Origin of the sequence: Faecalibacterium sp. BIOML-A4 (genome assembly GCF_009679665.1) — a bacterium.
GTDB lineage: Bacteria > Bacillota > Clostridia > Oscillospirales > Ruminococcaceae > Faecalibacterium > Faecalibacterium taiwanense.
This window is the reverse complement of the sequence record NZ_WKZG01000002.1, coordinates 1-56,951: the sequence shown is the minus strand read 5'-3', so window position 1 is coordinate 56,951 and position 56,951 is coordinate 1. Positions and strand designations below refer to the sequence as shown.

General features: G+C 55.7%; 53 protein-coding genes, 2 tRNA genes, 1 rRNA gene and 2 riboswitches (1 of these 58 running past the window's edge). Of the genes, 42 read left to right on the top strand and 14 right to left on the bottom strand.

Translation table 11 applies throughout. The features are described from left to right. The 11 genes from GKG34_RS02000 to GKG34_RS01950 all read left to right on the top strand — a co-directional run. A protein-coding gene (locus GKG34_RS02000) for a recombinase family protein (RefSeq protein ID WP_154255503.1) crosses the window boundary here: on the top strand, positions 1-868 show its end. Its footprint begins 1,076 nt before the window's first position; 868 of the gene's 1,944 nt are visible here — the last part of the coding sequence; the start codon falls outside the window, past its left edge; its stop codon occupies positions 866-868. A gap of 15 nt (positions 869-883) precedes the next feature. Continuing rightward, on the top strand, positions 884-1,786 hold the full coding sequence (locus tag GKG34_RS01995) for a LysR family transcriptional regulator (RefSeq protein WP_154255502.1): 903 nt from the start codon (positions 884-886) through the stop codon (positions 1,784-1,786). Positions 1,787-1,980: 194 nt separating this feature from the next. Then, entirely contained in the window at positions 1,981-2,886 is a 906-nt protein-coding gene (locus tag GKG34_RS01990; protein ID WP_347563414.1) for an alpha/beta hydrolase, read from the top strand. Between the two features lie 22 nt (positions 2,887-2,908). Beyond that, positions 2,909-4,066, top strand: coding sequence for an iron-containing alcohol dehydrogenase (locus tag GKG34_RS01985; protein ID WP_154255500.1), 1,158 nt, complete (start codon positions 2,909-2,911; stop codon positions 4,064-4,066). A 20-nt stretch (positions 4,067-4,086) separates the two neighbouring features. Then, positions 4,087-4,764 carry a flavodoxin gene (locus GKG34_RS01980; protein WP_154255499.1) on the top strand — a complete coding sequence of 226 codons (678 nt, stop codon included), beginning with the start codon at positions 4,087-4,089 and terminating at the stop codon, positions 4,762-4,764. Between the two features lie 26 nt (positions 4,765-4,790). Further along, positions 4,791-5,897, top strand: a complete 1,107-nt coding sequence (locus GKG34_RS01975) for an alpha/beta hydrolase (protein ID WP_243139192.1) — start codon at positions 4,791-4,793, stop codon at positions 5,895-5,897. A gap of 5 nt (positions 5,898-5,902) precedes the next feature. Further along, positions 5,903-6,652 carry a carboxymuconolactone decarboxylase family protein gene (locus GKG34_RS01970; protein WP_154255497.1) on the top strand — a complete coding sequence of 250 codons (750 nt, stop codon included), beginning with the start codon at positions 5,903-5,905 and terminating at the stop codon, positions 6,650-6,652. 11 nt (positions 6,653-6,663) lie between these two features. Next, a complete protein-coding gene (locus GKG34_RS01965; RefSeq protein WP_154255496.1) occupies positions 6,664-7,113 on the top strand; it encodes an NAD(P)H-dependent oxidoreductase in 450 nt (149 codons plus the stop codon). 13 nt (positions 7,114-7,126) lie between these two features. Beyond that, positions 7,127-7,972 (top strand): aldo/keto reductase, encoded by an 846-nt coding sequence (locus tag GKG34_RS01960; RefSeq protein ID WP_154255495.1) that lies wholly within the window; start codon positions 7,127-7,129, stop codon positions 7,970-7,972. Then, entirely contained in the window at positions 7,969-8,865 is an 897-nt protein-coding gene (locus GKG34_RS01955; RefSeq protein ID WP_154255494.1) for a prolyl oligopeptidase family serine peptidase, read from the top strand. The genes GKG34_RS01960 and GKG34_RS01955 overlap by 4 nt, the downstream gene beginning before the upstream one ends. A 4-nt stretch (positions 8,866-8,869) precedes the next feature. Then, positions 8,870-9,547: a DUF4405 domain-containing protein gene (locus GKG34_RS01950; protein ID WP_154255493.1), complete on the top strand. Its 678-nt coding sequence runs from the start codon at positions 8,870-8,872 to the stop codon at positions 9,545-9,547. 430 nt (positions 9,548-9,977) lie between these two features. Here GKG34_RS01950 and GKG34_RS01945 read toward each other — a convergent pair whose 3' ends face one another. After that, positions 9,978-10,868, bottom strand: coding sequence for a helix-turn-helix transcriptional regulator (locus GKG34_RS01945; protein ID WP_347563413.1), 891 nt, complete (start codon positions 10,866-10,868; stop codon positions 9,978-9,980). Positions 10,869-11,136: 268 nt separating this feature from the next. Here GKG34_RS01945 and GKG34_RS01940 point away from each other — a divergent pair, with 268 nt between their 5' ends. From GKG34_RS01940 to GKG34_RS01915, 6 genes are all read left to right on the top strand, one after another. Next, positions 11,137-11,757 (top strand): CHC2 zinc finger domain-containing protein, encoded by a 621-nt coding sequence (locus tag GKG34_RS01940; protein WP_154255492.1) that lies wholly within the window; start codon positions 11,137-11,139, stop codon positions 11,755-11,757. Further along, on the top strand, positions 11,729-13,102 hold the full coding sequence (locus GKG34_RS01935) for a phage/plasmid primase, P4 family (protein WP_154255491.1): 1,374 nt from the start codon (positions 11,729-11,731) through the stop codon (positions 13,100-13,102). Before GKG34_RS01940 ends, GKG34_RS01935 begins: the two co-directional genes overlap by 29 nt. Positions 13,103-13,500: 398 nt before the next feature. Further along, positions 13,501-13,719, top strand: a complete 219-nt coding sequence (locus tag GKG34_RS01930) for an LLM class flavin-dependent oxidoreductase (protein ID WP_154255490.1) — start codon at positions 13,501-13,503, stop codon at positions 13,717-13,719. Further along, on the top strand, positions 13,716-14,672 hold the full coding sequence (gene mobV, locus GKG34_RS01925) for a MobV family relaxase (RefSeq protein ID WP_154255489.1): 957 nt from the start codon (positions 13,716-13,718) through the stop codon (positions 14,670-14,672). Before GKG34_RS01930 ends, mobV begins: the two co-directional genes overlap by 4 nt. Positions 14,673-14,681: 9 nt before the next feature. After that, a complete protein-coding gene (locus tag GKG34_RS01920; RefSeq protein ID WP_154255488.1) occupies positions 14,682-14,891 on the top strand; it encodes a hypothetical protein in 210 nt (69 codons plus the stop codon). A 27-nt stretch (positions 14,892-14,918) separates the two neighbouring features. After that, entirely contained in the window at positions 14,919-16,883 is a 1,965-nt protein-coding gene (locus GKG34_RS01915; protein ID WP_154255487.1) for a recombinase family protein, read from the top strand. A gap of 61 nt (positions 16,884-16,944) precedes the next feature. Here the strand turns inward: GKG34_RS01915 and GKG34_RS01910 are convergent, their stop codons facing one another. The 6 genes from GKG34_RS01910 to ribD are packed head-to-tail and all read right to left on the bottom strand — an operon-like array spanning position 16,945 to position 21,267. After that, positions 16,945-17,397, bottom strand: a complete 453-nt coding sequence (locus GKG34_RS01910) for a low molecular weight protein-tyrosine-phosphatase (RefSeq protein ID WP_005944118.1) — start codon at positions 17,395-17,397, stop codon at positions 16,945-16,947. Beyond that, complete coding sequence (locus GKG34_RS01905) at positions 17,394-17,810, bottom strand: response regulator transcription factor (RefSeq protein WP_005944121.1); 417 nt, start codon at positions 17,808-17,810, stop codon at positions 17,394-17,396. The genes GKG34_RS01910 and GKG34_RS01905 overlap by 4 nt, the downstream gene beginning before the upstream one ends. 20 nt (positions 17,811-17,830) lie before the next feature. Next, complete coding sequence (ribE, locus tag GKG34_RS01900; RefSeq protein ID WP_005944123.1) at positions 17,831-18,307, bottom strand: 6,7-dimethyl-8-ribityllumazine synthase; 477 nt, start codon at positions 18,305-18,307, stop codon at positions 17,831-17,833. A gap of 21 nt (positions 18,308-18,328) precedes the next feature. Next, positions 18,329-19,525, bottom strand: a complete 1,197-nt coding sequence (locus tag GKG34_RS01895) for a bifunctional 3,4-dihydroxy-2-butanone-4-phosphate synthase/GTP cyclohydrolase II (RefSeq protein ID WP_005944126.1) — start codon at positions 19,523-19,525, stop codon at positions 18,329-18,331. Positions 19,526-19,537: 12 nt separating this feature from the next. Then, a complete protein-coding gene (locus GKG34_RS01890; RefSeq protein ID WP_044953980.1) occupies positions 19,538-20,179 on the bottom strand; it encodes a riboflavin synthase in 642 nt (213 codons plus the stop codon). Next, positions 20,143-21,267: a bifunctional diaminohydroxyphosphoribosylaminopyrimidine deaminase/5-amino-6-(5-phosphoribosylamino)uracil reductase RibD gene (gene ribD, locus GKG34_RS01885; RefSeq protein ID WP_005920567.1), complete on the bottom strand. Its 1,125-nt coding sequence runs from the start codon at positions 21,265-21,267 to the stop codon at positions 20,143-20,145. Before ribD ends, GKG34_RS01890 begins: the two co-directional genes overlap by 37 nt. Positions 21,268-21,418: 151 nt before the next feature. Then, a riboswitch (FMN riboswitch) is annotated at positions 21,419-21,533 on the bottom strand. A 319-nt stretch (positions 21,534-21,852) separates the two neighbouring features. Here ribD and GKG34_RS01880 point away from each other — a divergent pair. Together GKG34_RS01880 and GKG34_RS01875 are read left to right on the top strand one after the other, a co-directional pair. Then, the gene (locus GKG34_RS01880; protein ID WP_243139191.1) at positions 21,853-22,356 is read left to right on the top strand and encodes a resolvase; all 504 of its coding nucleotides are present in this window, start codon (positions 21,853-21,855) and stop codon (positions 22,354-22,356) included. A 144-nt stretch (positions 22,357-22,500) separates the two neighbouring features. Continuing rightward, a complete protein-coding gene (locus GKG34_RS01875) occupies positions 22,501-23,016 on the top strand; it encodes a hypothetical protein (RefSeq protein ID WP_154255485.1) in 516 nt (171 codons plus the stop codon). A gap of 58 nt (positions 23,017-23,074) precedes the next feature. Here the strand turns inward: GKG34_RS01875 and GKG34_RS01870 are convergent, their stop codons facing one another. The 4 genes from GKG34_RS01870 to GKG34_RS01860 all read right to left on the bottom strand — a co-directional run bounded on the left by GKG34_RS01870 (position 23,075) and on the right by GKG34_RS01860 (position 27,416). Further along, positions 23,075-23,956 (bottom strand): aldose 1-epimerase, encoded by an 882-nt coding sequence (locus GKG34_RS01870; protein WP_005944142.1) that lies wholly within the window; start codon positions 23,954-23,956, stop codon positions 23,075-23,077. Between the two features lie 3 nt (positions 23,957-23,959). Beyond that, entirely contained in the window at positions 23,960-24,124 is a 165-nt protein-coding gene (locus GKG34_RS15620; protein WP_005944144.1) for a hypothetical protein, read from the bottom strand. Between the two features lie 77 nt (positions 24,125-24,201). Further along, positions 24,202-25,692 (bottom strand): altronate dehydratase family protein, encoded by a 1,491-nt coding sequence (locus GKG34_RS01865; protein ID WP_005944146.1) that lies wholly within the window; start codon positions 25,690-25,692, stop codon positions 24,202-24,204. A gap of 209 nt (positions 25,693-25,901) precedes the next feature. Beyond that, positions 25,902-27,416, bottom strand: a complete 1,515-nt coding sequence (locus tag GKG34_RS01860) for a tagaturonate reductase (RefSeq protein WP_154255484.1) — start codon at positions 27,414-27,416, stop codon at positions 25,902-25,904. Positions 27,417-27,742: 326 nt separating this feature from the next. Between GKG34_RS01860 and uxaC the strand changes: the two genes are divergently transcribed. Next, on the top strand, positions 27,743-29,176 hold the full coding sequence (gene uxaC, locus GKG34_RS01855) for a glucuronate isomerase (protein ID WP_154255483.1): 1,434 nt from the start codon (positions 27,743-27,745) through the stop codon (positions 29,174-29,176). 90 nt (positions 29,177-29,266) lie between these two features. Here uxaC and GKG34_RS01850 read toward each other — a convergent pair whose 3' ends face one another. Both GKG34_RS01850 and GKG34_RS01845 read right to left on the bottom strand, forming a co-directional pair. Then, positions 29,267-29,941 carry a hypothetical protein gene (locus GKG34_RS01850; protein WP_154255482.1) on the bottom strand — a complete coding sequence of 225 codons (675 nt, stop codon included), beginning with the start codon at positions 29,939-29,941 and terminating at the stop codon, positions 29,267-29,269. A 150-nt stretch (positions 29,942-30,091) separates the two neighbouring features. Next, the gene (locus GKG34_RS01845) at positions 30,092-31,783 is read right to left on the bottom strand and encodes a M3 family oligoendopeptidase (protein WP_154255481.1); all 1,692 of its coding nucleotides are present in this window, start codon (positions 31,781-31,783) and stop codon (positions 30,092-30,094) included. A 202-nt stretch (positions 31,784-31,985) separates the two neighbouring features. Next, positions 31,986-32,081, top strand: a riboswitch (THF riboswitch). Positions 32,082-32,236: 155 nt separating this feature from the next. Between GKG34_RS01845 and GKG34_RS01840 the strand changes: the two genes are divergently transcribed. The 7 genes from GKG34_RS01840 to GKG34_RS01810 all read left to right on the top strand — a co-directional run bounded on the left by GKG34_RS01840 (position 32,237) and on the right by GKG34_RS01810 (position 39,745). Then, complete coding sequence (locus tag GKG34_RS01840) at positions 32,237-32,749, top strand: folate family ECF transporter S component (protein ID WP_097781364.1); 513 nt, start codon at positions 32,237-32,239, stop codon at positions 32,747-32,749. A 14-nt stretch (positions 32,750-32,763) separates the two neighbouring features. Next, positions 32,764-34,038 carry a folylpolyglutamate synthase/dihydrofolate synthase family protein gene (locus GKG34_RS01835; RefSeq protein WP_097774353.1) on the top strand — a complete coding sequence of 425 codons (1,275 nt, stop codon included), beginning with the start codon at positions 32,764-32,766 and terminating at the stop codon, positions 34,036-34,038. A 1,061-nt stretch (positions 34,039-35,099) separates the two neighbouring features. Next, positions 35,100-36,476: an MATE family efflux transporter gene (locus GKG34_RS01830; RefSeq protein ID WP_097774354.1), complete on the top strand. Its 1,377-nt coding sequence runs from the start codon at positions 35,100-35,102 to the stop codon at positions 36,474-36,476. Positions 36,477-36,495: 19 nt separating this feature from the next. Next, the gene (locus tag GKG34_RS01825) at positions 36,496-37,248 is read left to right on the top strand and encodes an exodeoxyribonuclease III (protein WP_005944181.1); all 753 of its coding nucleotides are present in this window, start codon (positions 36,496-36,498) and stop codon (positions 37,246-37,248) included. A gap of 50 nt (positions 37,249-37,298) precedes the next feature. Beyond that, positions 37,299-37,784: a small multi-drug export protein gene (locus tag GKG34_RS01820; RefSeq protein WP_005944184.1), complete on the top strand. Its 486-nt coding sequence runs from the start codon at positions 37,299-37,301 to the stop codon at positions 37,782-37,784. A gap of 129 nt (positions 37,785-37,913) precedes the next feature. Continuing rightward, entirely contained in the window at positions 37,914-39,302 is a 1,389-nt protein-coding gene (locus tag GKG34_RS01815; protein WP_005944187.1) for a Sapep family Mn(2+)-dependent dipeptidase, read from the top strand. 8 nt (positions 39,303-39,310) lie between these two features. Beyond that, positions 39,311-39,745, top strand: a complete 435-nt coding sequence (locus tag GKG34_RS01810; protein ID WP_044954000.1) for a DUF3842 family protein — start codon at positions 39,311-39,313, stop codon at positions 39,743-39,745. Between the two features lie 307 nt (positions 39,746-40,052). Here GKG34_RS01810 and epsC read toward each other — a convergent pair whose 3' ends face one another. Further along, entirely contained in the window at positions 40,053-40,724 is a 672-nt protein-coding gene (gene epsC, locus GKG34_RS01805; RefSeq protein ID WP_005944190.1) for a serine O-acetyltransferase EpsC, read from the bottom strand. A gap of 495 nt (positions 40,725-41,219) precedes the next feature. Between epsC and GKG34_RS01800 the strand changes: the two genes are divergently transcribed. The 15 genes from GKG34_RS01800 (at position 41,220) to GKG34_RS01730 (ending at position 56,934) form a co-directional block, all read left to right on the top strand. Continuing rightward, entirely contained in the window at positions 41,220-42,410 is a 1,191-nt protein-coding gene (locus GKG34_RS01800) for a dihydroorotase (RefSeq protein ID WP_154255480.1), read from the top strand. A gap of 214 nt (positions 42,411-42,624) precedes the next feature. Then, positions 42,625-43,491 (top strand): orotidine-5'-phosphate decarboxylase, encoded by an 867-nt coding sequence (gene pyrF, locus GKG34_RS01795; RefSeq protein ID WP_005944198.1) that lies wholly within the window; start codon positions 42,625-42,627, stop codon positions 43,489-43,491. Next, the gene (locus GKG34_RS01790) at positions 43,472-44,245 is read left to right on the top strand and encodes a dihydroorotate dehydrogenase electron transfer subunit (protein ID WP_005944199.1); all 774 of its coding nucleotides are present in this window, start codon (positions 43,472-43,474) and stop codon (positions 44,243-44,245) included. Before pyrF ends, GKG34_RS01790 begins: the two co-directional genes overlap by 20 nt. Then, positions 44,245-45,171, top strand: a complete 927-nt coding sequence (locus GKG34_RS01785; RefSeq protein ID WP_005944201.1) for a dihydroorotate dehydrogenase — start codon at positions 44,245-44,247, stop codon at positions 45,169-45,171. The genes GKG34_RS01790 and GKG34_RS01785 overlap by 1 nt, the downstream gene beginning before the upstream one ends. 133 nt (positions 45,172-45,304) lie before the next feature. Continuing rightward, the gene (pyrE, locus tag GKG34_RS01780) at positions 45,305-45,898 is read left to right on the top strand and encodes an orotate phosphoribosyltransferase (protein WP_005944207.1); all 594 of its coding nucleotides are present in this window, start codon (positions 45,305-45,307) and stop codon (positions 45,896-45,898) included. 21 nt (positions 45,899-45,919) lie between these two features. Next, complete coding sequence (locus GKG34_RS01775; RefSeq protein ID WP_005944209.1) at positions 45,920-47,029, top strand: carbamoyl phosphate synthase small subunit; 1,110 nt, start codon at positions 45,920-45,922, stop codon at positions 47,027-47,029. Position 47,030: 1 nt separating this feature from the next. Further along, entirely contained in the window at positions 47,031-50,282 is a 3,252-nt protein-coding gene (gene carB / locus GKG34_RS01770) for a carbamoyl-phosphate synthase large subunit (RefSeq protein ID WP_154255479.1), read from the top strand. A 219-nt stretch (positions 50,283-50,501) separates the two neighbouring features. Next, the gene (locus GKG34_RS01765; RefSeq protein ID WP_005944215.1) at positions 50,502-50,807 is read left to right on the top strand and encodes an HU family DNA-binding protein; all 306 of its coding nucleotides are present in this window, start codon (positions 50,502-50,504) and stop codon (positions 50,805-50,807) included. Between the two features lie 256 nt (positions 50,808-51,063). Then, positions 51,064-52,251 carry a DEAD/DEAH box helicase gene (locus tag GKG34_RS01760; RefSeq protein WP_005944218.1) on the top strand — a complete coding sequence of 396 codons (1,188 nt, stop codon included), beginning with the start codon at positions 51,064-51,066 and terminating at the stop codon, positions 52,249-52,251. A gap of 216 nt (positions 52,252-52,467) precedes the next feature. Then, a complete protein-coding gene (locus GKG34_RS01755) occupies positions 52,468-53,121 on the top strand; it encodes a MerR family transcriptional regulator (protein WP_154255478.1) in 654 nt (217 codons plus the stop codon). After that, entirely contained in the window at positions 53,102-53,413 is a 312-nt protein-coding gene (locus GKG34_RS01750; RefSeq protein WP_005944222.1) for a heavy metal-binding domain-containing protein, read from the top strand. The genes GKG34_RS01755 and GKG34_RS01750 overlap by 20 nt, the downstream gene beginning before the upstream one ends. Then, positions 53,410-54,300 carry a CPBP family intramembrane glutamic endopeptidase gene (locus tag GKG34_RS01745; RefSeq protein WP_154255477.1) on the top strand — a complete coding sequence of 297 codons (891 nt, stop codon included), beginning with the start codon at positions 53,410-53,412 and terminating at the stop codon, positions 54,298-54,300. The genes GKG34_RS01750 and GKG34_RS01745 overlap by 4 nt, the downstream gene beginning before the upstream one ends. 526 nt (positions 54,301-54,826) lie before the next feature. Continuing rightward, a 16S ribosomal RNA gene (locus tag GKG34_RS01740) occupies positions 54,827-56,337 on the top strand. Between the two features lie 441 nt (positions 56,338-56,778). Then, positions 56,779-56,854, top strand: a tRNA-Ala gene (locus tag GKG34_RS01735). A 3-nt stretch (positions 56,855-56,857) separates the two neighbouring features. Next, positions 56,858-56,934, top strand: a tRNA-Ile gene (locus GKG34_RS01730). Positions 56,935-56,951: the final 17 nt, after the last annotated feature.

Here is a 56,951-nt window from a genome sequence, read left to right as displayed (position 1 = left end):
GAAAAAGACCGATATTGAACCGATGGTCATTGAGGCAATTCGTGAGATCGTAAGGAATGAGGAATATGCCCAAGCCATTAAAAAACGGATTGGCGTTCAGATTGACACGAAAGCAGTGGATAAAGAACTGGAGGGCTATCAGGCAAAGCTGAAGGAAGTTGATCTGAATAAAACAAGATTGGAACGGGAAATTGACAGTCTCCCTGCTGATGCAAAATATCGGGAACGAAAGCTCCATGATATGACCTTGCGGTTAGATTCCCTATATGATGTCATTGTTGAGCTGGAGGAAAAAATCGAAGATGCCAGACTTCGGCGAGATGCAATTAAGCAGCAGGCAATTACTCTTGAGAATATTTACAAAATCATGGTGAATTTCGACTGCGTTTATAATATAATAAATGACGAAGAAAAGAGAAATGTGGTCACAGCCTTGATTAAGGAAATTGAAATTTACAGGAATGACGAGTCTGAATATCCGCTAAAGCGGATTGGTCTGAATTTTCCGGTGTTCAAGGATGGCGGGGAAGTTACGGAGCTTTTGTGGGACAAAGGGAATACCGTTGAGACGGTTTGTCTATTAGTTCTGAGAAATCCGGTAACACATATCAACATTGATGTGGATGTGGAAGAAATGGTGCAGGATAAAAGAGGACTGGCAACCTATGGGCAGATCAAGGATTATGTTCTGGAACGCAGCGGTTTGAAGATCAGTAGTCTTTATATCGCACAGGTAAAGCAGAAACACGGCATTATTGAGCGGGTGAATTACAACAAGCCCAAGTCCGAGAATGCTAAACAGCCGCAATGCCCGCCGGATAAGGAAAAAGCCATTACGGAAGCACTGAAGCATTTTGGAATGCTCTAAAAAAGGAGGTGCTTCATGTATAACCCACAACTTGAGACTTTTCTCCGTGTGGCGGATGCAGGCAGCTTCAACAAAGCCGCCGAAGAAAGCTACATCACGCCCACGGCTGTCATCAAGCAAATCAATCTTTTAGAAGAATCCCTCGGCGTGAAGCTCTTCGACCGTAGCCACCGGGGGCTGCAACTCACAAAAGCTGGGCGCTCTATGTACCAGGATGCAAAATATATCATCCAGTATTGCCGGGACTCCGTGACTCGGGCAAAAAACGCCATGCAGGGGGATGAGAACATCATCCGTATCGGTTCCTCGCCCATGACTCCGGCACAGCTCCTGATGGAGCTCTGGTCCAGAGTTCAAACGCTGCACCCGGACATCAAATTTCAGATCGTCCCCTTTGAGAACACCCCGGAAAATGCGAGAGAGATCCTTGCAAATCTCGGAAAGAACATTGATGTAGTAGGCGGTATTTTTGATGAGACCATGCTGCACCTGCGGGGCTGTGCTGGGTTGGAGCTGACGCGGGGGCGCTTCTGCTGTGCTGTTTCCATTCACCATCGACTGGCAGCAAAGGATAAATTACAGATCACAGATCTTTATGGCGAAAATCTCATGCTGATGCACCGGGGATGGAGCCATTATGTGGATCAACTCCGAGATGACCTCTGGCAACACCATCCGCAGATCCATATCGTAGATTTCGACTTTTACAACATGGATGTGTTCAACCGCTGCGAGAACACCAACGATGTGCTGCTGGCGATTCCAGGCTGGGCAACTGTCCATCCGCTTCTGAAGGTAATCCCAGTGGAATGGAATTACAGCATTCCCTACGGCATCCTCCATTCCCCGGAGCCGACGCCTACGGTACGGCGGTTTCTGGATGCGGCGAAGGCCGTCAGAAAAGAACTGTACGGCTGATTATAACCCAAAGGTATATACTGATGAACAAAGCGAGACTTCCGCGGAAGTCTCGCTTTTCTTATAATAATGGCAGAAAACAAAAGGTGGTCGAACCCATGAAACCAGTCTCATACATGGCAATAGTTCTATGCGTCATGCTATTCTTGACCGGATGCAGCTCCGGCGCGGTAGACGAGGAAGTGAACGAATCCGTGCGAAATAAAACCGCCGTGCAAAATAAAACCGAACCCTTTACCCGCAATACAAAAATCGAAGATGTCATCAATGCTCCGTCCTTTGACGGCTTCGGGCGGCTGCTGTTTCCAACGGACGAGTATTATTACAGCGGCGACACTCTGGAAGAACTTCAACTGACCTACTACAGCCATATTGATCCAGACGAAACGGTGGAGATCGTGAACACCCTGCGAGAGCGGGCAGCGGGCGGCCAAACCATCTTCTATGACATCTACACCGACGAGGAAAAGGCGGCTGACCCTGCCAAAGAAGATACAGGATTGTTTTTCTTCAAGGGAATCCCCGGCGAGAAGTTCGCCATCTGCAATGCAGGCGGTGCCTTTGCCTATGTGGGGGCCATGCAGGACAGCCTCCCTCATGCGCTGGAGCTTTCCCAAAAGGGTTACAACGCCTTCGCTCTCATTTATCGCCCCGGCGCACAGACCGCCTGCGAGGACTTGGCAAGAAGCATCCGCTTCATCTTTGACCATGCGGACGAACTGGAAGTGGACACCGGCTGCTACTCCCTATGGGGCGGTTCGGCAGGTGCACGGATGGCGGCGTGGCTGGGGTCTTACGGTGCAGAAGCTTTTGGCGGCGGTGATCTGCCCCGTCCCGGTGCGGTCATCATGCAGTACACGGGACTGAGCGAGTATTCCGAAAGTGATCCGCCCACCTATGCCTGTGTCGGTGACAGGGACGGCATCGCCAACTGGCGGGTCATGCAGGCGCGACTCGAAGCCATGCAGCAGGCCGGGATCGATACGGAGTTTCATGTGTATTCCGGTCTGGGGCACGGCTTTGGACTTGGGACTGGAACCAGCGCCGAAGGCTGGATCAATGATGCCGTTGCCTTTTGGGAACAGCAAATGAAGAAATAACATTCAGAAAGGATGCGTTTTTATGAACAACTTTATTTTTGAAAACAAGACCAAGGTGTATTTCGGCAAGGGCGGCGTGAAAGAGTACCTCGGCAGTCTGCTGGTGAACTACGGGGAAACCGTCATGCTGGCCTACGGCGGCGGCTCCATCAAGCGCAATGGCGTGTATGATGAGATCGTGGGCATTCTGAACGCCGCAGGCAAGCGCATCGTGGAGTTCTCCGGTATCATGTCGAACCCCACTTATGCCAAGGTGCAGGAGGGCGCGAAGCTGGCGCGGGAAAATCATGTTGACCTCATCCTCGCCGTGGGCGGCGGCAGCGTTTCCGACTGCTGCAAGGTCATCTCCGCACAGGCGAAGCTGGACGAGGACATCTGGGAGATGCAGTACACGAAGCACACGCTGCCGACCAAGTTTATTCCCCTCGGCACGATTGTCACGGTGTTCGGTACCGGCAGCGAGATGAACAACGGGGCCGTCATCACCCACGAGGGAAAGAAAATCAAGGGCGCTCTTTGGGGCGCGCAGGCGGAGTTCGCGTTCCTTGACCCCAGCTACACGCTATCCGTTCCCATGAAGCAGGTTATTTCCGGTGCGTTCGACACGCTGAGCCACGCGATGGAGACCTACTTCGGCAAGCCGGATGAAAACAATCTTTCCGATGACATCAGCGAGGCCGTTATGCGGAGCGTGATCCGCAACATCCGTGTCCTGCTGACCGACCCAGAGAATTACGATGCCCGCAGTGAACTGGCGTGGGCCTCCGCCATGGCAGAAAACGGCGTGCTGAAAATCGGCAAGGTCACCGACTTCCAGTGCCATATGCTGGAGCACCAACTGGGCGCTTACACCAACTGCAATCACGGCGCGGGTCTGGCGGTGATCCACCCCGTTCTGTACCGCCATATCTACAAGTCCGGCGCGGCGCGGTTTGCACGGTTTGCGCAGAATGTCTGGGGTGTCGCACCCAAGAGCAGCGACGAGGAAACCGCTCTTGCCGGTATCGACGCACTGGCTGCGTTCATCAAGGAAATTGGCCTGCCCACCACCTTTGCAGAGCTGGGCATTCCTGCCGACACCAACTTCCGTGCCATCGCTGATTCTACCAACGTCACCGCTGGCTGCTGCAAAAAGCTGAGCCATGATGAAATATATGGCATTCTTTGCGAATGCAAATAATTTGAAAGGATGATTTTGACATGAAAAAACTGACCGTAATTTTGCTGAGCGCTGTGCTTGCACTTAGCCTTGCCGCATGCAGCTCTACAAACCAGCCTATTTCTTCCACCACGCAGCCCGAAACCTCTGCGCCGACCGAACAGCCCGCCACGGAACCGTCCGAAAGCTCCTCGACCGCTCCCGCAGAATCCGAGCCGGAGACCCAGCCCAAGACAGGCAAGACGCTGGTGGTCTACTACTCCGCTTCCGGTAACACCGAGCGGGTGGCCAAGGATATTGCAGAGGCAGCCGGTGCCGACCTCTTTGAGATCGTTCCCACCGAAGTCTACACCAGCGAGGACCTGAACTGGACGAACTCCGACAGCCGCGTCAGCCGGGAGCATGACGACGAGTCCCTGCGGGATGTGCCCCTGACCACCACTGAAGTTCCCGATTGGGATTCCTATGACACCGTGTTCATCGGTTATCCCATCTGGTGGGGTATCGCAGCGTGGCCCGTGGACACCTTTGTAAAAAACAATGATTTCACCGGCAAGACCGTCATCCCCTTTGCCACTTCTTCCTCCTCCGGCATGGGTCAGAGCGGCAGTTTGCTGGCCGACATGGCCGGTACCGGCGAGTGGCAGGAAGGCCAGCGGTTCTCCTCCGGCGTTTCCAGTGATGATGTGCAGTCCTGGGTCAATGGACTGGGTCTGTAATGCATAGAAACAAAGTTTTCGCCGCAATGCTTGCAATTCTCATGGTCGTGTCGCTGACCGCCTGTGGCCTGGAGTCCGCCGGGACTCCCGGCGGTGAGCTGGAAAACGGCGTTGCGGCGATTGAAGATGCTATGACAACGAAACCAAACAAAAGCAGTTCTGCTTCCACCACCCCCATCGATGATCTGCGCGACGGATCTTCGACGGACACCGTAGCCACGCCGGGCGATTTTCCTGATGCATACAACTACGGCAGCGGCAAGATTTCCGATTATTCCCGCACAGCCATGCTGCAAAAGATGCCGGAACCGGCAGGTAATAAGACTGTTCTGATCGCGGCAGCAGACCCTGCAAACATTCAAGTGCTCTATCTCTGGGAGGAGGGCAATGTCCCCGCCAGGACGAAGTTTACGCAGGACATGACCGGATATTTCGATGACTGGAACTTCCGCCCCTATGTCACCGCTATCCCCGTCCGGGAGGGCGTGAAGCCAAAAGGCGCGGTTGTGCTGATGGCGGGCGGCGCTTATCAGTTCCGGGGCAACTACACCGATTCGCTGCCCACCGCCGCAGCACTGCGAGAGCTGGGCTTTCAGACCTTCATCGTAGATTACCGCCTGTCTCCTTATACGCAGGAGGAAGGTGCGCTGGATGTGGCGAGAGCCGTCCGTTTTGTCCGCAAAAATGCGGAGATCTATGGTATTGACCCAGATGATATTGCCGTCATGGGCTTTTCGGCGGGCGGCATTCAGGCCGGTGAATTTCTGATGCACTATGACGAATATGTGACCGGCACGGCGCTGGACAGCACCTATGTGCCGGACGAGCTGGACGCCGTTCTCGCCTATGCCTCCGCCGCAGGCATGATCTATTCCTTCTATGGCCGCCTCAGCGTGGGAAATATGGATGCAAGCTGGTTGGCTGAGGGCAATTTGCCGCCGACCTTCTATGTCTACGGCACCGAGGACCCCTTCTATCGTCAGTTCCAGCAGCAATATGATGTGATCTCCGGAATGGGCATTTCCACCGGGCGCATCGTGCTGAACGGCTGGCCTCACGGTTTCGGCTCCGATGGTGGTTGGGTCAAAGATTATGCCGCATGGCTGGAAACAGTTTTCAGTGAAATGGAGTGACCGACATGAAGAAAATAACAGCGGGCAGGGATATTTTAGGTGAATTTGCACCGAAGTTCGCACAGCTCAATGATGATGTTCTTTTCGGTGAGGTTTGGAGCCGGGAAAGCGAGCTTTCCGCACGCGACCGTTCCCTCATCACCGTGACAGCGCTGATGGCGCAGGGGCTGACGGATACTTCCTTCGGTCATCATCTGGCAATGGCAAAGGAAAATGGGATCACCCGCAGCGAAATTGCGGAGATCCTGACACACGCCGCATTTTATGCGGGTTGGCCGAAGGCATGGGCAGCATTCCGCATGGCAAAGGACATCTGGGCAGACGAGGAAAGCGCCGACGAAAAGCAGCGTCATCAAAACAGTATGATATTTCCCATCGGAGCGCCCAATGACGGTTTCGCACAATATTTCAGCGGGCAGAGCTATCTTGCGCCGGTTTCCACGGCGCAGGTCAAAATCTTCAATGTAACCTTTGAACCCGGCTGCCGTAACAACTGGCACATCCACGAGGCGGACAAAGGCGGCGGACAGATCCTTATCTGCGTGGCCGGGCGCGGTTACTATCAGGAATGGGGCAAGGAGCCGCAGGAGCTGCACCCCGGCGATGTGATCAACATTATGCCCGGTGTAAAGCACTGGCACGGCGCTGCGCCGGACAGCTGGTTTTCCCATCTGGCTGTGGAAGTACCTGGAGAAAACTGCCGCAGTCAGTGGTGTGAACCGGTGAGTGAAGAAGAATATCAAAAACTGAAATAAGGAGTATTGCTATGAGTATTTTATTTATCAACGGCAGTCCCAACAAAAATGGCAACACCGCCGCACTGGCGGCAGAGCTGCTGAAAGATCACGAATATGAGACTTTGAACCTTACGGACTACACCATTGGTGCATACGGCCAGAACCTCCCCGGCGACGGGCTGGATGCTGTCATTGGTGCCATGAAGCAGGCGGACATCGTCGTCATCGGCTCACCCCTGTACTGGCACAACATCTGCGGCAGTGTCCGCAATGTGCTGGATCGTTTCTACGGCAAGGTGGAGAGCGGCGAACTGTCTGGACGCAAACTGTATTTTGTGTTTCAGGGCGCTGCCCCGGAACAGTGGATGCTGGATGCGGGCGAGTACACCATGAAGCGCTTCGCCGGTCTCTACGGTATGACCTACAGCGGCATGGCGACCAATAAAAACGAAGCCACGAAACTTGGAAAGAACATTTAAGGAGGAATCTTTTATGGAATACGCAACTCTCAATAACGGCGTGAAAATGCCCATGGCCGGTATCGGTACGTTTCTTCTGACCCCGGACGAGGCAGAGGCCTCCTGCGTCAGTGCCTTGCGGAATGGCTATCGCCTGATTGACACAGCCAACGCCTATGTGAACGAAAAGGCCGTTGGCCGCGCCATGAAGAAGTCCGGCTTGCAGCGGGAGAAAATTTTTCTCGAAACCAAGCTGTGGCCCAGCTTCTATGAGCAGCCCGATGCGGTGGACAAGACCCTTGCCCGTCTGGACACTCCCTACATCGACCTGCTGCTGATCCACCAGCCCGCGGGCAATTATGTGGCGGGCTACCGTCAGATGGAGAAGGCGTACAAGGAGGGCAAGGTGCGAGCCATTGGCCTGTCCAACTTCAAGAAGGAGCAGATCGAGGAGATCCTCTCCCTCTGTGAAGTAAAGCCTACCGTCTTGCAGACCGAGCTGCACCCCTATCATCAGGAGCCTGAACTGAAAGTCTTCCTGAAGGAGAACGGCATCGTGCCGCAGGCATGGTATCCGCTGGGTCACGGCGACAAGGCGCTGCTGGAGGAGCCGCTGTTCGCTCAGCTTGGCAAGAAGTACGGCAAATCCGCGCCCCAGATCATTCTCCGCTGGCATATTCAGAGCGGCAACATTGTTATCCCCGGCTCCAAGAATCCCGACCATATCAAGTCTAACTTTGACCTCTTTGATTTTGCCTTGACCGATGCCGAAATGGCGCAGATCACCGACCTTAACAAGAATGTGCGCTACTACACCAGCACCCCGGAAATGCTCAAAAAGTATGCGAAAATGGTTCCGCCGGTGGACGAGCAGAAATGAGACGGTTCCTTACGTTCTGGCTAGCGGTGTCGCTGCTGGTTCTCGCGGGGTGCGGAACCAGAGAAGCAGAACCGTCCCAGCCGGAGCCGCCTGCCGTTACGGCACCGGACATAGACACGCCGACCACATCACCGGACGAGCCTGCTGAGAACACGCCGCCCGCCGAAACGTCGACGCCGGTTCAGACTGGCCTGTTTGCAGAGCAAATCTTCTCCGGCGCGGACGGTGACATCCATTACAGCTATTATCTGCCAGACAGTTACGATGGCAGCCGCAAGTTTCCGATGATGGTCGTTATGCCAGGCTATAACATGATGTGGTTCGGTGAAGATTCTTCCGGCAGCAATCTGAACTGGAGCGGCTTCACCGCATGGACAAGACTGGACACCGAGATGGTCGTGGTTTCTGCACAGCTCACTGACTGGGGCGAAAAATCCGCCCGGCAGGCCATTGAACTAACGGAATACTTTATCAATAGTTTTGCTGTGGATACCAGCCGGGTCTATGCCGCCGGGTATTCCGCAGGCGGCGAGACCATGTCCCGTGCGGTGGCCATGCGGCCCGACTTGTATGCCGCCTATCTTCACGGCGCTTCTCAGTGGGATGGCTACTATGCGCCCATTGCGGAGAACGGCGTGGCGGTCTATATCTACATGGCCGAGGGTGACGAGTATTACGGCAGCGCCAAGGCCCGCTCGGCCTACGAAAATCTCCACGATGCCTATGAAAATGTCGGTTGGAGCGATGCCGACATCGACCAGGTTCTTCGTATTGAAACACCCGACAACGCCTTCTTCAACGCCAAGGGTATCTACAACTACCACGGCGGCGCTAATGTGGTCTTTGACGATCCGGATAACCTGAACTGGGTGATCTCCCACAGCAAAGGATGACAGTATGAAACCAGTCATGAAAGTGAAAATCAGCATCGACGCGGCCATGACGCTGGCACTGCTGCTTCTGATGGCCTACGGCCTTGTGGGCGAAGCAGCCCACGAGTGGGTCGGCATGGGAATGTTCGCCTTGTCCGTGGCGCACCATGTTTTGAACCGCCGATGGATTCAAGCTGTGCCGCGGGGGCGCTACACGCCCCTGCGCATCGTGCAGACGACACTCATCGGGCTGATTTTTCTGTGTATGGTCGGTTCTATGGTCAGCGGTATCGTGCTGTCTCGCCATGTGTTTGCGTTTCTCCCCAGGCATGGCGGCTATGAGCTTGCACAGCAGGTGCATATTCTCTGTGCCTACTGGGGCTTCGTCTGTATGAGCCTGCATCTGGGGTTTCACTGGAGCATGATGCTGGCGATGGCGCGCAAACACTTGCAGCCTTCATCCATGCGAATATGGAGCCTGCGACTGATCGGCTGGCTCTGGGCAGTGTATGGCGCGTTCGCTTTCCGACGCAGAGGCGTTAGTTTGTATCTGCTGCTCAGAAGCCACTTCGTATTCTACGATTATTCCGAGCCTGTAATCCTCTTCCTGATCAACTATCTCTCCGTAATGGTGATGTTTGTGCTGATTGGATATCTTATATCAATGCTGTTGAAACGGCTGCCCACTTTTTATTTACATTGAGTGTGATAAAAACGCTGCAATTTTCGTCCAATTATATGGCGAAGATTGCAGCGTTTTTTTATTTTCAAGCTGTTGCTTTTGCAGTTTGCATATGCGCCTGCGAAGAAAATGAGGGATTTCAAAGGGAACATCCCTTTGACGCTGGGTTTCCAATAGGGGTGCGAGCATCCCTGTTGGCACACGATTTTCCGCAGGAAAGTCTAGTGTGTTATACCTTTGCTTCCGGCTGACGCGGGAAAGGGGCTGGCTTCGCCATCTGCTATGAGGGCAGATAGCGGTAGGCAGACACTTTTCTGCGGCAGTAGGACAGGCGGATTTTGTGACACCAAGGTGACACAAATGCAGGATTTTTGAAAAGAAAAATCCGACTGGCCGGAGAAGGAAGCAGAGGTATATACAGCCCTCGTCCCGCCGCAGCGATGCTCCTGTTTCAGCGCTTCTTTCGTTTCCCTTTGCCGTGGGTCATGGTCGTTTTCCCGCGTTGGCTGATGGGAGTTTTTAGGTGCTTGGACTTCTTGAGGATTCCAATCAGCGAAACAAACTCTTCTTTCGTGAGCGTGTCGTAATCAATACCCAGTGTTGCAAGGTACGCGCGGATTTTCTTTTCCTCGGAGCTTCCCTCAAAATGTACGGCCTCCATCAACTGCTTCTGCACAGCGGCGGCAGACAGGTCATCGTCTGCGGTCAGAGCATCTGTCCTGTGTTCCTCACGGATGTCCCGCAGGATATTGCTTAGATCGTCCGCAACGAGATGCCCGAAATATTCTTCCTCTTGTATCTGCGCCGCTTTCAGAGTATGGAGGTACAGATCGTTAGCTTCCTCGCCATGCTCCATCAGAACCATCTGGCGGGTAGCTTCCAGAACCGTATTCATATCCTTGATCCGCATATCTGCGATCCGGTCAACGTAAATCTCAGCATCCAGCATAAGCCGCTGGAAATCCTTGTTGCAGATCAGCTCCGACAGCAGCCGGTGGTTGAACTTGCCTGTTCTTAATACATCAATCGAAGCATCACTCAAATGCAGCTCATGCAGAGCTGTGTTTGGGTGATTTTTTGTTTCCGTCCGCCCCATCAGATAGTCGCAGGAAACACCGTAATAGTCAGCCAGCACCAAAATGCTATACGGGCTGATGTCCTTGCCGTTATCTAATTCATATTTGCCAAGTGCGGATTTCGAGATACCAACCTCGGCAGCAAGCTGCTCCAAGGTCAGCTTTCGTTCTACTCGTAAATCTTTCAACCGCTCTCCGATTGTCAGCTTGACTTGCATACAGCAGCCTCCGTTTCCATTTTCCTGTATTATATCATGCTTTTTCATTTTGTGTCTCAAAGCGTGGAAAATTTCAACTTCTACCCCACTTTTCCTACCTCTTGGATATACGGGAAAGAGCCTGTTTTCTTACTAAAATTTAGACGTAAACCACGCAGAACCTTGAAAATTTCATGACCGTCCGATGAGGATATGCTTTCCAGAGAAGTATCGCATTCAGCGTACCAAGGAAGAGGCAACGCCGGGGTAAGGACTCGGGCAGGAATGGCATCGGGTAGAACGGCGAAGTTCAATTATTTTACAGGAGGAAACAGGTATGGATTTATTTACACAAATCAAGATGGGAGTTTCCGTAAAAGAGGCTGCCAAATACTACGGATTGGAAGTAAACCGTGGCAACATGGTCTGCTGTCCCTTCCACAACGACCGTACACCCAGCATGAAGTTGAATGAGGATTACTTTTACTGCTTCGGTTGCGGGGCAACTGGTGACGTGATCGACCTTGTGGCAAGGCTGTTCAACCTGAGTAGCTATGACGCAGCGAAAAAGCTGGCGTATGACTTTGAGATTGATCCGGACAAGCCCCCGGCTGCGGCAACGCTGCGGAAACCGAAATATCCGCTGGCAAAGGCGTTCCAGAGAGAGGAACTGCATTGTCAGCGGGTATTGCGCGATTATCTGCATCTTTTGGAGCGCTGGAAGGTGCAGTGCGCACCCAAAACGCCGGAGGATACCATTGATGACCGCTTTGTGGAAGCCTGCCAGATGCTCGATTATATCGAGGATCTGACAGATATTTTAACCTTTGAGGAGTTGGAGGCTCGTGTGAAAACTGTGGATATGCTGCAAAAGGACGGCATGATTGACCGGCTGGAAGAACGCCTGAAACGGACGGAAAAGGAGGTGGATGTCCGTGACGAAACGGAAATCGGCTAATTTAGACGCGCCCATCTGGTTTGATGGCACCAATATCAATGAGGCGCTGTTCTGCGATGAATTTCTGAACAGTCGGAAAATCATCTTTGCCGATGGCGCGTTTTTCACACCGGTCGGCAGAGTGACCGATGATCTGCCGCTTCGCGGCGAAATCTACGAAGAACTGAAATGCTGCGCCGTGAACAACATCCCACGGAAAATCACTAACATTCTGGAAGTGATGAAACTGGCGGCTCATGTGGAGGACTTTGCACCGGAGGCAGATAGAATCCATCTGTCAAACGGTACTTTGAAGCTGGACGGCAGCTTTACCGAGGGCAGACCGAACATCGTGCGGAGCAGACTGCCGGTGGCATACCGCCCTGATGCACCGGTTCCTGTTCGGTGGCTTTCCTTTCTGGATGGGCTTCTTTACGCGGAGGACATTCCCACCTTGCAGGAGTTCATCGGTTATTGCCTGATTCCCAGCAACAAGGGGCAGCGCATGATGGTGATTAAAGGAAACGGCGGCGAAGGGAAATCGCAGATCGGTGCCGTGCTGGGTGCGCTTCTCGGCAGTAACATGAAGGACGGCAGCATCGGCAAAATTTCTGAAAACCGCTTTGCTCGCGCCGACCTGGAACACATTCTGCTGTGCGTGGATGATGATATGCGAATGGAAGCGCTGCGGCAGACCAACTACGTCAAGTCCATCGTGACCGCCCAAGGCAAAATGGATTTGGAGCGCAAGGGTAAGCAGAGCTACCAGGGGTGGATGTTTGCCCGCCTGCTGGCGTTCTCCAACGGCGATCTGCAAGCGCTATATGACCGAAGCGACGGATTCTACCGTCGCCAACTTGTACTGACCACCAAGGAAAAGCCTGCGGGACGGGTAGATGATCCTGACCTTGCCGAAAAACTGAAAGCAGAGGTTGAGGGTATCTTTCTGTGGGCGTTTGAGGGCTTACAGCGGCTTGTTGCCAACAACTTCAAGTTCACGGAGAGCCAGCGCACACGGGATAACCGGGAGGCAGTCAAGAGGGATAACAACAACGTCTTTGATTTTCTGGAATCCGAGGGCTATATCCGGCTGAAAGCAGACTGCACCATCAGCTCCAAAGCCTTGTATGAAATTTACCGGATGTGGTGTGAGGAAAACAATCTGACACCGTTAAAGCGCCGCAGTTTCAGCGAGAGTGTGATTGCGAACCAGAGCAAGTACAATCTGGAATACTGCAACAAGATCACCAATGCTGCCGGTCGGCGTGTATGGGGCTTCTTCGGTATTGAAGCGATTGCCAGACCTAATATAAACGGGTTTTCTGATGTTTCAGAGCATACGTACGTACCGGAGGACTGGCGATGATTCTTCTACGACTGCGCCGTGTACGTATGTACGCAGCGTTTCGCCCCAAATACCGCTATATAGGAAAAGCGCTGACCAGCAGAGCCTATATTTTTGGGCACGAAATCAAGTTGAGTGAAATCCGTAAATTATTTGCCTGATGGCAGAAATGGTTTCACGGAATCGCGCTTCTCAGAACAGCAACATGGGTGCGCGGAAATATGAGAAATCATACGGGTTAGAGTAAAGTCACACGGAACAGAAAAGTCGATAGGTGTCACTTGTGAACAGGACTTCATAACGGCGATTCTGAGCGGATTTGACGGCAACGGAACTGTTCACGATACAGCGAAGCGGATGCGCCGAATGGCGTGCTGACTTCGCTTTTTCATTATCTGAATTATGGAGGGGATCTGAATATGAGTGTACGCAATGAGATCAAGGCGCAGATCGTCCGCGCCGGTTTTACCATGCAGGAGGTTGTTGACCTGCTGTATGATGAATATGGCTGGTCGGACAGCGTTTCCAATTTGTCCGCCAAATTGCAGCGGGAGAGCATCCGCTACAAGGAGGTCGTGGAGCTGGCCGACGTGCTGGACTGCGACATCGTGTGGGTGAAGCGAGGGGAGCGCCGATGAAAGCACAGTACGCCATTCTCCGCTTTGCCAAGTACAAGGGGCCGGAAATCGGCCACATCGAGTCCCACAACGAGCGTACCAAGGAGAAGTACGCCAGCAACCCCGACGTGGACACGGCGCGCAGCCACCTCAATTTCCATCTGGTGACGCCGCAGCGCAAATACCGCGCCGAGGCGGAAAAGCAGATCGCGGAGGCAGGCTGCCGCACGCGGTCGGACAGCGTGCGCGTGGTGGAGGCGCTGGTGACTGCCAGCCCGGAGTTCTTTAAGGGCAAGAAAAAGGGCGAAATCAAGGCCTATTTTCAGGAGGCGCTGGATTTTATCCGGGAACACCAGGATCCCAAAACCATTATATCCGCCGTGGTGCATATGGACGAGAAAACGCCCCATATGCACCTTTCTTTTGTTCCGCTGACAGAGGATGGGCGGCTCTGTGCCAAAGAAATTGTTGGAAACAAGAAGAAGCTGACACAGTGGCAGGACAGGTTTTGGGAGCATATGGTCAAAAAATACCCAGATTTGGAGCGCGGCGAGAGCGCCAGCGAAACAGGACGCGACCACATCCCGCCGCGGCTGTTCAAGGAGGCCGTCCACCTGAACCGGATGAAGGAACAAATCATGGCGATTCTGAACGACACGAATACGTTCAACAAAAAAGCCAAGCTGGATGAACTGGAAGCGCTGCTGGGCAAGTACGTTCCCGGCACGGAAGCTCTGCGGACGAAGCTCAGAAAATATGATAAGGCGTATAAAGCGCTTTCTGATGAGAACAGCGCACTGGAAGCGGAATTAAAAACAGCAAAAGATGCCAGCAAGGAAAGAATTGCGGACCGACTGAAATACGGAAAAACAGAGCAGGAGCTTTGTGAGCTTCATGCTCTGATAGACAACATGCCACCGGAAATTGTAGCTGCTTATAGGAGAAAAACGACAGGATTGCAAAACGAACGTTGAGGATAGCTTATGAACAATGAATTGATGCGGGATGAAAACTTCATTCGTTGTTCTACGATGATCGCCGAACTGCTGATGAAGTATAAATCTATGGAAACAGAAGAAGACCAAGAGGGCTGGATGCAAGAAGAGGCATCCAGCCCTCTTCTTTTTTTGCTGCGGCTATTGAAAAGCTTTCTGTCATCATTTATACTATTTGAAGTAGATGTTTACTGCTGACAAAATGGAGTGAAGGAGGTACTGTCCATGGAAAACGCATACATATATACACGTGTTTCAACTTTGATACAGGTGGACTGTTTTTCTCTTGAGGCACAGGAAGCGGAAATTAGAGCTTTTGCGGAAGCACGCAAGATCAATATCGTCGGGAAATATACGGATGAAGGAAAATCCGGCAAGAATGCCGAGCATCGTCCTGCCTTTACGCAGATGATGGAGGATATTCGGAGCAAGAAGGACAACATTCGTTATGTTCTTGTTTTTAAGCTTTCCCGTTTTGCCAGAAATACCAGTGATACCGCAAAGTATCTTCAGGAACTTTCAAGCTATGGAATCGGTCTTTTGGGGATCAAGGACGGAATTGACACTTCAACCGTTACCGGTAAGATGATTGCAAATATTATGGGAGCTGTTGCGGAAGTCGAGCTTGAGAACATTCATGAACAGACGCTTGCCGGAAGACAGCAAAAAGCCAGAAGCGGTCTCTGGAACGGAGCGCAGGCCCCGTTCGGATATTCTTTGAAGGATAAAAAACTAATGATATATCCGAAAGAGGCGGAAACGGTCAAGGAGATTTTCCGGCTCTACACAGAGGAAGGACAGAGCATCAGCTACATTGCAAAGAAACTTAATGACGAAAACATCCAGCGTGAGCAGCGGGGAAATGTAAAAATCTCTGGCTTTACAGACAGAACCGTCCGTGTCATTCTCAGCAATCCGATTTATGCAGGTATGATCTCCTACGGTCGCCGACATACAGTAAAAGTTGAGGGAAAGAACAACGAAACGAAGGTTGTGAAGCAAGACGATGAAAGCAAGATTATTCTTGTGGATGGCGTGCATGAACCGATTGTCAGCAAGGAGACTTTTGCAAAAGCAGCAGAGCGGCTGAAAAAGAATGTTGCCCATCGAAAAACCCGAAGTGACAGTACGACCGTTTATCCACTGACCGGCCTGATCAGATGTCCAGACTGCGGAAAAAACATCTTTGGTTATACTGCGCCGCCAAGGAAAAAGAAAAACGGAAAAGAAGGTTATTATCCGAGATATATTTCCTATCGGTGCATATCCGGAAGAGATAGAAACGGGATCAGCTGTTCTCTTGCCAACAAGTATTACAGCGGCACCAAACTGGAAACCGAGGTGAAAGAGGTTATATCCTCCATGGTGACAATCCCGGAGTTTGTAGAGCTTATTTCTCAAAAGATTGATATCCAGACAGATGTAAATTCTCTGCGGAAGAAGCAGACAGCAATCCGAAATGAGATCACCAAATATAGCGGCAATCTGCTCCAGACTGAAAAGAGACTGACGGAGCTTGACATTGCGGATAGGCACTATCAAAATAAAGTAGACAGTCTGAATCGTATTCTGGATGACCTGTATGAAAAGATCGAGGATGCACAGACAAGACTTGATGAAGTAGATCAGGAAATCGCTATGGTTGAAAAATCTGCCATGACGAAGAAATCCATCTTTGAAATGCTGGAAGGCTTCAGCAAGTATTACGATGTCATGTCGCCGGAGGATAAAAAGGCATTGTTGCAGGCTATGGTTTCGTTTATAGAGCTGTATCCGGAAAAGCGGGATGACAAGCATCTGATAAAGACGATACATTTCACCTTCCCTGTTACCTACGATGGTGAAAGCGGAGCATTATTTGTCAGAACTAATAAACAGCAAGTTGAGACGGTATGCGCTTTGTCCAAACTAAATGCAAAGCAACATATCGAGGTTGAGATTAAGACGGACGAGCTGGATTTGACTGCTGCGGAGAGTAAGGCTACTTATGAAGAGATCCGGGAGTACGTCAAGGAGCACACCGGTCTGAACGTGAGCGACCTCTATATTGCACAGGTCAAGCGCAAGTGCGGCATCAAGGAGCGGCAGAACTACAACAAGCCTAAGGCTGAGAACCCCAAGCAGCTCAAGTGCCCGCCGGAGAAGGAAAAAGCCATCCGGGAGGCGCTGAAGTATTTTAAGATGATTTGAAATAAAAAATAGACGGATGTCTGTCAACTGGCAGACATCCGTCCGTTTTTATGATAATCTGTTATGATCGCAGTTCCTCAAGCAATGCCGTGCATCCTTCCAGTATATCCTGCCATGTGGCTTCAAAATCTCCCGTGAACCATGGGTCTGCCACTTCACGGGGATGATCCGTATGCGCCATCAGTAGCGAGACTTTATGCTGTGGGTCTCCGCCGACAAGCCGCAGGATGTCGCACAGATTACTTTCGTCCATGCCAATCAGATGATCATACCGTGCATAATCCAGCCGGGTCATCTGCCGGGCGGTCTTGCCGTTGCAGTCGATGCCATGTTCTGCCAGCTTCTGCCGTGCAGGAGGATAGACCGGATTTCCGATTTCCCATGCACTGGTGGCGGCTGATGCGATTTCAAATTGCTCGGATAGTCCTGCCTTGGACGTAAGGTCTTTCATCACATACTCCGCCATCGGGCTTCGGCAGATATTTCCGAGACAAATAAATAAGATCCTGGTCATGCCGGGTCGTTCTCCTTTTGGCTTACAAAAGCATAGCCGCCGTGGGTAGTGCGGATAAAGCTACCGCAGCCGGCCAGCTTCTTTCGCAGATTGGAAACGGTATTTGCCACGACCTTTAAGGTGTCGTCACAGTTTTGTCCCCACACAGCACGGAAAAGCTCTTCTTTTGAGAAGATTTGTCCTTCGTGGGAGGCAAGCATCAGCAGCAAATCGAACTCCAGTCGTGTAAGGGAGACTTTTCTGCCGTTGCACGACACTTCGTGGGTCATTCCGTCCAGTGTAAGCCCCGGAAGAACCAACTTCTCCCATGAATCAATGGATATTTGCTCTGCCTCGATGTGCTCTCGTTCCAGAAGCATCCGGATCTTCTGCTCCAATTCCGGGTCAGGCTGTCGGGTCTTTATAACGATCATGGCAAACTCCTGCGTGTATTTTACTCTGCGGCGGTATCCATTTCCCGGAGCAGGTTTACCATCTCGATGGCACTGACTGCACAGTCATAGCCTTTATTACCTGCTTTGGTGCCTGCCCGCTCGATGGCCTGTTCGATGTTTTCGGTGGTCAGAACACCAAAGAGGACGGGAACCCCGCTTTCCAGCGAGACCGTGGCAATGCCTTTGGAAACCTCATTGCACACATAGTCGTAATGGCTGGTAGAACCGCGAATCACGGCACCAAGGCAGATCACAGCATCATACTTTCCGCTTTTTGCCATTTTAGAGGCAACCAGTGGGATCTCAAAAGCACCTGGAACCCATGCAACATGAATATCAGCGTCCTGCATATCGTGCCGGAGCAGACCATCCATTGCTCCGCTCAGAAGTTTGGACGTGATAAATTCGTTGAAGCGGGCAGCTACGATACCGACCTTGATGTTCTGAGAAACCAGCTTACCTTCAAATGTTTTCATTTTTAAATACCTCTTTCGTTGTTAATATTCCAGAAGATGCCCCATCCGTGCCTGCTTCGTTTTCAGGTAAAACAGGTCATACGGGGTCGCCGTCATCTGAATGGGTACGCGCTCGGAGATCTCCAGCCCAAACTCGGAGAGCTGATATACTTTGTCCGGGTTATTGGTAAGCAGGCGCAGGCTTTTTACGCCAAGTTCCCGGAGGATCTGTGCGCCGAGATAATACTCCCGTTCATCTCCATGGAACCCCAGAGCGAGATTGGCTTCCAGCGTATCCATGCCCTGCTCCTGAAGTTCATAGGCACGCAGCTTGTTGATCAGACCGATGCCCCGGCCTTCCTGCCGCATATAGAGCAGGATACCCCGGTCTTCTTTTTCGATCTGCGTCATGGCAGCGGCCAGCTGTTGGCCGCAGTCACAACGCAAAGAGCCAAATGTATCTCCTGTCAGGCATTCCGAGTGGACGCGGCACAGAATATCCTTTCCATCGCCAATGTCACCTTTTACCAGTGCAATGTGATGCTCTCCGTTCAGGCGGCTCACAAAACCATAAGCTCTGAAGGTGCCATACTTGGTGGGCAGGTTCACTGCCGTCACCTGATCGACCAGTTTATCGTGACACTTGCGGTACTCCTGTAAATCACGGATGGTGATGAATTTGATCTGGAAACGCTCTGCCAGCTTTGCCAGTTCAGCGGTGCGCATCATCGTGCCATCCTCCCGCATGATCTCGCAGCACAGGCCGCATTCTTTCAGCCCTGCCAGACGGCACAGGTCAACGGTTGCTTCCGTGTGACCGTTGCGCTCCAACACACCGTTCTTTTTTGCCAGAAGGGGGAACATATGGCCCGGTCTGCGGAAATCTTCTGCTTTTGCGTGATCGTCCACACAAGCCATCGCCGTAATGGAACGCTCTGCGGCAGAAATGCCCGTAGAAGTAGAAACGTGGTCGATGGACACCGTAAATGCCGTTTCATGGTTGTCGGTGTTATACTGCACCATCTGCGGAAATTGCAGCTTCTGGACGAAAGCCTCGGACATTGGCATACAGATCAGACCTTTGCCGTGGGTCGCCATAAAGTTGATGTTTTCGGTGGTGGCAAATTCGGCAGCACAGATGAAGTCCCCCTCGTTTTCACGGTCGGGGTCATCCGTTACCAGAATGATTTTTCCTTGCTTCAGGTCTTGCAAAGCTTCGGGAATGGTATTGAAGTTCATCGTAAACTCTCCTTAAAAGCCGCAGCGCAGCAACATTTCTTTTGTGAGCGTGTTTTGCTTCGGTGTTTCTGATGGAAGCAGCCTCTCGATATATTTTCCAACAACATCGGTTTCCAAATTGACAAAATCCCCTTTGTGCCGTTGGTTCAGGTTCGTCTGACGGACGGTGTGCGGTATCGTGGACACGGAAAAGCCCGTAGGTTCCACCGCAGCCACGGTCAGGCTGATACCGTCTATTGTGATAGAGCCTTTTTCAACGACATAGCGAAGGATCGCAGAATCTACATGAATGGTGTACCAGATAGCCGTATCGTCTTTTCGGATATTAGCAATGCGTCCGACGCCATCCACATGGCCTGCTACGATGTGTCCGCCAAAACGTCCGTTGGCCGGCATGGCACGTTCCAGATTGACAGCACTTCCAACGGTGAGCTGTGCAAGTGCAGAGCGGTTCAAGGTCTCGTGCATGACATCCGCAGCAAAGCTATCCGGGAAGAGCTGCCTGACGGTCAGACAGATGCCGTTGACGGCGATGCTGTCACCGATCCTGGTTCCTTCCAGAACCGCTTTTGCACGAACAGTCAGTACGGCAGAATGCTGTCCCCGATTGATGGATTTTATTGTTCCGACTTCTTCCACGATTCCGGTAAACACGGGTACTCCACCTCACTTTCGATCAGGAAATCTTTGCCAAGCTGTTCCAATCGGCTGTTCTTCAGGCGGAATGCAGCATCCGGAAGCGGGACACCTGCACCCTCAATGGGTGCTTTGGCATCCCTTCCTCCGAACAGCTTCGGGGCAATGTAAGCCTGTACCTGCTGCACGATGCCGCTTTCCAGTGCAGACCAGTTCAAGGTTCCGCCGCCTTCCAGCAGAATGCTGTCGATCTGCTCCTGCCCCAGCTGTTCCATCAGTTGCAGAAGATTCACATGACCGCAATGCGCTTCCAGACAAAGGACCCGGCACCCGGCCTGTTGATATGCCGCCTGCTTCTCCGGGTCGCCGCAGCAGGTCGCAAGAATGGTCGGAACCTGTTTGGCGGTCATGACCACCTGTGATTGCAGCGGTGTCCGCAAATGTGTATCACAGATGATCCGGACGGGATCACGGCCACCCTCTATCCGGCAGGTCAGCAGCGGGTCATCTGCTAGGATGGTTCCGACTCCCACCATAATGCCGCGGAATCGGTGTCGCTGCCGTTGAACATGATTCCGGGCAATTTCCCCGGTGATCCATTTGGAAGCGCCTGTGTATGTGGCGATTTTTCCGTCCATCGTCATGGCGTATTTCATGGAAACGAAGGGGCGTTTTGTGGTGATATAGTGGAAGAACACCTTGTTCAGCGCATCGCATTCCTCTTGCAGAACATTTTCGGTCACATCTATGCCGTGTGCGCGCAGGATTGCAATTCCTTTTCCAGCCACCAGCGGATTCGGGTCAGCAGAACCCACGACCACCCGGTGAATGCCCGCGTCCAGAATCGCATCCACGCAGGGCGGCTGCTTTCCGTAATGGCAGCACGGCTCCAATGTCACATACAGGGTCGCTCCCTGCGGATCTTCGGTGCAGGATGCCAGCGCATTGCGCTCCGCATGAGCCTGACCGTATCTCTGGTGCCAGCCCTGTCCGATGATCCTGCCCTCTTTTACGACCACGGCACCCACCATCGGGTTGGGAGATGTCCATCCGCAACCTTTTTTTGCAAGCTGCAAAGCCAGACGCATATACTCTTTGTCGTTCATCGTGTCGCCTCCAAAAGAAAAAGCCCTGAACAAAACCGTTCAGGGCAAGCCGAAAAGACACAAGGGACCCTTGTGCAAAAAAGAAAGCTCCAGAATGCAAACGCATCCCAGAGCAGCCTCCACAAGCGCAGAACCGTGCGGGCTCTGCGCTTGGTATCTTCTTTCATCCAGACTGTACTGTCGGCTTCGGAGTTTCACCGAATCATGCCTTACGGCTCGTGGGCTGTACCACCGGTAGGGAATCGCACCCTGCCCTGAAGATTTCTGATTCAATTACAGCGGCATTATAGCACGGCTCCTTTCGGATTGCAAGGGCATTCTGCAAACCGGGACGAAACCGGGATGAAGCGAATCGCTACAACAATAAAATCACATCGTCCGTAGGACAATGTGAACGGAGAATCCAAAGGGGCGCGGGTCGCCAGTGGCAACCTCAAAATGCGTTGCATTTTGAAGCGCTTGACCGAGCCGACAGGCGAGAGCAGCGCCCTTTGGCACACGACTTTGCTTGCAAAGTCTATTCCGAACAAGACGGTACGAACGGGAGATGCTGGAAATGGCAGCAGAAAAGACCAAGGTCTACACATGAAGGTGGATACCACTGCCATTGAGCAGGAGATCGCCGCCTATGAGAAGCAGCTGCGGCAGCACTACTCCACAAAATCCCGGCTTATGGAGGAGATCGACAGCCTTGACCCGGACGACCGGCACTTTATCGCCCGAAAATCCGACCTTGACGACCGCCTTTATAAGATGTACGATAAAATCGAAGAGGTGAAAAATGGACTGATGGATGCCCGGGCAAAGAAGCAGGCCATTGAAGCCGACAAAATCACAGGCGACAACATCTATAAGATTCTGATTTGCTTCGACAAGCTTTATGCCACCATAACCGAGGCGGAACGCCGCAGACTGGTGGAGATTTTGATCGACGAGGTGCAGATCTACCCGGAACGCCAGCCTAATGGACAGTGGCTGAAGTCCGTCCGGTTCAAGCTGCCCATCATCGACCATGACCTTGAATTGAGTTTGGACAATCAGGATCGTGTCGAGGTCGTGTGTTCGATGGTTAGATTCAAAAAGCATTGATCTAATGTGAAGTAGGGTGAACCGTTTTATGGATTCTGTTACACAGCGTATAAAAATGATCCGGCAATATGAAGGAAAATAAGAAGACCTGTGCGGTCTGGTGAAAAATAACAACACAAATAGTACAGAGAAAAGGAGCATCCCATGAACGCAAATATCAATTATGATGAGATCCCGGATACCAGTGCCGTGCAGGAGGACCTGCTTGCGGCGCTGAGCAGCCAGCATGTGACCGTGCACACGAATGAGGAGCCGGACTTCGACTACATGGAAAACGGGGATGTGGCTTTTGTGGTCAAGAACCCGCACAATGATGAGAATTTGCTCATTGAACTGGGCGGCGAGTTCTCGGTGTTCTTCGGCCTGTGGCATGGGCAGTACAAGGCCGTGGAGTACGACTACGACCGCATGAAGAAGGACATTGCAGCCATTCTGGAGGGCAATGCCGGTGCGCTGAGCCTGTATGCCGACGGCAGGTGGCAGGGCAGCGCCCTCTGCCCGGAGAAGGTGTCTGCTGATGCCGACATGGAAAAGCTGCTGGAACGCTGCTGGCAAAAGCAGGAACCGAAGGAAAAACTGCTGGCACAGGGCGGCAGGGTGGAACTGCTTTATTGGGACCCGGCGGAAAATAAGAGCTTTGTGATTCCGGCAAAGAACTGAATCATAACAAAAAGGACACACCACAATGGTGTGTCCTTTTTGTTATACGATATGAAGCTTAGACCTTCTCGATGGTGATGCTCCAATCAGCGGTCATGGCCTCGTCCGGCTCCAGCACTTCGTGCTTGCCTTCCTCATTGACGCTGTTGGCCCAGCCGTTCCACGGCTCCATGCACACAAAGCTCTCGGCATCCTGCTGCCACAGCACGGCGTGGTCGAAGCTGTCGTCGGCATCCACAGTCACCTTGTGGCCGCTGCCGCTGTCGGTGAGGGTCATGGGGAACTGCACGCCGGTCAGCAGGCGCACGCTGTTGTCAGCACCTTCCTTGCGGGTGAGGGTGATCTTTTCCGGGGCAGCGGGCTGCTCGCCCTTGGCGCTCTCGGAACAGGTGGCGCACTTGATATCGAAGTCCACATTCTCCAGCTTGGAAGCCTTGAAGTAGGGGTGGAAGCCGAAGCTGAAGGGCATGTTGGTGTCGCCCTCGTTGATCACGGTCATGTTGATGGCGGCAGTGTTGCCCTCGAGGTTATAGTTCATCAGCACGGTGAAATCGAAGGGATAGAGGAACTTGGTCAGCGGGGTGGACTCCAAAATCAGGGTCACGCCGTCCGGGCCGACGCTTTCCACATCCCATGCGCACAGGTCGGCAAAGCCGTGGTTCTCCATGGGGTATGCCTTGCCGTCAAAGATGTGCACGCCGTTATCCGGCAGGCCGCAGTTGGGGAACAGCACCGGCACGCCGAAGCGGGGGCGGTTGCACTCGGAAAAATTGGGGTGGCGGGTCCAGATGTACTCCTCGCCGTTCAGGGAGAAGCCGGTGATCATGCCGCCGCGCTCCGGGGTGATGACCAGCTCGGTCTTTGCCTCAGCATCGGTGATAACGTACTGCTCATAGCAGGCACCGTTTTCGGTGACATAACGGGTGGTGATCTGATTCATAGTTCAGTCCTCCTTATGTTTCTGGTTCTGTGCCAGTTTTTCAAAATAATAATCAATGCCATAGCGAATGAGATATTTTATGACCCTTGCAATAACGGCCACGATAGCGGCAAAAATGCCGCCGTAAAGCAGAAACGCATAGATCATCATGCGAGTGGTCATAGCCATAAAAACACTTCCCTTCCGTTTTCATGCACAAAGAGGCTGCCGTACAGCCAAAGTGCCATACAGCAGCCTCGAAACGATTACAGAACGACGCCGTCCTTGAAGATGGAGATCTCGCGGAAGCCGTGCTTCTCGGCCTTGGTCTGCTCACCGCTTGCAACGCGGATGACCAGATCCAGCAGATCCTTTGCAGCCTCGTCGATGGTCTTTTCGCCATCGGCGATCACGCCGGTGTTGAAGTCGATCCAGCCGGATTTCTTCTGGGCCAGCGGGGTGTTGGTGGAGATCTTCAGGGTGGGAGCCGGGGCCGAGAACGGAGTGCCGCGGCCGGTGGAGAACAGGATCAGGTGTGCGCCTGCGGCGGTCATGGCCGTGGCAGAAACCAGATCGTTGCCGGGGCCGTACAGCATGTTCAGGCCCTTGGTGACAACGGGATCACCGTAGCCGATCACGTCCATGATGGGGGCGGTGCCGCCCTTCTGCACGCAGCCGCAGCTCTTGTCTTCCAGCGTGGTGATACCGCCCTGTTTGTTGCCCGGAGAGGGGTTATCGTAGACCACCTCGTTGTGGCTGATAAAGTAATCCTTGAAGCCGTTGATCATGTGCTCAGCCTTGACAAAGACATCATGGTTGATGCAGCGATCCATCAGGAAGCCCTCGGCACCGAACATCTCGGGCACCTCGGTCAGCACGGTGGAACCGCCGCGCTGGCCCATCATGTCGGAGAAGCGGCCGATGGTGGGGTTGGCGGTGATGCCGGACAGGCCGTCCGAGCCGCCGCACTTCATGCCCACCACCAGATCGGACACGGGGATAGGCTCACGCTTGAACTGCCCGGCATAGGCAGCCAGCTCCTTGAGGATATCGCGGGCAGCGGTGAACTCGTCGTCCACCTCCTGACAGGTGAGGAACTTCACACGGTCGTGGTCGTACTCGCCCAGCTCTTCCACGAACTGATCGTGCTGCAGGTTCTCGCAGCCCAGATGCAGCACCAGAACGGCGGCAGCATTGGGGTGGCGCACCAGCGCAGCCAGCAGCTTGCGGGTCTGTGCATGGTCGTGGCCGGTCTGGCTGCAGCCGAAGGGATGGGTGAAGGTGTACAGGCCCTCGATGGAGCCGGTGACCAGATCCTGATTGTCGGCAACGATCTTCTTGGCGATGTCGTTGACGCAGCCCACGGTGGGGATGATCCAGATCTCATTGCGGATGGCGGCGCGGCCGTCCTTGCGGCGGAAGCCCATAAAGGTCTCCGGCTCGACCTTGGGCAGGGGAGCCAGATCCGGGGCGGGGTTGTAGCTGTACTCTACCTCACCGGACAGGTTGGTGTGCACGTTGTGGGTGTGCATCCAGCTGCCGGGAGCGGCATCTGCGGTGGCGTGGCCGATGGGGAAGCCGTACTTGATCACGTTCTCACCGTTCTTGATGGGCTTCACGGCCATCTTGTGGCCCTGCGGAATGTCCTCCAGAGCAGTCACGGAAAGACCATCCACTTCCACCAGCGTGCCCTTGGCAATGGGGTGCAGAGCAACGACCACGTTGTCGATGGGGCTGATATGAATTGCCTGCGGCATAGTAGTTCTCCTTATCGTATCGCACAAAAGGGAATGAACCCTCTCCGTCATCGCCATGCGATGCCACCTCTCCCGAAGGGCGAGGTCTTTGCGATGAAAACTTTACGTTTCCACGTTTCCGCAAAAGCTCCCCCCCTCGGGGGAGCTGGACGCGAAGCGGACTGAGAGGGTTCACACCTCAAAGCAATGTTTCTTTTAAACGATCAGGCTTACAGGCAGCTCTTGTAAGCAGCCTCGGCACCCTGAGTGCGGATCATTTCCAGATCAGCCAGAACAGCGGCCTCGAGACCCTCGATCTTGGCCAGATCCTGATCCCACATCTGGGTGTTGGTCAGCACGGCGTTCACCAGCTGAGCAGCGGTGTCGTCCTTGTGTGCATAGTAGAAGTCCAGTGCCCATGCGTCATCCTGGATCTTGTAGGTGTTGCCGGCAGGACGCTTGCAGATCAGGCCGTCGGCGGTGCGCTCCTGAATGTCGCTGGAATAGAAGGCAATGTAGGCTGCCAGAGACATGGTCAGGCACTTGGGCAGCTGCTTCTGCTCCTCGATGTAAGCCAGGAAGGAAGGCATGTTGCGGGCCTTCCACTTGGAGGTGGAGTTCAGGGAGATGCTCATCAGCTCGTGGTTGACGAAGGGGTTGTTGAAGCGGTCCTCAACAGCGGAAGCAAACTCTTCCAGATCCTTCTTGTCCAGCGGCAGGGTGGGGATGATCTCCTCGTGCAGCATCTTGTTCATGAAGCCGCGGATGGTGTCGTTGTGCATGCAGTCACGCACAATGTCGAAGCCGGCCAGATATGCGCCCAGAACGAAGCCGGTGTGTGCACCGTTCAGGATGCGGACCTTGCGCTTCTTGTAGGGGGTAACATCGGGCACGACCATGACGTTGACGCCGGCCTTCTTGAACGGCAGCTTGTCCTCCAGCTCAGCGGGGCCTTCGATGACCCACACGCCGAACACTTCGCCCACGTCCAGAGCGGCATCATGGTAGCCGTTGGCCTCTTCCATGGCAGCCAGTTCCTTGGGATCGCGGATGCGGCCCGGAACGATGCGGTCCACCAGAGTGGAGCAGAAGGTGTTTGCGTTGTTCATCCAGTCGATGAAGGCAGGCTCCAGATTCCAATCCTTGGCGTAGTTGTTGCAGCACTTCTGCAGCTCCTTGCCGTTGTTGTCGATCAGCTCGCAGGACAGGATGGCCAGACCCTTGTCAGCAGCGCCGTTGAATGCCTTGTAGCGCTCGAACAGCACGCGGGTCAGCTTTGCGGGGAAGCTGTTGGGAGGAACCTGATCGAACTGGCTGTCGCCCTGCGTGTAGGCGATGCCGGCCTCAGTGGTGTTGGAAACGATGGTCTCGAGATCGGCAGAGCGTGCCAGTTCCAGCACTTCGTCCCACTTGCCGTCGATGTAGGGGCACACACAGTCGGACACGCAGGAGATCACGCGCTTTGCATCGACCTTCTGGCCCTTCTCACTGCCGCGCAGGTACAGGGTGTACAGGCCTTCCTGCTCGTTGATCCAGTCTGCCATCTGGGGGAAGTTGCTGATGGGCTGCACCAGCTTGACCTTGCCGTTGTAGCCGGCCTTCTCGTTTGCGATGTCATAGAAGTAATCCACGAAAGCACGCAGGAAGTTGCCCTCGCCAAACTGCATGACCTTGACGGGTGCATCCTTCAGGATGTAGCCGTTATAGCCGGTGCCTTCCAGAACCTTGTAGTTCAAAGTTTCCATCTTGTTGATCTCCTTTATAAACTTGCTTTGCTTATCAGAGAGCCTCTTTGTCTGCCCTCTGCTCCTTACCCTATTTTATGCTGTTGTATACAAATAAGTCAAGAGCTTTGTGCAATATTTTTAGCCTTAAGGTGACGATTTGGGGCATTTCCAGCGAAAAGCACAATTGTGTGCTAGAAAATTTGTCACTTTTTCAGTTGTATACATGCGCATTTTCCGTTATACTAAAGGTAAGACAAACCTGCCCGTGCAGGCGGGCGTCCCGTTGTACACAAGGTTTGACGGATTTTTAACAAAAACCATCAGAGAAAAGGAGTTATCGACCCATGAAAGCATTTATGGATAAGGAATTCATGCTCCAGTCTCCCACTGCTCAGCATCTGTATCATGACTACGCTGCGGATATGCCTATCTGCGACTACCACTGCCACATCCCTCCCCGTGAGATCTACGAGAACCGCCGCTTTGAGAACATCGCTCAGGTATGGCTGGGCGGCCGCAACCCGGACGGCAGCTACTTTGGCGACCACTACAAGTGGCGCGTGATGCGTTCCAACGGTGTGCCCGAGGAGTACATCACCGGTGATAAGCCCGACCGCGAGCGCTTCCAGAAGTTTGCAGAGGCTCTGCCCATGGCCATCGGCAACCCGATGTACCACTGGACCAACCTCGAGCTGCATGTGTTCTTCGGCTACGAGGGCGTGCTGAACGGCGATACCGCTGAGGAAGTCTGGAACCTGTGCAACGACAAGCTGCAGCATGACCCCAAGCTGACCGTCCGCGGCCTGATCGAGCAGTCCAACGTGGCCTTCATCGGCACCACCGATGACCCCATCGATGATCTGTACTGGCACAAGAAGATCAAGGAAGATCCCACCATCAAGTTCACCGTGGCTCCTTCCTTCCGCCCCGATAAGGCCATCAACATCAACAAGCCCGGCTTTGCCGAGTACATGGGCAAGCTGGCCGCTGTTGTGGGCAAGGAAAAGCTGGCCTGCATCGACTGCGTCACCGACGCTCTGACCAAGCGCATCGAGTTCTTTGCCGAGATGGGCTGCCGCGCTTCGGACCACGGTCTGGATTACATCCCCTACCGTGAGGCCACCAAGGAAGAGGTCAACGCCATCTACCAGAAGGTGATGGCCGGCGAGACCTGCACCGTGGAAGAGGCTGAGAAGTACCAGACCTACATCCTGATCCATCTGGGCAAGCAGTATCACCGTCTGGGCATCGCCATGCAGATCCACTACAACTGCCTGCGCGGCGTGAACCGCAAGATGAACGCTCTGCTGGGACCCGACACCGGCTATGATATGATCAACACCGCTACCTGCGGCGGCGAGATCGCAAGCCTGCTGAGCGCCCTGAACGACACCGACGAGTGCCCCAAGACCATCATCTACAGCCTGAACCCCGCCGACGATGCACAGATCGGCACCATTCTGGGCTGCTTCCAGAACAGCGAGGTGCCGGGCAAGATCCAGCACGGATCCGCATGGTGGTTCAATGACCACAAGATCGGCATGGAAGAGCAGATGACCCGTCTGGCAAGCCTGGGCCTGCTGGGCAACTTCGTTGGCATGCTGACCGACAGCCGCAGCTTCCTGAGCTACACCCGTCATGACTACTTCCGCCGCATCCTGTGCAACATCATCGGCCAGTGGGTCGAGGATGGCGAGTATCCCAACGACGAGAAGGCTCTGGAGAAGATCGTCAAGGGCATCTGCTTCGACAACGCAAAGCGCTACTTCAACCTGTAAGAGAAGCGCCTGAACCTGAATAAGGCATAACACAAAGCCCCCGGAACGGTGTGAAACGTTCCGGGGGCTTTTGCTGTAAGCAGATAATGTTTACTTTACAAGGCTGCGCAGCACAACGCGGGCAGTGGAAACATCGGAACCGAGCAGGGTGTCGTAGGCATTCAGGATGTCGCGGATGGCCTGCAGGTTGTCCTTGGTCAGGGTGTAGGTCTTGGTGGAGCCGTCTTTGCCGGTAAAGGTGGCGGTGACGCTCTTGGCGGCAAGCCACTCGTTCAGCCAGCTGGTCTCGTCGTCCATATCGAACAGCTCATAGGCGAACCATGCCTTGAGGTCGTTGTCGTAGCCGCCGATGAACTCTTCATCACAGGTGAAGTCGTAGTAGTTATCCTCGGTCTCTACCCGAACAGATTTCATGTCCAGCTTTTTATTGCCGAAGTAGGTCATGCCCAGACTGAGATACACGGTGGGATCATCGTTGGTAACGAACAGGTAGGGGTACAGACCGCAGGAGGCCTTTTCCATGCTGGCCTCCTCGTAGGGAGAATCGATCTGCCAGCCCTCGGCCTCGCTGTCATAGGTGACAGTGAGCTTGGACAGGGCAGAGCGCAGCTGCGCCTCCGACACTGCATTGGTCACAGAAAGCTCTGCCGGGGCAGGCTCGTCCGGAAGAGCAGGGCTCAGGGCAAAGGCGGAGACGCCGCCCATCAGGATGGCGGCGGTGCACAGGCAGGCGGCACCGCGCTTGAACAGTCCGGTCAGTTTCATAAGGATCTCCTTTCGCTTCACAGAAACGCTTTTTCTCTGTCCAGAGCATACCAGATTTTACGGCTCCCGACAGCAAAACGGCATGAATCGCCCCTCAGATGCATCAAAACGACCATTCAGACGGGGTGCGGTGCGGATGAAAACGGCTTCTTATACCTGATGGGTCTCCAGCCAGTCGGTCATCTGCTGGGCAATGCCCTTGATGCTGCCCTCCTCAAAGGGAACTTTCAGCCCGGCAGTCTCCAGCAGCTCGGTGTAGCTGGCCATGCCTGCACGGCGCACAAGGCGCAGATAGCGCTGCCATGCGTCCTTGTGGTCGGTCAGGCTCAGCAGAAAGAACTGCAGTGCGGCCATGGTGGACAGGCAGTAGTCGATATAGTAGAAGGGGCACTCATAAATGTGCAGCTGACGCTGCCAGCCTGCACCGCGGCCATAGAAGGGAAGACCGGCAAAATCGATCCACGGGCGGTACTTCTTTTCCAGCTTGAGCCACTCGGCATTGCGTTCATCGGGGGTCAGATCCGGGTTCTGGTACATGATGTGCTGGAACTCGTCCACTTCGCATCCGTAAGCAAGGAACACAAAACTGTCCTCAGCGTGGAGCAGGGCGTATTTGTCGGTATCCCGGCCGAAGAGCAGATGATGCCACGGTGCGGTCAGGAACTCCATGGCCATGGAGTGGATCTCGGCGCTCTCCATGCCGGGGCATTCCAGATCGGCGGGCACTTCGGGATCACGCTCGGCCACATAGCCCTCAAAGGCGTGGCCGCACTCGTGGGTCAGCACGTCCACATCGCCGGAGGTGTTGTTCCAGTTGGCAAAAATGAAGGGGGCCTTGTAGCTGGGCAGGCTGGTCATATAGCCGCCGGACATCTTGCCGGGGCGGCTCTCCACATCGAACAGCTCGTTGTCCTGCATAAAGTCGATGAACTCGGCGGTTTCCGGGCTAAGCTCATGGTACATGGTGCGGGCGGCATCCATACGGGCTTTGTAGCCGGGAATGGGCTTGGGATTGCCGTCCTTGAACATGATGGGCAGATCGGTGAAGGTGGGGCGGGCGATGCCGGTGCGCTTTGCACGCAGAGCCATCACCTTTTGCAGCTGGGGCACCACATCGTTTGCCACCTGATCGCGGAATTTCCGGATCTCCTCCGGGCCGTAGCCGATGCGGTTCATGCGGACGTAGGAAAGCTCACTGTAGTCGTGATAGCCCATCACCCGGGCCTGTGCATTCAGGTTCTTCACGATCTCGCCGTACAGCTCGTCCAGCTCGGCACGGTGGGCGTCAAAGTAACCGGCCTCGGCCTCGTAGGCGGCGCGGCGCACGGCAGGGTCCAGATCTTCTTTGTAGGGGCCCAGCTGCGGGATGGTGAGCTGTTTGCCGTCCAGCTCCACCAGTGCGCCGCCGTAGATCTGCTGGTAGCGGCTCACCAGAGCATTGAACTGCTGCTGCAGCTCCACGGTGCGGTCATCCATGCCCAGAACGGCATTCTTCATACCGGCCACACAGGTGGTGCCGAACTTCGCGGTCAGGACATCCACATGCGGGTTCGCAAGGAAAGCCCGGCTGATCTCCACGCTGGCGTTGGTCACGGCGGGGCCGTTGGCATCAAAGAAGTCCTGTTCGGCCTTCCAGTAAGCGTCGCGGGTGTCGCAGGTGTAGTGGATGTTGGCAAGGTTTGCGGCGGTGTTGTACTCTGCAAAGGCTTCGCTCTGCTCATAGTAGAGCCGGACAAGGGCATCGCCGTCGGGTGCGGCAGCGGCCTTTGCGGCCAGCTCTTTGCACCGGGCCAGCAGGGCACCGATGTCCGGGCGGGTATAGGTCATTTCGTTGAATTTCATCGGGAAACATTCCTTTCCGGGAGAAGACTCCATATTTAAGGTTAAACCCATCTTACCACGTTATGCGGCAAATGAAAAGGGGACACAGGCCAAAACCCGGCAGATGCTATGCACAACTGCTAAAATTTGACGAGGTGGTTTGGCAAAGTTGTCTGTGCAGGCGGTTGCATGGCTGTGGCAAAAGGACTATAATAAAACCATCAACAGAGTAAGACCATGTGCGTTAAGTGCCGCATCAACGGGGAGTTGTGCTGTGGACGAAGGTGTACCCGCGGTGCATGGTCTGCATCCCGCTGCTGCATGGACTTGGGTGCAGGCGAGACGGCTTGCGTCCCGCCCGGAAGTGAAAGTTGTTGGATTCACGCCCTCCTTTGTGCGGTTTGTCACAGGGAGGGCGTTTTTGTTTGTGCAGACCGCCCGCCCGGTATTCCTTTTGCAAGGAGGACAGTTGATATGAACAACTCGAAAAATTCCGTCCGCACGCTCACCATGCTGGCCTTGCTGGTGGCAATGAGTATCGTGTTCAGCCGGGTGCTGAGCATCTCCACCGGCTTTGTGCGGTTCAATCTGGGCAGCCTGCCGGTGCTGCTGGCAGCGCTGCTGTTCGGCCCCGGTGCCGGCTTTGCCGTGGGCGCTGTGGCCGATATGATCGGCGGCGTGCTGGCAGGCTACGCCATCAACCCGCTCATCACGCTGGGCGCGGGTGCCATTGGTCTGGTGGCGGGGCTTGCATGGCAGAAGCTGCCCGGGCTGCGCACCGGCCTGCGGCTGCAGATCAGCGTGCTGCTGGGACACTTTGTGGGTTCCATGGTCATCACCTCGCTGGCACTGCGCATCTTCTACGGCTACCCGTGGGCAACGCTGGCAGTGCGCATCCCCAATGCACTGATCCTGGCTGCGGTGAACACTGTGCTGCTGCGCATCCTGCTGGAGAACCGTACCCTGATGAAGATGGTGAAAAAGTAAAAAGAGGCATTACAATGAATTACGAACAGGCAATGGAATACATCCATGCGGTCCAGTGGGCCGGCCACAAGCCCGGCCTGACGCGCACCCGCACCCTGCTGGCCGCACTGGGCGACCCGCACAAACAGCTCAGATTCGTGCATGTTGCTGGCACCAACGGCAAGGGCAGCACCGCCGCCATGATGGCGTCCTGCCTGCAGGCCGCGGGCTATCGGGTGGGCCTGTACACCTCGCCCTTCATCAACCGCTTCAACGAGCGCATCCAGATCAACGGCGTGCAGATCCCGGACGAAGAGCTGGTGAAACTGGTGGAGCAGGTAAAGCCCGCCGCCGATGCCATGGAAGATGTGCCCACCGAGTTTGAGATCATCACGGCGCTTGGGATGCTCTATTTTGCCCAGCAAAAATGTGAGATCGTGGTGCTGGAGGTGGGCCTTGGCGGCACGCTGGATTCCACCAACGTCATTGATGCCCCGGAGTGCGCAGTCATCACGGCACTGGGTATGGATCATGTGAAGGAGCTTGGCCCCACCCTTGCGGACATTGCCGCCGCCAAGGCGGGGATCATCAAGGAAGGCTGTCCGGTGGTGAGCTACGGCGGTGTGCCGGAAGCAGATATTGTTATCCGCCGCGTCTGTGCTGAAAAGCATGCCGAGCTGACTGAGGTGGATTTCAGCAGGCTGAAATACGAGGGCGGCAGCCTTGACGCAGTGGAGTTCGACTTTGACGGCCTGACGGATGTGCACCTGCCCCTGATCGGCAGCTACCAGCCGCGAAATGCGGCGCTGGCTATCACGGCTCTGCGGGTGATGCGCACCCATGGCTGGAACATCCCGGAAAATGCCATCCGTACCGGTCTTGAAACGGTGAGCTGGCCGGGCCGCTTTGAACTGCTGCGGCACGCGCCCGCCTTCCTGCTGGACGGCAGCCACAACGCCCACGGAATGCGTGCCACGGTGCAGAGCCTGAGAGACCGCTTCCCGGGGCAGAAGTTCGTTTTTCTGGTCAGCATCATGGCAGACAAGGATGTGGACCAGATGCTCAGCCTGCTGGCACCGCTGGCGGTGCGGTTCGTCACGGTGGCGGCGCACACGCCGCGCGCCATGCCTGCCGAAACGCTGGCAGAACACATCCGGGCCTATGGCTGCAGGGCGGAAGCAGAAGCTTCCATTGAAGCGGGCGTGGCCCGGGCGGTGGAGCTGGGCGGCGAAGGCCCGGTGTGCGCACTGGGCACGCTGTATTTCTCTGGCGATGTGCGGAAGGCGTTTGCGGAACTTGTGAAGGGCTGAAGATTTAAAATGGCTCCGCGTGCGCTGCGCCATCATCAGCGGAAAAGTTATTTTTAATATTGCAAATCAGGAAGATCAGCTGATCTTCCTGATTTGCTTTTTCACGGAAAAAGTTGCTTCTTGTGCAGAGAGCGGTCGCGTGGGATAGGCTTAAGGGCTTTTATAAAATTCTTCTCCGCCGGTGACGCTCCGCTGGGCCAGAGGCAGGGAGGGGTGTTTCGAGTCCCCCCTCCCTGCCTCTGGACTCCACCCACCCCGCAACGAGAAAGGGGCTGCACGCCCCTTTCAGACCCCAAAGCTGTTGGGCTCCATACAAAAAATCCAAGTCGCTCCGCTAAAGGATTTTTTGTGTTGCGCCGATTTCAAGGCCCCTCAGTCGCTGTGCGACAGCTCCCCGCAGGGGAGCGAGCGCCAGCAGATGCAGCTGCTTGCCACGGCCCCTTCCCGTGAAAAAGCAAATCAGGAATGACCGCAGTCATTCCTGATTTGCAAATATAAAAATATTTTTCCGCTGAAAATGCCCAGAGTGAAACGGAGGGCATTTAAATGGTTAGGCCTGCGATAGCACAGACAAAAAGAAAAAGCGGTGACTCGTGCAGGTTGAGTCATCGCTTTTCTTGCCCCTTGCGGGGCAGGCAGGGTAAATGATAAGAAGGTAAATGAAGAAAATAGCAATTTTAAGAACAAAGGTTTTGTGCTGAGCGAAGAACCGCTCGTAGAAGTTCATGTATCCAACGTGATGCCTTTGTTGGATACAACATACCACTTTTTTGGAAGAATTACAAGCCCTTTTTTCGATTTTTCACCAATAAACGTGCGAAAAATCGCATTTTTGGAGAAACGCACAAATTCAACGAGAAGTTCCCGGCAAACTGACGAACAAGCATAAAAATGAGCAGGTGCGGCCCGGAACGGCGGCAAAAAAGACGCAGAATGCGACAGTTCTTTACAAGAACCGGTCCGTGTGCTAAGATGAATACATTCAATGGGAAGTCTGCCCTGCGAAGGGTGGGCGTATGTGTCCGGGCAGGATGGCCCGGCACGGGGAAAGGAGCATATCAATGGAAAATCAGGCGGTGAGCGGAACAAAAAAGCCGCTCTTCGGAGGGCGGAAGCCGCTGTTCACACAAAAGGAACTGCTGCTGCTGACCGGCCCGCTGCTGGTGGAGCAGCTGCTGGAAGTGACCGTGGGTATGGCCGATACCATGATGGTGTCCCGCTGCGGCGAAGCGGCCATTTCCGGTGTCAGCCTTGTGGACATGATCAACAACCTCATCATCGTGCTGTTTGCGGCGCTGGCCACTGGCGGCGCAGTGGTGGTAAGCCAGTTTTTGGGTGCGCGGGATCAGAAGGATGCCGATGCAAGCTCTGGCCAGCTGCTTTTGCTCAGCGGCGTATTCGGTTTGCTGGTGGGGGCATTCTGTTTTGTTTTTGCAAGGCCGATGATCCGGCTGTTCTACGGTGCCATCGATGCCGATGTGCTGGATGCCAGCGTGCTGTACCTGCGCGTCATCGCCATCAGTTATCCGTTTCTGGCACTGTATAACGGCGGTGCGGCACTGTTCCGCAGCATGGGCAACTCCAAGATCTCCATGCAGATCAGCTTTTTGATGAACGTGATCAACATTGTGGGCAACGCAGTGTGCATCTTCGGATTTAAAATGGGCGTAGACGGTGTTGCATGGCCCAGCGTGCTGTCTCGTGTGGTGGCAGCGGCCCTTATCCTGCGCAAGTGCTACCAGAAGGGCAATGCCATCACGGTGCCAAAGACCACCCGGCTGGATGCAAAGATGACAAAGCGCATTCTGGGCATCGGCATCCCGTCCGCCTTTGAGAACAGCCTGTTCGAGGCCGGACGCATTCTGGTGGTGAGCATGATCTCCACCTTCGGCACAGTGCAGATCGCAGCAAACGCCGTGGCAAACAATCTGGACGGCATGGGCGTTATCCCCGGCAAGGCCCTGAGCCTTGCCATGATCACGGTGGTGGGCCGCTGCATCGGTGCGCGGGACGACGAGCAGGCTGTTTATTATACCCGCAAGCTGACGGTGTGGTCTTACATCGCAATGAGTCTTTCCAACGGTGCCATCCTGCTGTTTTTGCACAAGCTCATCGGCATCTACGCGCTGTCCGGTGAGACGATGGTGCTTTCTGAGCTGCTGGTACGTATCCATGCAGGCTTTGCCATCCTGCTGTGGACCCTGTCCTTCGTGCTGCCCAACGCCCTGCGTGCAGCCAACGATGTGAAGTTCACCATGATCGTGTCCATCCTGAGCATGGCGGTGTGGCGGCTGGGCTTCAGCTACCTGCTGTGCGTGCGCATGGGCTGGGGCGCTGTGGGCGTGTGGATCGCAATGATCATTGACTGGGTTTGCCGCGTGACATGCTTTGTGCTCCGCTTCCGCAGCGGTGTATGGAAAACCAAATATCAGGCATAACATAAAGAGGAGTATACCTATGAAACTGATCAGCTGGAACGTCAACGGCCTGCGCGCCTGCCTGACCCATGGCTTTGCCGAGAGCTTTGCGGCTCTGGATGCCGATATCTTTTCGGTGCAGGAGACCAAGATGCAGCCCGGTCAGGCGGATTTTGCGCCGGATGGCTACACCGAGTATACCTATTCTGCCGAGAAGAAGGGCTACTCCGGCACGGCCTGCTGGTGCCGTGAGCAGCCGCTGTCCGTGACCACCGGCATCGGCATTGAGCAGCACGACCACGAGGGCCGTGTGCTCACGCTGGAATACCCGGGGTTCTGGCTGGTGAACTGCTATACCCCCAACAGTCAGGACGGGCTGAAGCGTCTGGACTACCGCATGGAGTGGGAGGATGCCTTCCGTGCCTACCTGCTGGCACTGGACGCAAAAAAGCCGGTGATCCTGTGCGGCGATCTGAATGTTGCCCATAGGGAGATCGACATCAAGAACGACAAGACCAACCACATGAGCGCAGGCTTTACCGATCAGGAGCGCGGCAAAATGACCGAACTGCTGGACGCAGGCTTTGCCGACAGCTTCCGCGTGCTGCACCCGGATGAGGTGAAGTACAGCTGGTGGAGCTACCGCTTCCACGCCCGCGAGAAGAATGCGGGCTGGCGCATCGATTACTTCATCGTGTCCCGCCGCATTGCCGATAAGATCCGCGCGGCGGAGATCCACAACGAGATCTTCGGCTCAGACCACTGCCCGGTGGAGCTGGACATTGACCTGTAACCTGTAAAAAATGCCTGCTCTCCCGGAAAGAGCAGGAAAAAGGAGACTCTATGCTCAAAAGCTATCTGCTGGTATTTTTTGTTTCCATGGTGCCGCTCATTGAACTGCGCGGAGCCATCCCCATCGGGCTTGGCATGGGCCTGCCCATCCTGCCCACCTATCTGGTGTGCGTGGTGGGCAACATGATCCCGGTGCCGTTCATCTATCTGTTTGCACGCAAATTCCTGATCTGGGGCTACCACAAGCCCCTTATCGGGCCAATCTGCAAGTTCTGCATCGTCAAAGGCGAGAAAGGCGGCCGCGCACTGGAAGCCAAGGCGGGCCGCGGCCTTGTGGTGGCGCTGCTGCTGTTCGTGGGTATCCCGCTGCCGGGCACCGGCGCGTGGACCGGGACGCTGGCGGGCTCGATCCTGGATATGAAGTTCAAGGACGTGGTCAAGGCCTGCATGGGCGGCGTGCTGCTGGCGGGCATCATCATGGGTCTGGCCAGCGCGGGCCTACTGGGTGCGCTGAGCACCCTGTTCTCGGTGGGCTGAGAAAAAAAGACTGTGTTCTGGCAAAGAACAACAATTGACAATGGCATTTTGCCGCTGAGTATGCTAAAATAAAAAGGTGTTTTGAAACCGGCGGCGCAAAGCTGCCGGACAGAAAGGAACGATAAGATCATGGATCAGGCACTGAATCAGAAAATCGACGCATATATTGCGCAAAACAAGGAACAGCTGCTGAAGGATATTGCCGCTCTGGTGGCAGTCAACAGCGTAGAGGGCACCCCGGAAGAGGGCGCACCCTATGGCGCAGGCCCCCGCGCCGCACTGGACAAGACGCTGGAGCTGGCTGCAGGCATGGGCCTTGCCACCCGCAACTGTGAAAACTACATCGGCTATGCAGAGCTGGCCGGCAAGGACCCTGAAAAGTATCTGGCGACCATCTGCCATGTGGACGTGGTGCCCGTGGGCAACGGCTGGACGGCCGACCCCTTCACCATGCGCATTCAGGACGGCTGGCTGCTGGGCCGCGGCGTTGCCGACGACAAAGGCCCCATGGTGGCTACCCTGTATGCCCTGAAGTTCCTCAAGGAGCAGGGCTATGAGCTGCGCTACCCCATCCGCGCACTGGCAGGCACCAACGAGGAGACCCACATGCAGGATGTGGACTACTACCTCAAGAACTACCCGGCTCCCGCTTTCTGCTTTACCCCGGATGCCGAGTTCCCGGTGTGCAACGGCGAGAAGGGCCTGTTCGGTGCCAAGATCGTCAGCCCGGTGTGCAACGGCGTCATCGTGGAGATCGAGGGCGGTGTGGCAAACAACGCCGTGCCCGACCGTGCAAGCGCGCTGGTCAGAACCGATATCTCTAAGCTGAAGAATGCCCCCAACATCACGCTGGAGCCGGAAGGCGACGGCGTGCGCATCCGCGGCTGGGGCAAGTCCGGCCACGCAGCCATGCCGCAGGGCACCGTGAACGCCATTGGTCTGGTGGTGAACTACCTGCTGGACAACGGCCTGTGCAATGAGACCGAGCGCACCTATCTGGAGGCTGTGCGCAAGCTGCACGCTTCCACTGCCGGTGAGGGTCTGGGCATCAACTGCGCCGACGGCCCCTTTGGCCCGCTGACCGTGATCGGCGGCCGCATCTACATGGAAGATGGCCGCATTTTCCAGACCATGGACAGCCGCTTCCCCACCTGCACCAACGGCAAAAAGATGACCGAGCAGATCCGTGCCGCACTGGGCGACGGCGCTGAGCTGCGTGATGTGACCGCTGCCGAGCCCTTCTATATTGAAGCCGACAGCCCTGCCATTCTGGCCTGCATCAACACCTACAACGAAGTGACCGGCGAGAACGCCAAGCCCTTCACCATGGGCGGCGGCACCTATGCCCGCCACTTCCCCTATGCGGTCAGCTTTGGCCCCGAGCATGTGGACCTGCCGCTGCCGGAATTTGGCGGCCCGATGCACGGTGCAAACGAAGCGGCACCCATCGACAAGCTGCTGGAAGCCGTGAAGATCTATATCATCGCGCTGCTGCGCCTTGAGGAAATCGACTTCTGATGCAGCCGATGAATGTGCTCGTCATCGACGGGCAGGGCGGGGGCCTTGGCAAACAGCTGGTGGCAGCCCTGAGCACGCAGTGTCCGGAGGCCCGGCTCACTGCGGTGGGCACCAACAGTCTGGCGGCAAACGCCATGCGCAAGGCCGGTGCCCCGCGTGCCGCCACCGGCGAGAACGCCGTGGTGGTGAACTGCCGCAGCGCGGATATCATCGTGGGGCCCATCGGCATCGTCGTTGCGGATGCACTGCTGGGCGAGATCACGCCCGCCATGGCCACGGCCGTGTGCCAGAGCCATGCGACGCGGGTGCTCATCCCGGTGAACCACTGCGAAAACTATATCGTGGGTGTGCCGGAGCAGCCCATCAGTGATCTGGTGGCCGCTGCGGTGCAGAAGGTGAAAGCTCTCTGCGCCGGGGAAGGCTGCGGAAAAAGGGTTTATTGAAAATGCCCTCCGCTTGCGCTCTGGGCATCTTCAGCGGAAAAATATCTTATAATAGAGCAACAGCGGACAGCCTGCGGGCTGTCCGCTGTTGCATTTTCACGAAAGGAGGCCAAGAGGGAAACTTGATCTGTCTGTGCTTGCTTCCTGCGGAAACAGCCGCACAGCCGGGAAACAGGCCACTTCTTCATTGCGCCCGCTCCAGTGAAAAGGCAAGTCGGAAAATCCCGCAGGATTTTCCGACTTACTTCTAAAAAATATAAATTCCTTGAATAATGCCCAGAGCGCAAGCGGAGGGCATTCTGAATCGTTACGACTTCTGTCGTGCGGCGATCTGCGCTGCCGTGGGCGGGGTGTCGCCCTGCGCAGCGTTTTCCAGTGCGCCGAGGCGGCGGTCCAGATCGGTCAGGCGCTGGGCTACGATATCCGGCAGATCCTGCTGATCCAGATCGTCCGCCGGGTTCACGGCCTTGTTGTTGATGCGCACCACCTCGGCGGGCACGCCCACAGCGGTGCAGTTGGCGGGCAGATTGCGCAGCACCACGCTGCCTGCGCCGATGCGGGAGTTGTCCCCGATATACACCGGGCCAAGGACCTTGGTGCCTGCACCGATCAGCACGTTGTTGCCCAGAGTGGGGTGGCGCTTGCCGGTGTCCTTGCCGGTGCCGCCCAGAGTGACACCGTGGTAGATGGTGCAGTTGTCCCCGATCTCACAGGTCTCACCGAACACGATGCCCATGCCGTGATCAATGAACAGGCATCTGCCGATGGTGGCACCGGGGTGGATCTCGATGCCGGTGCGGCGGCGGCCATGCTGGCTGACCCACCGGGCCAGAAAGAACCGCTTGTGCTGGTATAGCCAGTGCGCAATGCGGTGATACACCAGAATGTGAAAGCCCGGATACAGCAAAATGACCTCCAGCACGTTGCGTGCAGCGGGGTCCTTGCGCTGGATGTTCCGCGCGTCCTCCAACAAACCCATGGGAAAACCCTCTCTTTCCTGATTCCGATGAAGCTGCTCTGAATAAAAATCACGCCTCTGCCATGAAAACAGCCTCTGACTCTTTTGACCATATTATAATAGCACACCCGGACGGGAATGTACAGCAATATGCTAGGAATTGACGTGACTAACCCTGAATCTGGCGGGGAAAAACTGCTTTTGGGTAGAGTAGCTAAAATTCCGGGAGGGAAGCGGCAAACCTTTTTGCAACAAAATATATGCGGAAGCATTGACACATTTCGCGCTTCTATGCTAAAATATTATGAAAAGATTCCAGACTTGTAAAAGGAGACAGCACCATGCAGAAAAGCGCGATGTGCACCAAACTGAACAAGCAGTTCGCATCCGGTTTTGCCGTGGGTTCGTTGTTTCCTTTTTTTGTGGAATGAGCTTTTCCCTTTGCGGGGAAAAGTTTTTTTTTGCCCGTAAGCCGGAAAGCCGAACCAGACAAACGCAAATCAGGAGGGAACTGCGATGCTGCTTGTAAATGCTGTGAACACCGAAGGAAGACCGCTTGAGATTTTTGTGAAGGACGGCAGGATCGCTGCTGTAGGTCAGGAGCTGGAGGCACTGGCCGGGGAGAACGAAACGGTCATTGATGCCGGCGGGCTGACCGTGCTGCCCGCCTTTGTGGACCTGCACTGCCACTGGCGCACCCCGGGCTTTGAGTACAAGGAGGACATCGAGACCGGCAGCCGCGCCGCAGCCGCCGGCGGTTACACCTTCGTGAACCTGATGCCCAACACAAAGCCGGTGTGCTCTTCTGCGGCACAGGCGTTCATGGTGGAGCAGAAGGCTGCCGAAGTAGGCCTGTGCGATGTAAACCAGACCGTCTCCATCACCGAGAACTTTGACGGTGTGAGCATCGACCACCTCAAGACCCTGCCTGCCGGTGTGAAGTTCATCACCGAGGACGGCCACGGCGTGCAGGACAATGCCACCATGGCAAAGGCTTTCGCCATCTGCACCCAGAAGGATATCACCGTGATGAGCCACGCCGAGGATATGGAGATCAGCCCGTGGGACTACCGTCTGGCGGAGGACATCGAGACGGTGCGCAACTGCTGGCTGAGCGAATACTACCAGACCAAGCTGCACATGTGCCACGTGTCCACCCGCGGTGCGCTGGATGCCATCCAGATGGCAAAGCTGCGGGGGGCACCCGTCACCTGCGAGGTGACCCCGCACCACCTGTGGTTCACCAATGACACCTGCGATTACCGTGTGAACCCGCCCATCCGCACCGCCGACGATGTGCAGGCGCTGGTGGACGGCATCCGCACCGGCATCGTGGATGCCATTGCAACCGACCACGCGCCCCACTCCGAAGAGGACAAGCTCAAGGGCATGGCCGGTATGGTGGGCAGTGAGACCGCTTTCGGTGTCTGCTACACCAAGCTCTGCAAGCAGGAAGGCCTGCCGCTGGAAGTGCTGGTGCACCTGATGAGCACCCGCCCGGCAGAAATTCTGGGCCTTGCCAAGGGCCAGCTGGAGCCGGGCTACGATGCCGACATGGTGCTGGTGGATCTGGATACCCCCTACACCGTGGACAAGGACAAGCTGCATTCCAAATCTCACAACACCCCGTTCGACGGCGCCCAGCTGTTTGGCAAGGTCTGCGCCACCATCAAGGGCGGCAAGCTGACCTATCAGGCAGAGGAGTAAGAAGAACGAAACCCTCTCAGGCGCTTGCGCGCCAGCTCTCCCGAAGGGCGAGCTTTATGCCATCTGCCGGAAAAGCAGTCCCACAGTTGGGAGGATGACGTATCAGGCAGCAGAGGAAAAGCTCCCCTTTTCGGGGGAGCTGGCAACGCCGCAAGGCGTTGACTGAGAGGGAGCTACCTAATATAAAAAGAGAGCAAACAGGAGGTACACCCAAATGACGAACATGGACAAACTGTACGAAGCTGTGGAAGCCCGCGGCCCGGTGTGCGTAGGTCTGGATACCGATTTCAGCTACCTACCCGAGGATTTCGTGGACAGCACCCTGTCCCGCGGCGAAAACATCGTGCGCTTCAACAGGAAGCTCATCGACGCCACCAAGGCCGTGGCAGGCTGCTACAAGGTGCAGATCGCTTACTACGAGTCTCTGGGTCTTGAGGGCATGAAGGCCTACGCCGACACCCTGAAGGCTGTGCGTGAGGCCGGTGTGCCGGTGATCGCCGACATCAAGCGCGGCGACATTGCCAAGACCGCCGAGATGTACGCCATGGGTCACTTTACCGGTGATTTCGAGAGCGATTTCGTCACGCTGGCACCCTATATGGGTCTGGACTCCATCAGCCCCTACCTGCCCTACGCCGAAAAGCAGGGCAAGGGCATGTTCGTGCTCTGCCGCACCTCCAACGGCGGTGCCAAGGACTTTGAGTATGAGAAGCTGGCCGACGGCCGCCACGTCTACGATCTGGTGGGCGACAAGCTGAACGCTCTGGGCAAGGACTACATGGGCGAGCACGGCTACTCCTCCATCGGTCTGGTCATCGGCGGCACCCACATCGAGGAGGCCACCGAGATCCGTGCAAAGTATCAGGACAGCTTCTTCCTGATCCCCGGCTACGGCGCACAAGGCGGCAAGGCCGAGGACATTGCCCAGTACCTCACCAAGGGCAACGGCGGCGTGGTCAACTCCAGCCGCGGCATCCTGCTGGCCTATAAGAAGCAGCCGGGCACTGCCTTTGACGAAGCCGCTTACAACGAATGTGTGAATATGAAGGAGGCCATTGCTCATGCGTGCAGCCTGCTGTGAAGCCACTGTTCTGCGCAATGAGGTCATTGCCCCGGACATCCGCCTGCTGACGGTGGTCTGGCCGGACCGCGATCACGCACCCCACGCAGGCCAGTTCTTTACCCTGCGTGCATGGGGCGCAGACGAAGCCCCCTTCCTGTCCCGGCCCATCAGCGTGCACCGCTGGAACCCGGACAGCAGCACCATCGAGTTTCTGTATCAGGTGGTGGGCGAGGGCACTGAAAAGATCGCGCAGCTCAAAATGAAGGATACCTTCCAGCTCACCGGCCCTATGGGCAACGGCTTTGATGTGCCGGACATCCTGAGCAAGTACAAAAAGATCGCTGTGGTGGGCGGCGGCATCGGCACCGCGCCCATGTTCCAGCTCACCCGCGAGCTGGCAGCGGCAGGCGTGAAGCCGGATGTGTTCTTCGGCTTCCGGGATGCCCCCTACTGCATGGAGGAGTACCGCGAGATCGCAAACCTCGTCAAGGTGTCCACCGACACCGGCGCAGTGGGCTTCCACGGCTTTGTCACCCAGCTGTACGACCCCGCCGACTACGATGTGGTGCTGGTGTGCGGCCCCACGGTCATGATGAAGAACGCTGCCCGCCTGTGTGCCGAGAAGGGCACCCCCTGCTTTGTGAGCATGGAAAAGAAGATGGCCTGCGGCATTGGTGCCTGCCTTGGCTGCACCTGCGAGACCAGGGGCGGCGAGGGCAAGAGCGTGTGCAAGAACGGCCCGGTATTTGATGCAACGGAGGTGTTCTTCTGATGGCTGACCTGAAAACCAACCTGCTGGGCTTTGTGATGAACAGCCCGGTCATCGGCGCATCCGGCACTGTGGGCTACGGTGTGGAGTACGAAGAGCTGGCAGACTTTGCCAAGATCGGCGGCATCTCCGGCAAGGGCCTGACCCTGCACGGCCAGTACGGCAACAAGGGCGAGCGCCTGTGGGAGACCCCCTCCGGCCTCATCAACAGCATCGGTCTGCAGAACCCCGGCGTGCAGCACTTCATTGACGTGGAGCTGCCCGAGATGCTGGAACTGAAGCAGAAGTACGGCACGGTGGCCATTGCTAATCTTGGCGGCCACAGTGAGGAAGAGTATGTGGAAGGTGCCGCGATGCTGAGCGACAGCGCCGTGGACATCGTGGAACTGAACATCTCCTGCCCTAACGTCAAGGTGGGCGGCATGGCCTACGGCGTGAAAGCCGAAGCTGCCGGTGAGGTGGTGCGCATGGTGCGCGCTGCCTGCAAAAAGCCCCTGATGGTCAAGCTGAGCCCGCAGGCCGAGAACATCCCTGAGATGTGCAAGGCCGTGGAAGCCGCCGGTGCGGACGCCATCAGCCTGACCAACACCTTCCAGGCCTGCGCCATTGATCTGGAAAAGCGCCGCCCGGTGTTCAACAACATCTTTGCGGGCCTGTCCGGCCCGGCGGTGCGGCCCATTGCCCTGCGCATGGTGTGGCAGGCCGTGGGCGCTGTGAACATCCCGGTGGTGGGTCTGGGCGGCATCGCCACGGGCCGTGACGCACTGGAGTTCATCATGGCGGGTGCTGCGGCGGTGCAGGTGGGTGCCGCAAACTTTGCCAACCCCCGCGCCATGGAGACCATTGCCGACGAGATGGCCGCATGGATGGACAAGAACGGCGTGAAAACGCTGGACGAGATCCGCGGATGTGCCCGGAATGCTGAATAATCCAATTGATATACCAGCAAAATACTGATTTATACGCATAAAGACAAAGTCACTGCATAAATTTGCAAATCGCGCAAAAGCGTGGTACAATACCGTTCAAAAGATATTTTTATAAAAGAGAGGGAGAAGTACAATGAGTGAAGCACTTGAGATCCTGAAGAGCTGTGACGCGTTCCTGGAAGGCCACTTCCTGCTGTCCTCCGGCCGCCATTCCAGCGCATACTGCCAGATGGCTTATCTGCAGCAGTACCCCGACCGTTGCGCCGAGGTGATGAAGACCGTGGCAGATAAGGTCAAGGAAATGGACGTGGATGTGATCGTCGGCCCGGCCATGGGCGGCATCGTGTACGCCTACGAGCTGGCCCGCCAGACCGGCAAGCGCGCCATCTTTACCGAGCGCGTGGACAATGTGATGACCCTGAAGCGCTTCGCCATCCACCCGGGTGAGAAGTGCCTCATCGCTGAGGACGTGGTCACCACCGGTATCTCCTCTCTGGAGACCAAGCGCGTGATCGAAGAGAACGGCGGCATCTGCGTGGGCATCACCTGCGTGGTGGACCGCACCAAGCCCGAGGCTCCGTCTCCCATTCCCATCGTGGCAAGCGCCCTCAAGCTGGACCTGCCCAACTACGCACCGGAAGAGTGCCCCATCTGCAAGGAAGGCAAGCTGCCGCTGGTGCATCTGGGCAGCCGCAAGATGAAGCAGGAAGCAAAGCAGACCCTGTAATGTGTTGAAACGAGGAAAACTATGAACGCATATCTTCTTTTGGCAAATGGCATGGTCTTTGCCGGCCAGTCGGTGGGTGCCGAGGGCGTCACCGTGGGCGAGGTGGTCTTTGCCACCGGCATGGTGGGCTTTCAGGAGACCCTGACCGACCCCAGCTACTATGGCCAGATCATCACCCAGACCTACCCCCTTATCGGCAACTACGGCATGAATAAGGACGACATGGAGTCCGACCGCATCTGGGCAAAGGGCTACATCGTGCGCGAGGCCTGCACCACCCCCTCCAACTGGCGCTGCGAGGAAACGCTGGACAGCTTTTTGAAAAAGAACAACACCATCGGCATTGAGGGCATCGACACCCGCCACCTGACCCGCATCATCCGCGAGAGCGGTGTGATGAACGGTGCCATCCTGACCACCTTCGACCCCGCCGACCCGGCCAACAAGGCCGAGACCGAGGCTCTGCTGGCTCAGATCCGCGCCTACGCCGTCACCGATGCGGTGAAGAATGTTACCTGTGAAAAGCCCGAGGTGTTCAACCCGCAGGGCGAGACCCATATCGTGCTGATGCACTACGGCTGCAAGCGCAACATCGTGCGCTGCCTTGTCAAGCGCGGCTGCAAGGTGACGGTCATGCCCGCCTTTGCAACGGCAGAGGAAATCAAGGCCCTTGCTCCGGACGGCATCATGCTGTCCAATGGTCCCGGCGACCCGGCGGAACCCGTGGAGGTCATCGAGAACCTCAAGCACATCTTTGAGCTGAACATCCCCACTTTCGGCATCTGTCTGGGCCACCAGCTGAGTGCTCTGGCAGCCGGTGCCAAGACCATGAAGCTCAAATACGGCCACCGCGGTGCCAACCAGCCCGTAACCGACTTTGAGTCCGGCCGCACCTTCATCACCAGCCAGAACCACGGCTACGCTGTGGTGGGCGACGAGCTGCCCGCCGAAATGGGCGAGGTGGCACAGGTGAACGCCAACGACGGCACCTGTGAGGGCATCAAGTACAAGAAGTGGAACTGCTTTACCGTGCAGTTCCACCCGGAAGCAAACGGCGGCCCCAAGGATACCGAGTTTCTGTTCGACCGCTTCCTGAACAACGTCAAAGCAGCAAAAAAGGAGGCACGCTGAAATGCCGAAGGACCCTAGAATCAAGAAGGTGCTGGTCATTGGCTCCGGCCCCATCATCATTGGTCAGGCTGCGGAGTTCGACTACTCCGGCACGCAGGCCTGCCGCGCCCTGAAGGCAGAGGGCATCGAGACCGTTCTGCTGAACTCCAACCCCGCAACCATCATGACCGACCCGGATGTGGCCGACCATGTTTACATCGAGCCCATGACGCTGGAAGTCGTGGAGCGCATTCTGGACATCGAAAAGCCGGACTCTGTGCTGCCGAACCTCGGCGGCCAGATGGGTCTGAACCTGTCCATGGAGCTGGCCCGCTCCGGCTATCTGGACCGCACCGGCATCCGTCTGCTGGCCTGCAAGCCCGAGACCATCGACCGTGCCGAGGACCGCGAGCTGTTCAAGGAGACGATGGAAAAGCTGCACCAGCCCATCATCCCCTCTGAGGTGGTGGAGACGTTGCAGGATGCGCTGGCCTGTGCAGACCGCATCGGCTACCCGGTCATTGTGCGCCCGGCCTTTACCATGGGCGGCACCGGCGGCGGCATCTGCGAGACCCGCGAAAAGCTCATCGAGATCGGCACCAACGGCCTGCGCCTTTCCCCCATCCATCAGATTCTTGTGGAAAAGTGCATCGCCGGCTGGAAAGAGATCGAGTATGAGGTCATGCGCGACCACAAGGGTAACGTGATCACCGTGTGTAACATGGAAAACCTGGACCCTGTGGGCATCCACACCGGCGACTCGGTGGTCGTGGCTCCCTCCCAGACCCTGACCGACCACGAATACCAGATGCTGCGCACCGCTGCTCTGGATATCATCACCGAGCTGGGCATCGAGGGCGGCTGCAACTGCCAGTTCGCCCTGAAACCGGACAGCTACGATTACGCGGTCATCGAGGTCAACCCCCGTGTGTCCCGCTCTTCCGCACTGGCTTCCAAGGCCACCGGTTATCCCATTGCCAAGGTGGCTACCAAGATCGCCATTGGCTACACGCTGGACGAGATCACCAACGATGTCACCGGCAAGACCTGCGCCTGCTTTGAGCCTGCGCTGGACTACATCGTGGTCAAGTACCCGAAGTGGCCCTTTGATAAGTTCGTCTACGCCGACAAGTCTCTGGGCACCCAGATGATGGCCACCGGCGAGGTGATGAGCATTGGCAACAGCTTCGAGGCTGCCATGATGAAGGCAGTCTCCTCCATTGAGCTGGGTATGGACACCCTGACCCACAAGCCCTTTGAGGAGCTGACCGATGACGAGATCGTGGCCCACATGCATGTTCAGGATGCCGAACGCGTGTTCTGCGTGTACGAGGCTCTCAAGCGCGGCATCGACCACCAGACCATCTACCGCATCACCAAGATCGACTGGTGGTTCCTGGACAAGATGCAGCATCTGGCAAACCTTGAGAATGGCCTTGCCAAGTGCAACGGCGTGCTGACCGAAGAGCAGTACAAGACTGCCAAGAAGTACGGCTTCCAGGATAAGACCATCAAGCGTCTGGCTCAGGTGGACACCCTGCCCGTGGAGAACTACCGCGCCGGCTTCAAGATGGTGGATACCTGTGCTGCCGAGTTCTCGGCCAACACCCCCTATTTCTACTCCACATACGACGGCGACAACGAAGCCGCTGAGTTCATTGCCGAGAAGGAAGCCGAAGCATCTGCCAAGGGCGAGCCTAGGAAAAAGAAGGTCCTGGTCTTTGGTTCCGGCCCCATCCGCATCGGTCAGGGCATCGAGTTCGACTACTGCTCGGTGCACTGTGTGTGGACCCTGAAGAAGCACGGTTGCGAAGCCATTCTGGTCAACAACAACCCCGAGACCGTCTCCACCGACTTTGACACCGGCGACCGTCTGTACTTTGACCCGCTGAACCCGGAGAGCGTGGACAACATCATTGCCACCGAGAAGCCGGATGCCTGCGTGGTGCAGTTCGGCGGCCAGACTGCCATCAAGCTGGCAAAGCACATGGACGAGATCGGCCTGCCCATTCTGGGCACCCCGGCAGATGCCATCGATGAAGCAGAGGATCGTGAGCGCTTCGACGAGCTGCTGGAGCGCTGCAGGATCCCCCGCGCACCGGGCCGCACTGTCTTCAATCTGGACGAGGCTCTGGCTGCCGCCGACGAGATCGGCCTGCCGGTGCTGATGCGTCCCTCCTACGTGCTGGGCGGTCAGAACATGATCGTGGCCTACACCAAGGCGGACGTGATCGAGTACATGGGCGTTATCACCGAGCATGTGGACATGGATCACCCTGTGCTGCTGGATAAGTATATTCTGGGCACCGAGTGCGAAGTGGATGCCATCTGCGACGGCGAAAACTTCCTGATCCCCGGCATTATGGAGCAGGTGGAGCGCACCGGTGTGCACTCCGGCGACTCCATCTGCGTCTACCCGGCACAGCACCTGACTCAGGCCGAGATCGACACCATGGTGGATTACACCGGCCGCTTTGCCCGTGAGCTGCATGTCAACGGTCTGGTGAACGTGCAGTACGCAGTTTCCAACGGCAAGGTGTACGTCATTGAGGTGAACCCCCGTTCCTCCCGTACCGTGCCGTATATCTCCAAGGTCACCGGCGTGCCCATGGTGGATCTGGCGGTGCGCTGCTGTCTGGGCGAAAAGCTGGCAGATATGGGCTACGGTACCGGCCTGCACCCCAACGCACCTTATGTGGCCGTCAAGGTGCCTGTGTTCAGCTTTGAAAAGCTGCACGGTGTGGATACCCAGTTCGGCCCCGAGATGAAGTCCACCGGCGAAGTGCTGGGCATTGCTCCCAACTACCACGATGCCCTGCTCAAGGGCCTCATCGGCGCGGGCTACACCTTCAAGACCCCCGGCCCTGCAAGCTGCTGCATCTTCACCGTGAAGGACAGCGACAAGCCGGAGTTCGTGGATATCGCATGGAAGCTCAAGAGCATGGGCTACAAGCTGTACGGTACCTCCGGCACCTGCGCATGGCTCAACAAGCACATGGTGCCCTGCAACGAGGTGCGCAATATGTCCGGCGAGTCGCCCAACATCGTGGACCTGCTGCAGAGCGGTCTGGTGGATTATGTGTTCTCTACCAGCGCTAAGGGCCGTGACCCCAAGCGCGACTCCGTGCGCCTGCGCCGCAAGGCTGTGGAGCTGAGCATCCCCTGCATCACCGCAGTGGATACCGCCAACGCTCTGGTGGACTGCCTGCGCAGTGATCACAGTCTGGAAAATATCCCGCTGGTGGATATTGCCACCCTGTATCACCGCAAATAATTACCTCACGAATTACCCGTAAAATGCTTTTTTGCAGCGCCCGCCAAAACAGCGGGCGCTGTATTTGTGAAGGACGGAGAGAGATTACATAAGTTCGTGCGCAATAAATGATGTTTTGTGCGCAATCTGTCGCAAACAGTGTGTGAATTATGTTATACTCAACAACGCAAAATTTGCCAAAAGACGTTACTTTTGGACACTCCAGGAGGATATAGATACATGACCCGTTCCCAGATGATCGAGACTGTGGCACGCAAGACCGGCTTCACCGAAGCACAGGTCGAGACCACGATGGATGCAATGTTTGACCAGATCGCCGACTGCCTGCGCGCAGACGAGAAGGTGACCATCGCAGGCTTTGGCCGTTTTGAGATGCGTCCCCGCAAGCCCAAGGCCTACACCAACCCCAAGACCAAGGTTTCCAGCCGTCTGGAGTCCACCTCCATCCCCGGCTTCAAGGCCAGCGGCCGCTTCAAGCAGAAGCTGGAAGCAGGCAAGGCTGCCAAGACTGAGGAAGCTGTCTGATCCTCAAATCAAATGCAAAGAGCTGTGCCCTCCACTCGGGGCGCAGCTCTTTTTGTTTGGAGCTCCCTCAGTTTCGCATTTGCTCAACAGCTCCCTCGGAGAGAGAGCCTCGCCGTGCGGAAAAGTCTCCCTCTGGGAGGAAGGTGACATCGCATTAGCGATGACGGAAGGAGTTCGTTAAGAACCTGCTGACAAGTGCGGCATTTCATGCTATACTGGGTTCAGAATATAAAATGACAAAGGAACGGAGAATCAGATGCTTTACAGTGAGTTGCAGTGCAGCGATGCCATCCACAAGGCCGTGGAGCGCATGGGCTTTGCCGAAATGACCGAAATTCAGGAAAAGACTATCCCCGTCATGATGGCGGGCTATGACGTGATCGCAAAAGCCCCCACCGGCACCGGCAAGACCTGTGCCTTCGGCATCCCGGTGGCGGAGCATATCTTACCGGAAAACAAGTACCCGCAGGCCGTGATCATGGCCCCCACCCGGGAGCTGGCCCAGCAGATCGCGCAGGAGCTGGAAGAACTGACCTATTTCATGCCCGAAGTGCAGGTGGCCTGCGTGTACGGCGGTGCCAACATGGAAAAGCAGGCAAAGCGCCTTGCCGAGGGCTGCCAGATCGTGGTGGCAACGCCGGGCCGTCTGATGGACCACTACAAGCACCATTCCATTGATATCTCCCATGTGACCCAGATCGTGCTGGATGAGGCCGACGAAATGCTGAACATGGGCTTCTATAAGGATGTGCGGCATATCATTGAAATGATGAAGGCCCGCAAGTCCCTCTCCATGTTCTCGGCCACCATCAGCCGCGAGGTAATGGACATCGGCTGGCTGTACCAGCACAACGCCGAGGAGATCACCGTTCAGCCCAAGGAAGAAAGCCAGCCCAAGATCACCCAGTATATGCTGGAGACCTCCGGCCGCAACAAGCTTTCCGACCTTGCACAGATCATCATTGGTGAGAACTACAAGCGGGTGATGGTGTTCTGCGATACCAAGTTCAACACTGCCACTCTGGCCAACCAGCTGGCACGGCTGGGTTTCTCGGTAGACTGCCTGCACGGCGACCTCTCCCAGAAGGAGCGCAACCAGATCATGCAGAACTTCCGGGACGGCAAGCTGGCCATTCTGGTAGCCACCGACGTTGCCGCCCGCGGCATCGATGTTTCGGATGTGGATGCCGTGATCAACTACGATGTGCCCAGTGAGAACGAACATTACACCCACCGCATCGGCCGCACCGGCCGTGCCAAAAAGGAGGGCGTGAGCTACCTGTTCTATGTGCCGGAGGAGAAAAAGCGGGTGCAGGAACTGCTGCGCCTGACCCGCAATACCGACCTGTGCACCCCGGTGCACTTCGACTTCAACCATGAGCACATTGTGGTGGAGAAAAAGCAGGACAGCGCCGACCGGTTCCAGATCAAGTGCTACTTCTGATAAAATAAGAACTCCTTCAGTCTCGCATTCGCTCGCCAGCTCCCTCAAGGAGGGAGCCTTTGGCAGTGCGGCAAAGTTTTATGTTTTGCCAAAGGCCCCATCTCCGAGGGGGCTGTCTGCGAAGCAGACTGGGGGAGTCTCACTTTTCTATTAAAATCTATTGACCTTCCCCTTTCTGGAAGGTGTAACATAGGCACGTAAGGAGGCACCGGAACCATGAAGATCAACGAAGTGGAAGCCGCTGTGGGCGTGACCAAAAAGAACATCCGCTTTTACGAGGAGGAGGGGCTCATTACCCCCAGCCGCGAGCCGGGCAACGGCTACCGCAGCTACTCGCAGGCGGACGTGGAACGCCTGCGCCGCATCAAGCTGCTGCGCAAGCTGGATGTGCCGCTGGCCGAGATCCGGGAAATGCTGGAAGGGCAGAAGACGCTGGCCGAGGGAATGGCCCAGCAGCTGGAACGGCTGAACGCCCGCCGCAAGGATCTGGACGAAGCCATCGGCTTCTGCACCGTATTGGAAAAGGCTTCCGGAAACCTTGAAGAACTGGATGTGGAGCAGACGCTTGTGCGTCTTGCTGCACGGGAGGAACAGGGAGTGACCTTTGTGAACATTGAACGCACAGACCGAAAAGGCGAGCGCATCCGTGGTGCCTGCATCGGCGCTGCCCTTTTTGTGGCGCTGATGGCTTTTGTGATCGCAACGATGGCGTGGGCCTTTTACAGCGACCCGCAGGAAGCGCCGCCGCTGCCGCTGCTCATCGTATTGTTCGGCATCCCGGTGGGGTGCATTGTGGGCACGCTGAAGGTGTTGCTGGAACGCATTGAAGAGATCGGAAAGGGAGAAGAAGATGCTTATCGTAACTATTAACGAAGTGCCCGGCAAAAAGCTGGAAGCGCTGGGCGTGGTGCGCGGCAGCACGGTGCAGAGCCGCAATCTGGGCCACGATCTGATGGCGGGGTTCCGCACGCTGGTGGGCGGTGAAGTGACCGACTATGCGGATATGCTCACCGAAGCCCGGCAGATCGCCACAGGACGCATGGTCAAGGATGCAGAGGCCCTTGGTGCGGATGCAGTTGTAGGGATGCGCTACGCTTCCGCCAGCGTCATGCAGGGCGCAGCAGAGGTTATTGCTTATGGAACGGCGGTGAAGTTCGTATGACCACAAAAGAAAAGCAGGGCTTCGGCCTTTATTTCCTGTTAGCGTTTGGTCTGGCATGGCTGTGTCAGGTCGGCGGCTGCATGGCGCTGCTGCAAAAGCAGAATGCCGTGCTGTATCAGTTGGCGCTGGTCGCCACCATGCTCTGCCCGCTGCTGGCGGTGCTGCTGGTACAAAAGGTCTTTCTGCGCCAGCCCACCGGCATCGGCTGGAAGGTGCAGGGCAAGCGCCGCTACTGGCTGGCGGCGTGGTTCGGCCCGGCGGTATTTACGGTGCTGGCCGCAGTGCTCTATTTTGCGGTGTTCCCGCATCGACTGGACCTCTCCGGCAGCTGGCTGGCAGCGGCCTACGGCGGCGAGATGGACGCTCAGAACCTGCGCAGGGAGCTGGGCGTATCCAACCTCAGCTACATGCTGGAAACAGGTCTGTTTGCGGTCACGCTGGCTCCGGTCATCAATATGTTCGCAGCTTTGGGCGAGGAAGCCGGATGGCGCGGGTATATGATGCCTCACCTAAAGGAGCAGCTCGGCCTGCTCAACGGCCGCCTGCTGGGCGGCGTGATTTGGGGTGTCTGGCACTGGCCGCTGATGCTGCTGGTGGGCTACGAATACGGCACCAACTACTTGGGTGCGCCAGTGCTGGGCCTTTTCGTGTGGTGCATAGTCTGCTTTGCGCTCAATACCCTGTTGGACTGGCTCTATGAAAAGACCGGGTGCATCTGGGTTCCGTCCATCGCACACGGCGCATTCAATGCGGTGGCAGCGCTGTTTGTGGTTTTGACGAACCCGGCAGACAGCTATTACAATGTATTGGGTCCGGTACCCATTGGCCTGATCGGAATGCTGCCCATGCTGGCTGCTGCAGTCTGGCTGACCCTGCGAAGATCCTGAAAACCTGAATAGTTCCGGGAGAGGACTCTTCCGCTTTTGCCGCCGCAGCTGCATTGCAGCTGCGGCCTGCTGCTGTTTTGGGGTGCACGCAAAAAAGAATGGAAAAAATCTGTCAAAAAGTGTTGACAAGGAGGCGGGGGTGTGGTATTATACTTGAGCGCCAAGCGCTGAGGCAAAAGAATGACTTCCAAAGCCTCAGCAGGAAGCCCTTGAAAAGAACCAATAGACGCTGAAAAGTTCCAGTTTGTTCTGAGAAACTTCTTAGAGGTCCAAGTTCAAAAAGTTCAAAAGCTTCTAAAAAATAAGGCTTGACAAAAAGCCACTTCGGTGGTAGAATAAACAGGTCGTCAGCCGCAAGGCTGAGGCGCTACAGGACCTTGAAAATTGAACAATATCGAAAAACTTGTAAGGAACCTTTTAAGTGTTTGGAAAAACACTAAAAACAATTCCAAAAGTAATTCACACAGGACGCAAGCGATTGCGTGCTGAGCGAACAAGATTTAACACTTTTAAGTGATAAATATCATTTATAAAGAGTTTGATCCTGGCTCAGGACGAACGCTGGCGGCGCGCCTAACACATGCAAGTCGAACGAGCGAGAGAGAGCTTGCTTTCTCGAGCGAGTGGCGAACGGGTGAGTAACGCGTGAGGAACCTGCCTCAAAGAGGGGGACAACAGTTGGAAACGACTGCTAATACCGCATAAGCCCACGGCTCGGCATCGAGCAGAGGGAAAAGGAGCAATCCGCTTTGAGATGGCCTCGCGTCCGATTAGCTAGTTGGTGAGGTAACGGCCCACCAAGGCAACGATCGGTAGCCGGACTGAGAGGTTGAACGGCCACATTGGGACTGAGACACGGCCCAGACTCCTACGGGAGGCAGCAGTGGGGAATATTGCACAATGGGGGAAACCCTGATGCAGCGACGCCGCGTGGAGGAAGAAGGTCTTCGGATTGTAAACTCCTGTTGTTGGGGAAGATAATGACGGTACCCAACAAGGAAGTGACGGCTAACTACGTGCCAGCAGCCGCGGTAAAACGTAGGTCACAAGCGTTGTCCGGAATTACTGGGTGTAAAGGGAGCGCAGGCGGGAAGACAAGTTGGAAGTGAAATCTATGGGCTCAACCCATAAACTGCTTTCAAAACTGTTTTTCTTGAGTAGTGCAGAGGTAGGCGGAATTCCCGGTGTAGCGGTGGAATGCGTAGATATCGGGAGGAACACCAGTGGCGAAGGCGGCCTACTGGGCACCAACTGACGCTGAGGCTCGAAAGTGTGGGTAGCAAACAGGATTAGATACCCTGGTAGTCCACACCGTAAACGATGATTACTAGGTGTTGGAGGATTGACCCCTTCAGTGCCGCAGTTAACACAATAAGTAATCCACCTGGGGAGTACGACCGCAAGGTTGAAACTCAAAGGAATTGACGGGGGCCCGCACAAGCAGTGGAGTATGTGGTTTAATTCGACGCAACGCGAAGAACCTTACCAAGTCTTGACATCCCTTGACGATGCTGGAAACAGTATTTCTCTTCGGAGCAAGGAGACAGGTGGTGCATGGTTGTCGTCAGCTCGTGTCGTGAGATGTTGGGTTAAGTCCCGCAACGAGCGCAACCCTTATGGTCAGTTACTACGCAAGAGGACTCTGGCCAGACTGCCGTTGACAAAACGGAGGAAGGTGGGGATGACGTCAAATCATCATGCCCTTTATGACTTGGGCTACACACGTACTACAATGGCGTTAAACAAAGAGAAGCAAGACCGCGAGGTGGAGCAAAACTCAGAAACAACGTCCCAGTTCGGACTGCAGGCTGCAACTCGCCTGCACGAAGTCGGAATTGCTAGTAATCGTGGATCAGCATGCCACGGTGAATACGTTCCCGGGCCTTGTACACACCGCCCGTCACACCATGAGAGCCGGGGGGACCCGAAGTCGGTAGTCTAACCGCAAGGAGGACGCCGCCGAAGGTAAAACTGGTGATTGGGGTGAAGTCGTAACAAGGTAGCCGTAGGAGAACCTGCGGCTGGATCACCTCCTTTCTAAGGAGTCAGGCAAGGACAGGACATCAAAAGATGGACAGTCCTTGGACAGGTAACAAACAAGCAGAGTAGATATTGTTCGATTTTGAGGGCCCTGAAAAGGGAACTCAAAGACGTACCTTGAAAACTGAATAATAACTGCGAAACAAAGATTATAGTAAGTTCTTTTTTAAGAAATATTGCAATTTCAAAAGGAAGGGTAACAATAATCTTCGTTGGCAAGAGAGAATCAAGAGGATACCAAATGTTCCAAGAGAACGTTTGAAAGGTCAAGCGAACAAGGGCGCAGGGCGAATGCCTTGGCACTGGGAGCCGATGAAAGACGTGATAAGCTGCGATAAGCTTCGGGGAGCTGCAAATAAGCANGGACAGGTAACAAACAAGCAGAGTAGATATTGTTCGATTTTGAGGGCCCTGAAAAGGGAACTCAATTCCTAATGTGGGGGTTTAGCTCAGCTGGGAGAGCACCTGCTTTGCAAGCAGGGGGTCAAGGGTTCGATTCCCTTAATCTCCACCACATGGGCCAATAGCTCAGCTGGCTAGAGCACACGACTGATAATCGTGAGGTCGATGGTTCGAGTCCATTTTGGCCCACCATGTGATGGAAATCAAAG

What these genes read in the sequence shown, in the direction of transcription:
- GKG34_RS01995 (WP_154255502.1), top strand. Translation starts at nt 884, where the DNA reads ATGTATAACCCACAACTTGAGACTTTTCTCCGTGTGGCGGATGCAGGC.
- GKG34_RS01985 (WP_154255500.1), top strand. Translation starts at nt 2,909, where the DNA reads ATGAACAACTTTATTTTTGAAAACAAGACCAAGGTGTATTTCGGCAAG.
- GKG34_RS01980 (WP_154255499.1), top strand. Translation starts at nt 4,087, where the DNA reads ATGAAAAAACTGACCGTAATTTTGCTGAGCGCTGTGCTTGCACTTAGC.
- GKG34_RS01975 (WP_243139192.1), top strand. Translation starts at nt 4,791, where the DNA reads ATGCTTGCAATTCTCATGGTCGTGTCGCTGACCGCCTGTGGCCTGGAG.
- GKG34_RS01970 (WP_154255497.1), top strand. Translation starts at nt 5,903, where the DNA reads ATGAAGAAAATAACAGCGGGCAGGGATATTTTAGGTGAATTTGCACCG.
- GKG34_RS01965 (WP_154255496.1), top strand. Translation starts at nt 6,664, where the DNA reads ATGAGTATTTTATTTATCAACGGCAGTCCCAACAAAAATGGCAACACC.
- GKG34_RS01960 (WP_154255495.1), top strand. Translation starts at nt 7,127, where the DNA reads ATGGAATACGCAACTCTCAATAACGGCGTGAAAATGCCCATGGCCGGT.
- GKG34_RS01955 (WP_154255494.1), top strand. Translation starts at nt 7,969, where the DNA reads ATGAGACGGTTCCTTACGTTCTGGCTAGCGGTGTCGCTGCTGGTTCTC.
- GKG34_RS01950 (WP_154255493.1), top strand. Translation starts at nt 8,870, where the DNA reads ATGAAACCAGTCATGAAAGTGAAAATCAGCATCGACGCGGCCATGACG.
- GKG34_RS01945 (WP_347563413.1), bottom strand. Translation starts at nt 10,868, where the DNA reads ATGAAAAAGCATGATATAATACAGGAAAATGGAAACGGAGGCTGCTGT.
- GKG34_RS01940 (WP_154255492.1), top strand. Translation starts at nt 11,137, where the DNA reads ATGGATTTATTTACACAAATCAAGATGGGAGTTTCCGTAAAAGAGGCT.
- GKG34_RS01935 (WP_154255491.1), top strand. Translation starts at nt 11,729, where the DNA reads ATGTCCGTGACGAAACGGAAATCGGCTAATTTAGACGCGCCCATCTGG.
- GKG34_RS01930 (WP_154255490.1), top strand. Translation starts at nt 13,501, where the DNA reads ATGAGTGTACGCAATGAGATCAAGGCGCAGATCGTCCGCGCCGGTTTT.
- mobV (WP_154255489.1), top strand. Translation starts at nt 13,716, where the DNA reads ATGAAAGCACAGTACGCCATTCTCCGCTTTGCCAAGTACAAGGGGCCG.
- GKG34_RS01920 (WP_154255488.1), top strand. Translation starts at nt 14,682, where the DNA reads ATGAACAATGAATTGATGCGGGATGAAAACTTCATTCGTTGTTCTACG.
- GKG34_RS01915 (WP_154255487.1), top strand. Translation starts at nt 14,919, where the DNA reads ATGGAAAACGCATACATATATACACGTGTTTCAACTTTGATACAGGTG.
- GKG34_RS01910 (WP_005944118.1), bottom strand. Translation starts at nt 17,397, where the DNA reads ATGACCAGGATCTTATTTATTTGTCTCGGAAATATCTGCCGAAGCCCG.
- GKG34_RS01905 (WP_005944121.1), bottom strand. Translation starts at nt 17,810, where the DNA reads ATGATCGTTATAAAGACCCGACAGCCTGACCCGGAATTGGAGCAGAAG.
- ribE (WP_005944123.1), bottom strand. Translation starts at nt 18,307, where the DNA reads ATGAAAACATTTGAAGGTAAGCTGGTTTCTCAGAACATCAAGGTCGGT.
- GKG34_RS01895 (WP_005944126.1), bottom strand. Translation starts at nt 19,525, where the DNA reads ATGAACTTCAATACCATTCCCGAAGCTTTGCAAGACCTGAAGCAAGGA.
- ribD (WP_005920567.1), bottom strand. Translation starts at nt 21,267, where the DNA reads ATGAACGACAAAGAGTATATGCGTCTGGCTTTGCAGCTTGCAAAAAAA.
- GKG34_RS01880 (WP_243139191.1), top strand. Translation starts at nt 21,853, where the DNA reads ATGAAGGTGGATACCACTGCCATTGAGCAGGAGATCGCCGCCTATGAG.
- GKG34_RS01875 (WP_154255485.1), top strand. Translation starts at nt 22,501, where the DNA reads ATGAACGCAAATATCAATTATGATGAGATCCCGGATACCAGTGCCGTG.
- GKG34_RS01870 (WP_005944142.1), bottom strand. Translation starts at nt 23,956, where the DNA reads ATGAATCAGATCACCACCCGTTATGTCACCGAAAACGGTGCCTGCTAT.
- GKG34_RS15620 (WP_005944144.1), bottom strand. Translation starts at nt 24,124, where the DNA reads ATGGCTATGACCACTCGCATGATGATCTATGCGTTTCTGCTTTACGGC.
- GKG34_RS01865 (WP_005944146.1), bottom strand. Translation starts at nt 25,692, where the DNA reads ATGCCGCAGGCAATTCATATCAGCCCCATCGACAACGTGGTCGTTGCT.
- GKG34_RS01860 (WP_154255484.1), bottom strand. Translation starts at nt 27,416, where the DNA reads ATGGAAACTTTGAACTACAAGGTTCTGGAAGGCACCGGCTATAACGGC.
- uxaC (WP_154255483.1), top strand. Translation starts at nt 27,743, where the DNA reads ATGAAAGCATTTATGGATAAGGAATTCATGCTCCAGTCTCCCACTGCT.
- GKG34_RS01850 (WP_154255482.1), bottom strand. Translation starts at nt 29,941, where the DNA reads ATGAAACTGACCGGACTGTTCAAGCGCGGTGCCGCCTGCCTGTGCACC.
- GKG34_RS01845 (WP_154255481.1), bottom strand. Translation starts at nt 31,783, where the DNA reads ATGAAATTCAACGAAATGACCTATACCCGCCCGGACATCGGTGCCCTG.
- GKG34_RS01840 (WP_097781364.1), top strand. Translation starts at nt 32,237, where the DNA reads ATGAACAACTCGAAAAATTCCGTCCGCACGCTCACCATGCTGGCCTTG.
- GKG34_RS01835 (WP_097774353.1), top strand. Translation starts at nt 32,764, where the DNA reads ATGAATTACGAACAGGCAATGGAATACATCCATGCGGTCCAGTGGGCC.
- GKG34_RS01830 (WP_097774354.1), top strand. Translation starts at nt 35,100, where the DNA reads ATGGAAAATCAGGCGGTGAGCGGAACAAAAAAGCCGCTCTTCGGAGGG.
- GKG34_RS01825 (WP_005944181.1), top strand. Translation starts at nt 36,496, where the DNA reads ATGAAACTGATCAGCTGGAACGTCAACGGCCTGCGCGCCTGCCTGACC.
- GKG34_RS01820 (WP_005944184.1), top strand. Translation starts at nt 37,299, where the DNA reads ATGCTCAAAAGCTATCTGCTGGTATTTTTTGTTTCCATGGTGCCGCTC.
- GKG34_RS01815 (WP_005944187.1), top strand. Translation starts at nt 37,914, where the DNA reads ATGGATCAGGCACTGAATCAGAAAATCGACGCATATATTGCGCAAAAC.
- GKG34_RS01810 (WP_044954000.1), top strand. Translation starts at nt 39,311, where the DNA reads ATGAATGTGCTCGTCATCGACGGGCAGGGCGGGGGCCTTGGCAAACAG.
- epsC (WP_005944190.1), bottom strand. Translation starts at nt 40,724, where the DNA reads ATGGGTTTGTTGGAGGACGCGCGGAACATCCAGCGCAAGGACCCCGCT.
- GKG34_RS01800 (WP_154255480.1), top strand. Translation starts at nt 41,220, where the DNA reads ATGCTGCTTGTAAATGCTGTGAACACCGAAGGAAGACCGCTTGAGATT.
- pyrF (WP_005944198.1), top strand. Translation starts at nt 42,625, where the DNA reads ATGACGAACATGGACAAACTGTACGAAGCTGTGGAAGCCCGCGGCCCG.
- GKG34_RS01790 (WP_005944199.1), top strand. Translation starts at nt 43,472, where the DNA reads ATGCGTGCAGCCTGCTGTGAAGCCACTGTTCTGCGCAATGAGGTCATT.
- GKG34_RS01785 (WP_005944201.1), top strand. Translation starts at nt 44,245, where the DNA reads ATGGCTGACCTGAAAACCAACCTGCTGGGCTTTGTGATGAACAGCCCG.
- pyrE (WP_005944207.1), top strand. Translation starts at nt 45,305, where the DNA reads ATGAGTGAAGCACTTGAGATCCTGAAGAGCTGTGACGCGTTCCTGGAA.
- GKG34_RS01775 (WP_005944209.1), top strand. Translation starts at nt 45,920, where the DNA reads ATGAACGCATATCTTCTTTTGGCAAATGGCATGGTCTTTGCCGGCCAG.
- carB (WP_154255479.1), top strand. Translation starts at nt 47,031, where the DNA reads ATGCCGAAGGACCCTAGAATCAAGAAGGTGCTGGTCATTGGCTCCGGC.
- GKG34_RS01765 (WP_005944215.1), top strand. Translation starts at nt 50,502, where the DNA reads ATGACCCGTTCCCAGATGATCGAGACTGTGGCACGCAAGACCGGCTTC.
- GKG34_RS01760 (WP_005944218.1), top strand. Translation starts at nt 51,064, where the DNA reads ATGCTTTACAGTGAGTTGCAGTGCAGCGATGCCATCCACAAGGCCGTG.
- GKG34_RS01755 (WP_154255478.1), top strand. Translation starts at nt 52,468, where the DNA reads ATGAAGATCAACGAAGTGGAAGCCGCTGTGGGCGTGACCAAAAAGAAC.
- GKG34_RS01750 (WP_005944222.1), top strand. Translation starts at nt 53,102, where the DNA reads ATGCTTATCGTAACTATTAACGAAGTGCCCGGCAAAAAGCTGGAAGCG.
- GKG34_RS01745 (WP_154255477.1), top strand. Translation starts at nt 53,410, where the DNA reads ATGACCACAAAAGAAAAGCAGGGCTTCGGCCTTTATTTCCTGTTAGCG.